This is a genomic window from Arthrobacter sp. NPDC056727 (assembly GCF_042790555.1).
Taxonomy (GTDB): domain Bacteria; phylum Actinomycetota; class Actinomycetes; order Actinomycetales; family Micrococcaceae; genus Arthrobacter.
This window is the reverse complement of the sequence record NZ_JBHTZA010000012.1, coordinates 56,737-113,368: the sequence shown is the minus strand read 5'-3', so window position 1 is coordinate 113,368 and position 56,632 is coordinate 56,737. Positions and strand designations below refer to the sequence as shown.

Here is a 56,632-nt window from a genome sequence, read left to right as displayed (position 1 = left end):
TCCGAGGCCAAGCAGGAGGAACTCCTGACCAAGAGCGTGGACGTCTACAAAGACGCCATGCAGCGCGCGGGCATCCAGCACCTGTAAGAGCCCGGTTTTGGGCTGGATTAACCGCGTGCTCGACTGGCTGCTCGAATCCGACCCCTCGATCCGGTGGCAGGTCCTGCGCGACCTGACCGATGCGCCGGATGAAGCGGTGCGCGCCGAACGTGCCCGGGTGGCGGTTGAAGGTTGGGGCGCGCGCCTGCTCGCCCTGCAGGGCGACGACGGCCAGTGGGACGGAGGCACCTTTTTCCCGGTCCCGTATGACGGCTCCGAGCCGGGCCAGCCCTGGACTGCCACCACCTACAGCCTCCTGATTCTGCGCGACCTCGGACTCGACCCGGGCAGCGAAGAGGCCCGCGCCGCGGTCCGGAAAGTACGGGAGAACAGCCGCTGGGAGGAAGGCGGCCAGCGGTTCTTCGACGGCGAGGTGGAGCCCTGCATCAACGGCAAGGCCGTGGCCCTCGGCGCCTACTTCGGCGAGAGCGTCGACGGCATCGTCCGGCGGCTCCTCGGCGAGCAGCTCGACGACGGCGGCTGGAACTGCGAGGCGGAGCGGGGGTCCGTGCGCTCGTCGTTCGCCACCACCATCAACGTGCTGGAGGGGCTGCTGGAACATGAACGGGCCACCGGCGGATCTCCGGAGTCCGTTGCGGCGCGCCGGCGGGGCGAGGAGTACCTGCTGGAACGTTCACTGCTGCGGCGCAAGAGCACCGGCGAGCTCGCGGACCCGGACTGGCTCCGGTTTTCCTACCCGACCCGCTGGTTCTACGACGCGCTGCGGGGCCTCGATTACTTCCGGGACGCGTACTTCCAGGATGACGGTGTGGGGGATGGGGGCGGGTCGCCGGACAGCCGACTCGACGAGGCCGTCTCGCTGGTCCGTTCAAAACGGCAGCCCGACGGAACCTGGCTGCTTGAGAACAGCCACCCCGGCCGCATCCACTTCGCCATGGAGGACGGCGACGGCCGGCCCAGCCGCTGGAACACCCTGCGTGCCCTGCGGGTACTCAGATGGTTCGACGGCGGGCCGGATCTTTAGGCGGTCCGGGACTTTGGCTTTCCGGGGCTTATCCCTCCAGCAGCCTGCGCCGGTGTCTGAGCTCCTTGACCCACGCCCTGGTGACCATGTCGGGAAAAGGCGAGGCGCCGCCGTCGTCCGTTGAAACGGAGCCGGCTGAAACAGCAGCCCTTGAGACGTCAGCAGTGGACGCAAAGGCCGATCCGGCCTCCAGGTCCGCGAGCAGCGGGCCCGCGGCCTTCAGCGCCAGGTCCAGCGCCTGCACGGCAGTGCGTTCGGGCAGCCCAAGGCCCGTGGCCCAGGCCAGGAAGTGCTTGCGGGAGATGCCGCTGCGCTTGCCGCCGAGGGTCAGCGCGAGCGTCTTGTCCCCGTAAACCACTGTGGAGGGGATGTCGTAAACGGGGGCGATGGACCACTCCCCGTGCGGCTGCTGCACCATGGACACGTTCTTCGCGTGCAGGTCGCCGTTGCCGCTCAGGAGGGCGAAGGCTGCCTGGATGGCGAGGTTCCGGAGTGCCGGCAGCGGCGCCGCACAGTATTCGGCGAGCGCATGGCACACGGTTCCAAACCCCACGTTGTACTTGTCCGCCGGGTACAGCTTCAGCACCTGGGCGCCGTCCTCGACGGCGAGGCGCTGCACCGCGTCGGTCCCGCGTTCCAGCGGCACGCGGTCGAACCGCTCCACCAGCAGGCCCGGCCGGCCGGCGAGGTCGCGCATCAGCTGCACCCGGCTCAGCGGAATCCGCAGCTTAGCCGCGTAGCGGAACATGATGAACTCGTTCTCCACCACATGCGGGAACTCGGGGGCGTTGAGCTTGAGGATGAAGCGCCGCCCCGCACTGGCCACCGGCATCGAAATCATCCCGGCGGACAACTTGTCCTGCACACCGGCGAGCGCCACCGGATCGATCAGGCCCGAGTCCCCCAGCAGCTCGTCGAAATCGACAGGCCTGCGCGGGTCCACCTCGACGGCGTGCTCCTCGGGATCCAGCGGCTCCCCGTGGCCCACGATCTGCACGTCACCCACCGGGTTGCCGCCCGCGGCGATCAGCAGCGAGAGGTCGTCGTCGGCGCTGGTCTTGATGGACCGGCGCAGCGCGTTCAGCCGCCGGCCCTCCGGCAGCAGACCGGTGAAGTACGGGGGCGCGGCACCTGCCCCGGACAGCACCGGTTCCGGCGACAGCGGCAGCGAACTCGCCACCGCGGGGCTGCCGCCCTGCAGGTAGGCGGGCAGATAGCTGAACTTCGTGCCGCCGTCGTGCCGTTCCAGCCGGGCGGCCAGGACTCCCCGCTTGTAGATGTCAGCGACGCGGTGCCTCATTGCCGGGCCTCCCGTTCACCGGGTTCGTCAACTTCCGGTGCGGCGGCCGACGGCGGCTGGGTTACCAGTGGCTGTGCCACCAGTGCGCGGGCGGCGGCGCTGGTCCGGGTGGCCAGCCGGAGCTCGAGCCCGAGCGTGCCCAGCAAGGCAAGCAGAGTGTCCATCCGGAGGCTCGGCTTGCCCCGCTCCACGAACCGGACGAAGCGTTCGGAGACGCCGGCCATGTCGGCGAGGTCCTGCTGGCTCAGGCGGAGTGCGGTGCGGCGGGCGCGGACGGCCGCGGCAAGTTGAGCGGCAAAGGAGTTGGCCACGGCGCCTCCTCAGTAATTAGGAACGATCGTGCCGGTTGGGTTCTGGCTACAGCGTACGCCCGGTGCGGACCGCCTCACAAGGACCATATCGGCACGATCGTACCGCTGCCGCTAACTGGCATCTATGCCTGCGGAAGGTTCTTAGAGATTTCTTGGGACCCTGCTTCCACACTTGAAACAGGCAAGCATCAACGCTGCCGCGGTAAGAAAAGGACGGCCTGTGGGCAGGGTGGAAATGGCGAGTGGGATCACGGCGGAGCGTACGCGGTTGGCGGTACTGCCGCAGTTGAGGCACTGGATCGCGCTCCCGCTGGTGTTCGCCGTGCTGATTGTGGCCGCAGGGCTGGCCTTGCGGTCCGACCCGGCCTTCACGGCCGCCGAATTCTCCGTTGATGCCACCCTGAGCCACCACCATACGCCGCCGCGGACCGCGATCGCACTGATGGTTAATGTCGTCTTCAGTCCCGTGGCCGGCGCGCTGATGATCGCCGGGATCTGCCTGTTCCTGCTCCTGGTTCGCCGAAGCCCGGTGAATGCGGTGGCCACCGGCCTGGTGGCGGCGGGCTCCTGGGTCAGCAGCGAGCTGTTCAAGCTCACTGTCGCCCGCCACCGGCCCGACTCCGCTGCGCTTTTCGACCCCCTGACCCCGGAGCCCGGCACCGACAGCTTCCCAAGCGGGCACACCGCCCTCGCCGTGGCCATCGTCATCGCCCTGTTCCTGCTGGCGCGGGGCACCCGCTGGCAATGGCCCGTCCTGGTGACGGGAGCGGCGGTAGCCGTGACGGTCGCGCTTTCGCGCATCTACCTGGGCGTCCACTACCCCACCGACGTCGCGGCGTCGTTCCTGACCTCCTTGACCGGGGCCTCCTTCATCACGGGCCTGTGGAACAAGTACGGGCTGGCGGTCCTCGCGCGCCTGCCGTTCCTGGCCCGGCTGGGACCGGTTCCCGCCCCGGCCTCCTGAGCAGCGGCACCTTGTCGGATTGGGACAGAATGGCAGTCATGGACGCGAACCGGAAGAAGCGCGTGCTGCTGGTGGAGGATGACCGGCAGCTCGGGCCCCTCATCGCCGAACTCATCGGGGACGACTTCGACGTGACCCTGGTCCGGGACGGCCGGCAGGGACTGCACCTCGGGCTCACCCGGGAGTGGGATGCCCTGGTGGTGGACCGCGGACTCCCCCTTCTCGACGGCGCAGCCCTGGTCACCGCGCTGCGGGACAAGGGCGTGACCGCGCCGGTGCTGATCCTCACGGCGCTCGGCACCGTGCAGGACAAGGTGGACGGCCTGGACGCCGGCGCCAATGACTACCTGGTGAAGCCGTTCGACGCCGCCGAGCTCGCCGCCCGGCTCCGCGCCCTCACACGCACTTTCCATCCGCCGCTGCGGCCCCTGCCGCTCGGGGACTGGACGTACGACGCCGCCGCCCGGCTCCTGCTTTCACCTTACGGTGACCGCGTATCGCTGTCCCCCCGGGAAGGGTCGCTGCTGGAGGTGCTGGCCGCCGAGCCGGAACGGGTCTTCTCCCGGGCCGAGCTCCTCGGCAAGGTGTTCTCGGCGGCGGACCAGCCGGGCGCCGTCGACACGTACGTGCACTACCTCCGCCGGAAGGCGGGCCGGGACATCATCCGCACCGTGCACGGCGCCGGATACCAGTTGGGAGACCCATCGTGAATGCGTCGGACGCCGACCGGCTGATCCTGCGGACCGCCGCCCGCAAGGTGAGTGCCCAGATCGCGCTGGTATGCGCCGCGAGCGTCGCCGTCGTGATCCTGGCGCTGGTGCTGTTTGCGCTCTACCGTTCCCAGCCCGCCGAACTCGTGCAGCACCCCGCCGGTGCCGGCCGGATCTACATTGACGAAGCCGATGGCCTGCTGGCGCTGGTCCTTGGCGGCGCGCTGGGCGTGGTGCTCGCAGCCGCCGCCGGCCTGGTCAGCGCCAGGAGCGCCGTGAAACCGCTCGGCGAAGCACTGGCCGCGCAGCGGCGCTTCGTCCAGGATGCCAGCCATGAGCTGCGGACCCCGCTGGCAGTACTCGACGCCCGCCTGCAGCTCGCCCAGCGCAAGGCCGGACCAGACAGCCCGGCCGCCCCGGCGCTGGCCCGGCTCCGCCAGGACAGTGCCGGGCTCGCGGAACTGGTGGATGATCTGCTGCTGATGTCCGCCTCCGCGTCCGCCGCATCGGCCGAGAACCCGGAACCGACGGATGTGGCGGCGCTGGTCCCGGCCGTGACGGACGATCTTCGCCTCCTCGCCCGGGAAGCCGGCATTGTGCTGGAGTGCTCCGTTGACGCCGGGGCTGCGGGGCCGCCGCGTGTACTCCTTCCCGCGCACCTGCTGCGGCGGATGGTCACGGCGCTCGTGGAGAATGCACTCTCCCACACGCCCGAGTCCGGCCGGATCGGCGTCGCCGTCTCGACCGCCGGCCGGAAAGTCCGGATCACGGTCCGGGACACCGGCCCCGGAATCGTGGGCATCGAACCCGACCGGGTATTCGAGCGGTTTGCCCGCGGAAGGTTGGCCGGGCACAGTCCGGCACGGCCCAGCTACGGAATAGGGCTGGCACTGGTGAAGGACGCCGCCCTCCGCCACGGCGGCGACGTCACGGTGGCAGAAACCGGGGCCGAGGGAACCGTCCTGAGCCTGGAACTGCCCGCAGCCTCGCCGTGAGCGGACTCATCGAACGCACTCCGGGCGGACGCGGCTAAACGCCGGCTTCATTCAGGCAGGACCGGGTTGACACCCGCGTGTGATCCGTGCCATATTCTTAATCGTGAACCTGTCAGACAGCCGGACAGCCGGACAGCGCGGCGATCAACCGAGCGGAGCAAGCACCTTTCCGCTGGCGCGCCTCAGTGCAGCCGAAGCCGTCTTCAACGCCATCCGCGGTGACATCCAAAGCGGGGCTCTGTCCGTTGGATCCAAGCTCAGCTCGGAGGCAGCCTTGGCGGCACAGTACGGTGTGAGCCGCTCCGTGATCCGCGAGGCGCTGCGCTCCTGCACCGCCCTCGGCCTGACAGTGACCAGGACCGGGCGGGGCACGTTCGTCGTGGCCGACCATGTGGCCAACGACCTCGTCCTGGGCCAGTTCTCAGCCCGGGACCTCACCGAGGCCCGGCCGCACATCGAAGTTCCCGCAGCAGGCCTGGCCGCCGAGCGCCGCACCGCAGAGGACCTGGAAATCCTCCGCGGCATGATGGCATCGATGGCCGCGGAGACCGATCCGGAAGCCTGGGTCGCCCTCGATTCGGCGTTCCATGCAGCCATCGCCCGCGCCAGCGGCAACAAGGTGTTCGAGAGCGTGGTGGCGGACATCCGCGATGCCCTCGCGCACCAGTCCGAAACCCTCAACATGGTGGCCGACCGCCAGCACGCCTCCGACGTCGAGCACCTGCAGATCCTCGACGCCATCGAAGCCGGCTCATCAGCAGACGCCAGCGCCGCCATGGCCGGGCACCTGCGCGCCGTCGGCGAAGCGCTCGACTCCATCCTTAGTCAATAACACCAGCAGCAAACCACCACCCAAGGACTCCATGCCCTCCCCCGCCATGCCCGTAAGCCCTCAATCGGCCGTGCCCGCAAGTGCCGCAGCCTCCGCTGCACGTCTTCCGCGGCACGAGCCCCTCGCCTTCCAGACCCGTAACGGCATGGTGGAAAGCGTCCATTACGGCTCCCTGATCGCTACCGCGCCCGGCGGCCGCACCCTGCTCTCCGCCGGCGAACCCCAGGCCGCGTTCTACCCGCGGTCCTCCCTCAAGCCGCTGCAGTCCGTGGCCATGGTCCGGGCCGGGCTGGATCTGCCCGCCGACCTGCTGGCCCTCACCGCCGCCAGCCACTCCGGCGCCGCCCGGCACCTCGACGGCGCCAACCGCATCCTGGAACTCCACGGGCTCACCCCTGCGGCCCTCGAAAACAGCACCGACCTCCCCTACGGCGTCCGTGAGCGCGAGGAGTGGCTGCGCGAGGGTGGCAGGCCCACCCAGCTGGCACAGAACTGCTCCGGCAAGCACGCCGCCATGGCCGCCACCTGCGTCATCAACGGCTGGCCGGTCCAGGGCTACCTCGACCCCTCCCACCCGCTGCAAAAGCTCGTTGCCGAAACCGTCACCGAGCTGACCGGCGAGGAACCTGCCGGCATCAGCACCGACGGCTGCGGCACCCCGCTGTTCGCCCTCACCCTTGCCGGCATGGCCCGCGCCTTCGGCCGCCTCGCTTCGGCCGAAGGGCCGGACGGTGTCTCCGACGGCGGTGCGCCCGCCCCCGAAAGCCCGGAAGCCGCCGTCGCACATTCCATGCGCCGCCACCCGGAAATGGTGGCCGGCGAGGGCCGCGATGTCACGGAGCTTATGCGCCTCCTGCCCGGCGCCTTGGCGAAGGACGGCTTCGAGGGCATCCAGCTGGTGGGGCTGCCGGACGGCCGGGCCGTCGCCGTCAAGATTTCCGACGGCGGCGACCGGGCCCGGATGCCCGTCACCGTCCGCGCGCTGGGGGCGCTCGAGGTCGACACTTCTGCCCTTGCGGGCATCGCCACCGGCGTGGTCCTGGGCGGCGGCCACCCCGTGGGCCTGCTGCAGGCCGCAGATTTTTCCTAACTGTCCCCGACCGACGACGTTCATTAAGGACCTCCATATGACCGAAACCCAAACCCTGCCGGACGCCCCTCCCCTGTCCGGCATGCGCTCCGAGCACGACCTGCTCGGTGACCGCGACATCCCCGCCGGCGCATACTGGGGCGTCCACACGCTCCGCGCCGTGGAAAACTTTCCCATCACCGGCCAGCCGCTCTCCACCAACATGCACCTGGTCCGCGGCCTCGCCGCCGTGAAGCTCGCGGCGGCCCGCACCAACCTCGAACTCGGGCTGCTCGACGCCGAACGCGCCGCAGCCATCGAACAGGCCTGCACCGATGTGATGAACGGTGCGCTCAGCGAACAGTTCGTCGTTGACGTGATCCAGGGCGGCGCCGGAACGTCATCGAACATGAACGCCAACGAGGTCATCGCCAACCGGGCCCTGGAAATCCTGGGCCACCCCAAGGGCGACTACGCCCGGCTGCACCCCAACGACCACGTGAACCTCAGCCAGTCCACCAACGACGTCTACCCCACCGCAGTGAAGCTCGGCACCATCTTCGCCGCCCGCGAGCTGCTCTCCGCCCTGGCCGAACTCGAAGAGGCCTTCGCCGCCAAAGCCCTCGAATTCCGCACGGTCGTCAAAATGGGCCGCACCCAACTCCAGGACGCCGTCCCCATGACCCTGGGCCAGGAATTCGGCACCTACGCCGTGACCATCGGCGAGGACCGGCTCCGCCTGGCCGAGGCGGACCTGCTCATCCACGAGATCAACCTCGGCGCCACCGCCATCGGCACCGGACTCAACGCCCCCGCCGGCTACGCCGAGGCCGCCTGCCGCCACCTCGCCGAGATCACCGGGCTGCCCCTGGTCACCGCCGTCGACCTCATCGAAGCCACCCAGGACGTAGGCGCCTTCGTCCACCTCTCCGGCGTACTCAAACGCGTGGCCGTCAAGCTCTCCAAGATCTGCAACGACCTCCGCCTGCTCTCCTCCGGACCACGCGCCGGCCTCGGCGAGATCAACCTGCCCGCCGTCCAGTCCGGATCCTCCATCATGCCCGGCAAGATCAACCCGGTGATCCCGGAAATGGTCAGCCAGGTCGCCTACGAAGTCATCGGCAACGACGTCACCATCACCATGGCCGCCGAAGCCGGGCAGCTCCAACTCAACGCCTTCGAACCGATCATCGTGCACAGCCTGCACAAAAGCATCTCGCACCTCGAAGCAGCCTGCCGCACCCTCACGGCCCGCTGCGTCCGCGGCATCACCGCCAACACCGAACGGCTGCGCCTCACCGTGGAACAGTCCATCGGCCTGGTCACGGCCCTCAACCCGCACCTGGGCTACGCCACCGCCACCGCCATCGCGCAGGAAGCCCTGGCCACCGGCCGCGGCGTGGCCGAACTGGTCCTGGAACACGGACTGCTCACCCAAACCCAGCTGCAGGAGCTCCTCAGCCCCGAACGCCTGGCAAACCTCAGCAAGTAACGGCCAACCCCCAACCGTAAGATTCCTTCCCCCAACAGGAAATCAAAGGACTCCCATGAGTAACCAACCCATCACGGACCACACTGTCCCGGCCCAGGCGCATGCCACCGAAAACCTTCTGCACGCCGAGGACAAGGGCTACCACAAGAGCCTGAAACCGCGGCAGATCCAGATGATCGCCATCGGCGGCGCGATCGGCACCGGCCTGTTCCTCGGCGCCGGGGGCCGGCTCAACGCCGCCGGACCGTCCCTGGTCATCGCGTACGCCGTCTGCGGCTTCTTCGCCTTCCTGATCCTGCGTGCCCTCGGTGAACTGGTGCTGCACCGGCCGTCGTCGGGCTCGTTCGTCTCCTACGCCCGCGAGTTCTTCGGCGAGAAGGCAGCCTTCGTCTCCGGCTGGTTCTACTGGATCAACTGGGCCACCACCACCATCGTGGACATCACCGCCGCCGCCCTCTACATGAACTTCTTCGGCAACTACGTCCCCTGGATGGCCGACGTCCCCCAGTGGGTCTGGGCACTGACCGCCCTCGTCGTCGTCCTGGGCCTGAACCTTGTTTCCGTCAAGGTCTTCGGCGAAATGGAATTCTGGTTCGCCATTATCAAGGTCGCGGCCCTGGTTGCGTTCCTGATCGTCGGCACCTACTTCGTCATCTTCGGCACCCCCGTCCCCGGCCAGGAAACCGGCTTCAGCCTCATCACCGACAACGGCGGCATCTTCCCCAACGGCCTGCTGCCCATGATCATCCTCATGCAGGGCGTCCTGTTCGCCTACGCCTCCATCGAGCTCGTCGGCACCGCCGCCGGCGAAACCGAAAACCCCGAAAAGATCATGCCCAAGGCCATCAACTCCGTGGTCTTCCGGATCGCCGTGTTCTACGTCGGCTCCGTCATCCTCCTGGCCCTGCTCCTGCCCTTCACGTCCTACGAAAAAGGCGTCAGCCCGTTCGTGACGTTCTTCGGCTCCATCGGCATCCAGGGCGTGGACGTCATCATGAACCTCGTGGTCCTCACCGCCGCCCTGTCCTCCCTCAACGCCGGCCTCTACTCCACCGGCCGGATCCTTCGCTCCATGTCCGTGGCCGGCTCCGCCCCCAGATTCGCCCAGCGCATGAACAAAGCCGGCGTCCCCTACGGCGGCATCGCCATCACCGCCGGCGTCTCCCTGCTCGGCGTCCCGCTGAACTACCTCGTCCCGTCGCAGGCCTTCGAAATCGTCCTGAACATCGCCTCCGTGGGCATCATCGTCACCTGGGCCACGATCGTCCTGTGCCAGATCCAGCTCAAGCGCTGGGCGGACAAAGGCTGGCTCAAACGCCCCTCATTCCGGATGTTCGGCGCGCCCTACACCGGCTACCTCTCCCTGCTGTTCCTGGTGGGCGTCCTCGTCATGGTCTTCATCGACTCACCCCTGACCCTCGTGGTCACACTGATCGCCATCGCGCTCATGGTGGCCGGCTGGTACGCCTGCCGCAAACGCATCCACGAAATCGCCGAAGCCCGTGAAGGCTTCACCGGCATGTCCCCCGTCATCGCCAACCGGCCCGGCCCGGGCACCGCGGACCGGATCTAACCCAACACAGCGCGAACATCCGGGTCATTTCTGCACCGTTTTCCCCTCCCGCAAGCTGCCGCCGCCGCACCAACCCGGGCGCCGGCAGCGGGACGCATTGGGAAAGCGGTGCAGAAATGCCGGGGCACTCACGCCCGGCAGGCTCCTTCCGCCGCCAATCGGCCTACCATGGAGGCATCCGGGGCGAGGCCCACGATGTGCGGCGCCTCACCGGTGCGTCGAAGGGCGGCTTTATGGACGTCGTTGTCATCAAAACCCCGCAGCTCGGGGACCGCAGCTACCTGGTCCACGACGGCCGAGTGGCGCTGGTGGTCGACGCCCAGCGGGACACGGACCGCATCGAGGAAGCCGCCCGGAAGGCTGGGGTGCAGATCACCCACGTGGCCGAAACCCACGTCCACAACGATTACCTCACCGGCGGCCTGATCCTCGCCCGCGCCCACGGCGCCAAGTACCTGGTGAACGCCGCGGACCCGGTGGCCTATGAACGCGAGCCCGTGGCGGACGGCCAGCAGGTGCAGATCGGCGGACTCACCCTCCGGGCCTTGGCAACTCCCGGGCACACCCACACGCACCTGTCCTATATCGTCACGGACGGCCAGGCACGGGCAGTGTTCTCCGGCGGCAGCCTGCTCTTCGGCTCTGTCGGCCGCACCGATCTCCTCGGCCCCGGAGACACCGCCGCTCTGACCCGGGACCAATACACGTCCATCCACCGGCTCGCCGACGAAGCCGGCCCCGATGCCGCCCTCTATCCCACCCACGGGTTCGGCTCGTTCTGCTCGATCGGGCCGGCATCCCGCGCGGACGCCTCAACCATCGCGGAGGAGCGGGAAACCAACCACGCCCTGGCGGACCCCGATCCGGAGCACTTCGCGGCCGAGCTCATGGCCAACCTCTCCGCCTACCCTTCCTATTACGCGCATATGGCCCCCATCAACATGACGGGCCCGGAACCTGCTGATCTGGCCCTGCCGGAGTCCGTCGGCGCCGGTGAACTGGCGGAGCGGCTGGCCGGGGGCGAGTGGGTGGTTGACCTGCGTCACCGCATGCTGTTCGCCAGCAACCACCTGCAGGGCACCGTCAGCTTCGAGTACGGCTCGGGCGGCAGCTTCAGCTCGTACCTCGGCTGGGTCCTGCCGTGGGGCGAGAAGCTGACGCTCGTTGGCGGCCGCGAAGACCTGCAAAACGCCATCCGGGACCTTTCCCGCATCGGCATCGACCGCCCGGATGCCGCGGTGGGAACAGAACCGGGTGAACTCGCGCCGGGAGCCCCCCTTGCCTCTTATCCCCGGGCCGGCTGGCCCGCCGTCGTCCATGAAAAGCCCGACGGCGACACCATCCTTGACGTCCGACGCACAGACGAGTTCGCGAAATCCCACATAACCGGGGCCATCAACGTTCCGCTGCACGAGCTGCTGGACCGCCTGGGTGAACTGCCCGGCGGGTGCCTTTGGGTGCACTGCGCCACCGGCTACCGCGCCGGGGTCGCCGCCAGCCTGCTGCAGCGGGCGGGGCGGGACGTGGTGCAGATCGACGCCCGGTTCCGGGACGCCGCGGCTGCCGGCGTCGCACTGCAGATGGAGCCGCTGCAGCGGCGGTGATCCTAACCGTGGCCAGGGCCTCCGGCCCTGATTGCAAAAGTCCAGTGTTGCAAAGTCGATGTTGCAAAGGAGAACAGCGATGGATGCTGAAGGCAAAGTGGTTGTGGGCGTGGACGGCTCGGACTCCTCGGTGGAGGCCCTCCGGCTGGCGGCCCGGCTGGCACCCGGGCTGGGCGCCCGCGTCCATGCCGTGGCGTGCTGGCACTTCCCGGAAATGTATGCCGGGTACATCCCCCCGGATTTCGAGGCGTTTGAAACCTCGGCGGCCAAGATCCTTGCCGAGTCCATCGAGAAGGCGTTCGGGCCGGACATCCCGGAGGCGCTGACCAGTGAACTGGTCCGCGGCCCGGCCCCGGCCACGCTGGTGGAGGCGGCGGCCGGAGCGGCGATGCTGGTGGTGGGGCGCCGGGGCCACGGCGGTTTCATGGGCCTGCATCTCGGCTCGGTGAGCACCGCATGTGTGGCGCACGCCGAATGCCCCGTCCTGGTGGTGCACACCAAGGATGACCACGAACGCACGCACCGATTCCGCAGGGGCGCCGCCTCCAAGGAGGCAAGCAACGGCGCGGCCGCACGCTGACCGCCCGGCGTAACGCAACGCACCTGCAACCCCGTGCCGGCGCGCCATCGCCTATGCTCGGCTGAGCAGCCCGATAACCAGGCAGCTCAGAACTGGCTCAACGTCGAACCACGGGAGACACCTCATGACCAACTGGCGGATCCGGGACTTCCACTCCGCGGACCTGGACGGCATCCTGCACCTCTGGGAGTCGCTGAAGGCCACCAACGTCGAGCCTGTCTATGCGCTCTCCGAAGTCCTGGCCTCCTGCGAGAAGGACCATGCCGTGGTCGCGGTGCAGGGCGATCAGGTGGTGGGCGCCGCCGTGGGCCGCGCGGCGCATGACCAGGGCTGGGTGGTCTTCCTGGCCACGCTGCCCGAGTTCCGCGGCCGTGGCATCGGCACCTCGCTGCTGGCCGCCGTCGAAAACCGGATGGCACCGCACGGCCTGAACAAACTCTCAGCGCTCATGCCCGAAAGCGAGACCCGGGTGGAGGCCTTCCTGAGCCGCGGCTTCGTGCTCAAGAAGAACCTTCGCTACTTCGAGCGAACCATTCCCGTGCAGCGCCAGGAACTCGAACCCCTCAGCCTGCTCGGCGGCCGGATCCTGGCCCGCGACCTGTGGGAGAACGTGGCCGGCATGCGCCGTGAAAAGGAGCTGCTGGAACGCAGGCTGGTCCTTCCCCTGGCCGAGGCCGACCTCGCCGACGAATTCGGTGTGGTGCCGCCGCGCGCCGTGGTGCTCTTCGGGCCGCCCGGCACCGGCAAGACCACCTTCGCCAAGGCCATCGCTTCCCGCCTGGAGTGGCCGTTCGTGGAGGTCTTCCCGTCCAGGCTGGCCTCAGACCCCAAGGGCCTGGCCGGCGCACTGCGGGAGACCTTCCTGGAGATCTCCGAACTCGAGCACGCCGTCGTGTTCATCGACGAGGTCGAGGAGATCGCCTCCCAGCGCGCCGGGGACCCGCCGTCGCCGCTGCAGGGCGTCACCAACGAACTGCTCAAGATCATCCCGGCCTTCCGCGAACAGCCCGGCCGGCTCCTGGTGTGCGCCACCAACTTCATCCGCGCCCTCGACACCGCCTTCCTGCGCCACGGCAGGTTCGACTACGTGATTCCCATCGGCCTCCCCGACCGGCAGGCCCGCGAAGCCATGTGGCAGCGATTCATCCCCGCCGCCGTGGTGGACGACGTGGACGTGGAGCAGCTCGTGGACCGCACCAAGGGCTTCTCCCCCGCTGACATCGAGTTCGCGGCTCGCAGCGCCTCCCAGCGGGCGCTGGAAAAGGCCGTGTACGACGACGGCGGGCTGGCTTCCGGGGGCGGCGTTTCCGTCCGCGAGGCAGTCCGGAAGGGTCCTGCCACCCAGGACTACCTCGACGCCATCGCCGACACGCGCACCACCGTCAGCGACGAGGTGCATGAGGAGTTCCTGGAGGACATCGACGCCCTGGGCCGTGTATAGACCTCCCGCAGCCAAAGCAACGCGGGGTCAGATACCGCCCAATTCCGGCCCGGGATTGGGCGCTAAGTGACCCCGCGTTGCAGTCATTGCCGAGTCGAGGAGCGAAATGATCCTATTCCTGACCATCGTCAGCGGGTTGGCCTGGACCGCCGTTTACGTCGAGGCGATCCGGCTGGGTTTCCGGGAACGGACCTACGCCATCCCGGCGGCAGCCCTGGCGCTCAACTTCGCATGGGAAGCCATCTACGCCTCGCGCTCCGTGGCAACGGGACTGTCGGCCCAGGGTGTCTTCAACATCGTCTGGGGCCTGGCAGACGTTCTCATCGTCTACACCTTCCTCAGGTTCGGGCGGGCCGAGCTGCCGGCCTGGATCACGCGGCCGCTCTTCATAGGCTGGGCCGTCCTGCTGGGACTCACATCGTTCGCGGTGCAGCTGCTCTTCGTGGCCGAGTTCGGCTGGGACGACGCCACCAAGTACGCCGCGTTCCTGCAGAACCTGCTGATGTCCGGCCTGTTCATTGCGATGTTCGTCTCGCGCGGAAGCGGCCGGGGCCAGTCACTCGTCATCGCCGTGGCCAAGTGGATCGGCACTCTTGCCCCCACCATTGTCTACGGCGGGTACGGAAATTCTGCCCTGATCCTGGGGCTCGGAGCGCTGTGCAGCGTGTTCGACCTGACATATATTGCCCTGCTCTGGCGGGCGGGGGTGCGCCTGCGGAACCCCGCGCTACCTTTGACCCATGCCCTCTAATCCCCTCCGGCACGCCGTGGCCCGCATGGGCGGCCGCGATCCGCACCAGCCGCACCGGACAGCCACCCCTCTGGAGCTCTTCTTCGACCTGACCTTCGTCATCGCCTTCGGCGTGGCCGGCAACCAGTTTGCCCACGAGATCGCGGAGGCACACTTCGGCGCAGGGCTTCTCGGCTTTTCCTTTGCGCTGTTCGCGGTGATCTGGGCCTGGATCAACTTCACCTGGTTCGCCAGCGCCTACGACACCGACGACTGGGTGTTCCGGGTGGTGACCATGGTCCAGCTGGTCGGTGTCCTGGTCCTGACAATGGGGATAGAACCCATGTTCCACTCCCTCGTGGAGGGCAAGCACGTGGACAACACCGTCATCGTGGGCGGCTACATCATCATGCGGCTGGCACTGATCTCCCACTGGCTGCGGGCCGGACGGCAGGACCCCGCCCGCAGGAAGACATGCCTGCGCTACGCCGGATACCTGGCAGTGGTCCAGCTGGGGTGGATCGCGGTGCTGTTCATCCAGGCGGACGTGACCACCACGTTCCTGATGATCGCACCGCTGTATGTCCTCGAACTGGCCACCCCGTACTGGGCGGAACGGAACGCAACCACTCCCTGGCATGCCCACCACATTGCCGAACGCTACGGCCTGCTGGCCATCATCGCGCTCGGCGAATGCCTGATCGGCGCGGTCGAGACACTCCGTGCCATTGTGTCCAACCACGGGTGGTCCGTTGATGCGGCCCTGGTGGGCATCGGCGGCACCGCACTGGCCTTCGGCATGTGGTGGATCTACTTCATCCTGCCTGCCGGCCGGGCCCTGCACCTGCAGCGGCACCGCTCATACTTCTTCGGTTACGGGCACATCCCCGTCTTCGCTGCCATTGCCGCCACCGGGGCGGGCCTGCACGTCGCCGCGTACTACATCGACCATGCCGCGCACATCAGCGGCGCCGCAGCAATCGCCACCATCGCCGTTCCCGTCGCCCTGTTCAAGGTCTCGCTGACGGCGCTCTTCAGCGTCATGACGTGCGTCGACCGCGTCCTGATCGCCGTGACCACCGGCGTGGTGGTGGTACTCGCGGGAAGCGTGGCACTGGCGGCGGCGGGCGTCTCCGTCCCCGTCTGCCTGCTGATCATCGTGGCTGCACTCGCGGCCTCGATCATCATCGATGAACGCCGGAGCACAGACCTGCTCCACGCGGCGCTGGAGCGACTGGAGCAGCGGCACAAGACCGCCTGACAAGCAGGGCCCTCGACGGGTCCGGCCAGCGCCGGAGATGACCCTACAACCCTGCCCACACCCACGGTTCACGCGGCAGCCCGGCGGGTTTGAACTCCCCCAGTGCCGCCTCTAATGACGCCCCCGGCAGGCCCAGTGACGCCAGGATGGCCCGGCGCACCTCTTCGGCGGGGACTCCGACGGCGGCCAGGTCACCGAGGGTCACCGCACCGTCCCGCTTGGCCAGCCGCGCGCCGTCGGCATTCACCACCAGCGGCACATGCGCATATTCCGGCACGGGAATATTCAAAAGTGACGCCAGATATGCCTGGCGGGGTGTGGACGGCAGGAGGTCGTCACCCCGGACCACCTGGTCTATGCCCTGCTCGGCATCGTCCACGACGACGGCCAGGTTGTAGGCGGTCACGCCGTCGTTCCGGCGCAGCACAAAGTCGTCCACCGCTCCGGTGAACGCCCCGTGCAGCACATCTTCCACGGTCCATTCAGCGGCCGAGGAACGCAGCCGGATGGCCGCCGGGCGGGTGGACCGCTTGAACTCAAGCTCAGCCGCCGGCAGTTCCCGGCATGTTCCGGGGTAGGCACCCTGGGGTGCATGCGGCGCGGAGGGTGCCTCCTGGATTTCGCGGCGGGTGCAGAAGCACTCGTAGGTCAGGCCGGCCGCCGCCAGCTGGGCGATGGCGGCCGCGTACAGCGGCCCGCGGTCCGTCTGGCGCACCACTGCGCCGTCCCAGGTCACCCCGACGGCAGCCAGGTCGCGCAGCTGCACTGCCTCGGCCCCTGCCCGTGCCCGGTCGAGGTCCTCGACGCGCAGCAGAAACCGCCGGCCGGTGGAACGGGCAAAAAGCCAGGCGAGGATTGCCGTCCGGAGGTTCCCCACGTGCAGTTCACCGGACGGGCTGGGGGCGAAGCGGCCAGCGCGAGTCATGTCCTCCACCCTATGCCGAACACCACAAGAGCCCCTCAGCTACCGCACACTCCGGGCGTTGGCCGGGAATCGGTGGCTCAGGGGCTCTTGCCGTGCCTGTCCCGGACGGAACTCCGTCACGGGAAGCGAGGCACTTCTTGCGGAAAGACGAATGCGTGAACAAGTGTCAATCAGCGGCCGCTTCCTTGCGGGAAGCGCGGTCCAGGGAGCCGGGTGGTATGCCGGGAGCCTGTAGCCTGCCGGCGGTGGGGGTAACCGTCGCCTGCGTTGCCACTATCTGAGCAGAAGACCTACAGTAGGCGCAACGGGCATGGAGGGCACTGGTCAATCTGATCAGTCATCCTTGGCCAATCCGGACAGGAAGTGATCAGATTGCAGCAGCTCGACGCCACTGACCGGCGAATCCTGGCCGCCCTGGACGAGGACCCGCGCCTGCCCATCATGGTCCTGTCCCAGCGGCTTGGCCTGGCCCGCGGAACTGTACAGTCCCGCCTGGAGCGGATGACGGCGTCGGGAGCGCTCCGGCCCAACAGCAGCCGCGTGCTGCCCGCGGCCCTGGGCCGGGGTGTCGCCGCTGCGGTCAGCGCCGAACTGGACCAGAGCCATCTCAACGAAGCCATCGCCGCGCTGCGCGAAATCCCCGAGGTGCTGGAATGCCACGCCCCGGCGGGCGACACGGACCTGCTGATCCGGGTGGTGGCCACGAGCCCCGATGACCTGTACCGGGTGTCCGAGGAGATCCGGCTGTGCCCAGGAATCGTGCGGACGTCCACCAGCATGTTCCTGCGCGAGGTGATTCCCTACCGGACCACGGGCCTCCTAGAGCACTGATTCCGGCCGTCCGGATCGCCGCACCGATATTGCGCAAATCATTGGGCAAAACTGCGGATATTCCGGCGGCTGTCCTGCGGCGGCGACTGTAGCCTGATTCCGCATCCGCCGCAGCGCTGGGCTCGCGGCGGATGCAACGTTCACTCAGGGTCTCCGCCGGGGGTCGGTCTCAATAAGGAACTTAATGCGCTCTTTTTCCCGTTCAATCGCGTCGGCCACGGGTTTGCTGGTTCTCGCCGCGGGTCTCGTCTCGCTTCCCGGCACCGCATCGGCAGCCACAGATCCCGCGGGAACCGGCACGGCGCTGCCGGTCCAGTCCGGAACGGAGCAGGTGCACCACGGGTACGAGTCCGCTCCTGGCGTGCCGGCGGACGGGCCGCCTGCCGGCCTGGCCCTGCAGGCTGAGGCGGGCGGGACCGCAGCCGCGGCCATGTCGGTCAAGGTCGTCGTCGCCACACTGCTGGACAACAAGGCAGTGGTTCCGATGGCCCAGGCGGAAGCGGCCGTGACGGCCTCCAGCAACTACTGGAAGGCGATGTCCGGCGGCCGCATTTCCATGACCGTGACCGAACGGGCAACCCTGGCCTCCAAGACGGCGAGGTCGACGGACTCCTACTACGACATGATCAACAAGATCACCACCGAGCTGAAGTGGACCTACAGCGCCAACAAGGCCCTGGTGATCTTCGTTCCCAGCGCAACGCTCTCCGGCGGCGCCCTCGGCGCGGGCTTCAGCAGCACCGGCAACAGCGGACGGGTGCTGATGCCGCAGATCAGCGGCTTCACCAACAGCGTGATCGCCCACGAGTTCGGCCATGTCCTGGGGTCCATGCACGCCGACGCCCTGCAGTGCAGCAGCGGCGTGTCGGACGTGGGCACCACGAGCACCGGACAGTTCACCGATTCCTCCTGCTACATCCGGGAATACGGCGACAGCACCGACCTGATGGGCCTGTCCAGCTACAACATGCCGGTGATCAGTTCGCCGTTCTGGGACGCCAAGGGCCTGGGTGCCGCCACCGATATCCGCGACCTGGGCGTGGCCTCCGGCGTCAAGAGCTACACGCTGAAGCCCTGGGGCGACACGAAGCTGGCGTACCGCGCGGTGAAGTTCACCGACCCGGTCAGCAAGGAGGTCTACTACCTGGAGCTCCGGCAGCCAGCCGGCTACGACGCCTACCTGGCCAGCGGGCCCGCGGGCAACCGGGGCGTCAAGGTGGTTCAGCGCGGCGGCGCCACGCCCTCGTCCTCGCTGGCGCTGATGCCGTCCACCATTCCGTTCAGCGGCTACTACGCCACCAACCACACCTGGCAGACGGGCAGTACGTTCATCACGCATGCGGGCACCCGGGTCACCATCAACGCCGTCACGGCCACCTCGGCCACTGTGACCATCGACGCCGACCTTGCCCTGCACACCAGGATCCAGTTCTCCGCCGGCGACTTCAATGGCGACGGACGCCCGGACATGGTCTCACGCGAAGCGGACGGCTCGCTCCTGCTGCTCCCCGGCCTGGGCGGAAACAAGCTCGGCACGGCAGTGAAGATCGGCACCGGATGGAACATGTTCAACATGGTCCTCGGCAACGGCGACTTCAACGGGGACGGAAAGACGGACCTCATTACCCGCACGTCCAACGGGGCACTGTGGCTGTACCCCGGCAGCGGCACCGGCGGCTTTCTGGCCCGCACGCAGATCGGCTCCGGCTGGGAGGGCTTCAGGCGCGTCATCGCACCCGGCGATTTCAACGGCGACAAGCGCGCCGACCTGCTGGCCATGCGCGCCGACGGAACGCTGTGGCTTTACCCCGGCAACGGCACCGGCGGATTCCTGGCGTCCACACAGATCGGCTCCGGCTGGCAGGGCTTCACCGCCTTGACCGCGGCGGGTGGGCTCGCCACGGGCCCGGGCCTGCTCGCCCGCTCCAGCACCGGGACCGTCTACCTGTACCCGGGCAGCGGAACCGGGGGCTTCCTGGCCCGCCGGACCCTGGCAACAGGATGGGCCAACACTGAGCTGATCGCCGGCCAGGACTTCACGTCCGACGGGCTCACGGACATCCTGTCGGCCGGCACCGGCGGTGCCATCACCGCGTATGCGGGCAACGGCGTCGGCGGCTTCGCGACCAAGCTGAAGATCGGCGTCGACTGGGCCGGCTTCAGCCAGGTCTGGGAGGCCGGCGATTACGACGGCGACGGCAAGCCCGACGTCCTGGCCCGCACCGCCCAGGGCGTCCTGCGGCTCTACTCCGGCAATGGCTCGGGCGGATTCCGCACGTCCCGGCAGATCGGCTCCGGCTGGCAGGTCTTCAACCAGGTGGTGTCCGCCGGCAACTTCAACGGCGCCGGCGGCCCTGACCTTCTGGCCCGGAAGCCCGACGGTTCGCTCTGGCTCTACCCCACCAACGGGACGGGCGTTTTCCAGACACCGAAGAAGATCGGTTCCGGCTGGCAGGCGTTCGCCCGGATCATCGCTCCCGGCGACTTCTCCGGCGACGGAAAGACGGACATTCTCGCCCAGGAACCGGACGGCAAGCTGTGGCTTTACCCCGGCAACGGCGCGGGTGCCTTCCTCGCCCGGAAGCAGGTCGGGTCCGGCTGGGCCGGCTTCACCCAGGTCGTCGCGGGCAATGACTTCAACGGCGACGGAAAGGCCGACCTGATGGCCCGGGCTTCGGACGGCACTCTCTGGCTCTACCCCGGCAGCGGCGCCTCCGGCTTCCTCGCCCGCACGCAGCTGGGCACCGGCTGGAATGCCTTCACCACGTTCGCCAGCGTGGGCCGCTTCGCCGGGACCGGCAACCCGAACGTCATTTCCGTGTCGGCTGACGGGGCCCTCTGGCTCCACACCGGCACCGGGAAGGGCGCCTTCCAGAACGTCGTGCTGAACCCCCGCTGAGCAGGGGAGACAGTCCAGCATGAGCGAACATTTGGGGCCCCTGATCCACACGGATCAGGGGCCCCAAATGTTTGTCCGTGCTATTTGGACGGCAGGGTTACACCGGCGGGCCCGCGTTGGATTTCAGGTTCTTCATCACGAGCGTTGAGGTCAGCCGTTCCACCCCCGGCAGGACCGTCAGCTCACTGTCGTAGAAGCGCTGGTAGGAGGGCAGGTCCGCCGCGATCACCTTGAGCAGGTAGTCGGGGGAACCGAACAGCCGCTGCGCCTCCACGATGTTCGGGTTCTCCGCCACCCGGTTCTCGAAGATCTCCATGGTCGGGCGGTCCACCTGCCGGAGGGTTACGAACACAATCGCCTCAAAGCCAAGCCCGACGGCGGCCGGGTCAATGTCCGCCTTGTAGCCGCGGATCACGCCGGACTGCTCCAGGTCCCGCAGCCTCCGGTGGCAGGGCGCTACGGTCAGCCCCACCTTCGCGGCCAGCGCCGTGGCAGTGATCCTGCCGTCCTCCTTGAGGTAACGCAATATACTTCTGTCAATATGGTCGATCACGCAAAAATCTTACTCCACGGGCCGCGATCCGCGCGAAATTTGAGAGCACATCTGGCGCGCTTTTGCCTAGGCTTTTCGTACAGCCAAAAACGCAGGAGCCAGCCCATGAATCCCCAGCTTTTCCTCGCCTTTATCGTGGTCGCAGCCGCCCTGGCCTGCACCCCGGGAGTGGACTGGGCCTACTCCATCACCGCCGGGCTCGGCCGACGCAGTTTCGTGCCCGCGGTTGTGGGGCTGTGCAGCGGCTACGTGCTGCACACCATCCTCATGGTCGCGGGGCTGGCCGCCGTGCTGGCAAGCATGCCCGGGCTCCTCGGCTGGATCACGGTGGCCGGCGCCGTCTACCTGCTGTGGCTGGGAACCGTCACCCTCCGGTCATGGCGCGGTGCGAGCTTCACCGCAGCGGCCGCAGTCGGAAATCCGGGGCAGAACCACGTCCGGTCCTTCCTCCAGGGCATGGGGACCAGCGGCATCAACCCCAAGGGGCTGCTGTTCTTCCTTGCCCTGGTGCCGCAGTTCGTCAGCGCCGACGCGGCCCTGCCGGTGCCGGTACAGTCCGGCCTGCTGGGCCTGACCTTCGTGCTGCTCGCGGCCCTCGTGTACACCTGCGTGGCCCTGCTCTCGCGGAAACTGCTGCAGTCCCGGCCGGACGCAGCCCGCAGGGTCACACTGGCCAGCGGCATCATCATGGTGGTCCTGGGCGCCGCGCTGCTGTCAGAACAGCTGCTTCCGGCCTTGGCCCGGTTCGCCTAGACACCCTCAAAGCCGGCCCGGTCAGATTTTCTGCTCCATGAACCACTCGGTGAAGCCGGACGCCCGGCCGTCCGGACCGAGCCGGATCACCCACAGGTTCTCATAGTTGGGCCGGTCATCAAGGTACGTGGTGCGGCCCTGCACAAAGGCGAGGTCGCCGTCGGCCCCCAGCAGGGACCACTCGAACCTCCAGTCCCCGGGCTGGTCCGCTGAGCCGATCCAGCGTTCCACGATCTGTTGCCGGCCGTGCCACGGGTCGGGGTCGTAGGGCCGCGTGGCGTACACGGCCTCCTCCGTGAAGAGGGCGCCGATGTCCTGGGGATCGTTAGAGGTCCACGCCGCAATGTACTTTTCCATCCACTGCCTGATTGCGTCAGTCATGGCACGTTTGCTCCTACTCGGGTTCCAGTCTTGCCGGTTCCGCGGGCTGCCCCACCCGCCTCGAGGCGTTCGCGCTGCGGGACAACGACGTATTTCGGGTCCCGTGTGGATGCCTTGCCGGCCTCGAAAACACCGAAGCGCAGCAAGGCGGACCCGGCCGCCACAGCGAGTCCGCCCACCGTGCTGACGGCGCGCGAGCGGCCTCCGCCCAGGGCCAATCCCACGCCGCCGCCGATGGTGAAGGCCTTGGCCAGCCGCATCAGCGTGCCCGCGCGCCCCTGCCGGAATGTTTCGGTGGAGAGATGCCCGCTGCGTTCCATTTTCAGGCTCAGGATTGTTTCCAGCAGCGCCCCGCCCACCGCCATGCGCCGGGCTGGACCCGTCTCGGCAACCGGGGCCAGCGCGGCGGCCATGCCGCCGGCCGACGCCGCGGCGGAGCTGGCAAACACGAACGGCAGAATTTCGTGGGCGTCGTGCCAGGTGGGGACCGCGGTGTCCGCCAGCAGCACGGCGGTGTACGTGGCCACGGCTGAGCCGGAGAGGGCAGCGCCCACCCCGCAGGCACGGCCCGCCTTTGGCAGGATGCCGAAGACATTGGACAGCGCGCTGGCTCCGGCCAGGGGACCGTACACGGTCAGGATCCAGGAGCCGACGCTCATTGGTGAGGTCGGCTTGGCCACGCGCAGCATGTTCAGGAACCGCTCCGGGCGGCCCAGGTCATGCACCAGGGCCGCTGCAGAGGCTGAGATCGCGGTCAGCGCCGTGATCTTGGCCCGCCGCTCGAGGGCCGGCCGGCCGCTGTGCTGTGCGCCTGCCGCAAGCATCGAGGAAACCGCCGCCAGGCCCCCGGCAAAGATGTAGCCGGCAATGTCCCGCGCCTCCCAGGTGGGTTCCTTCAGGATGGGGCGGCCGTAGTAGGAGGTGAACTCCTCGCGCACCCGGCGCGGGCTCACTTCCTGGCTCCCCAGAATGCGACGGCGGCCCCGGCCAGCAGTCCGGCGGCTGCAGCTGCGGCACGTTTCCACATCACGGGCAGGTCGCGGGTGGTCACCACCGGGTCCGGCGGCAGCCCGTACGTTTCGGGCTCATCCAGCAGCAGGAAGAACGCCCCGTCGCCGCCTACGCCGCCGTCCGGGTCCCGCCCGTACAGCCTCGCCTCGTCCTGCCCGCGGGTGTGCAGTTCGGCGACGCGGGCGTCGGCCCGTTCCCGCAGCTCGTCGAGCTCGCCGTACTGGATGGACTGGGTCGGGCATGCCTTCGCGCAGGCAGGTTCTTCGCCGACTCCGAGCCGGTCGTAGCACATGGTGCACTTGAAGACGCGGCCGTCAGCCGGGCGCTGGTCGATCACGCCGTAGGGGCAGGCCGAGACGCAGTAGCCGCAGCCGTTGCAGATGTCCTGCTGGACGACGACGGTGCCGTGTTCGGTGCGGAAGAGGGCACCGGTGGGGCAAACGTCCAGGCAGGCGGCATGCGTGCAGTGTTTGCAGACGTCCGAGGACATCAGCCACCTGATCCCCTCGGCGCCTGCGGGTTCCGCGGCCGGGACTTTCTTCTCGATGAAGGCAACGTGGCGCCAGGTGTCGGCCCCCAGTGCGGAGGTGTTGTCGAAGGACTGGCCGGTCAGCTCCAGGGGCTTGTCCGCGGGCAGCGAGTTCCATTCCTTGCAGGCCACCTCGCACGCCTTGCAGCCAATGCACAGGCTTGTATCGGTGAAAAAGCCCTTGCGTGCTTCACTCGGGGCGCCGATGGTGGGCATTCCCAGCTGCGTGACGCTCATGCCTTGATTCCTTCCTGGCCGGTGTGCTCATTGATGCCGGCCCGGCGCCGGTATTCCTCGACGAGGGCGGGCAGGGCAGGGCCTTGCGGCCGGCGACCGGGGCGGATATCCACCGTCAGCGCCTTGACCTCCTGGATGTGCACGTTCGGGTCCATGGCGATGGAGGAGAGCTCGTTCATCGCATCGCCGCGGCTCAGGCCGTTCGGACCCCAGTGGTAGGGCATGCCGATCTGGTGCACGGTCCGGCCCTGCACCGTGAGCGGCTTCATCCGGCCCGTCACCAGAACCCGGGCCTCGATAGCCCCGCGGGCGGATACCAGGGTGGCCCACCCCTTGTGCGCCAGCCCCCGCTCGGCGGCGAGTTCGGGGGATACTTCGCAGAAGGACTCCGGCTGCAGTTCGGCCAGGTAGGGCAGCCAGCGGGTCATGGCACCGGCCGTGAAGTGTTCGGTGAGCCGGTACGTCGTCAGCACGAACGGGTACACCTCGGCGCCGTGCTCCCGGCCACTGGGCTGGTAGCGGTTGCCTTCCCGGGGCAGGAGTTTCCGCACAGGATTCCGCTGCTGGGCGTAGAGCGCGTTATCGAAGGGCGATTCCTGCGGTTCGTAGTGCGTCGGCATTGGACCGTCCACCAGGCCTGCCGGGGTGAAGAGCCAGCCTTTGCCGTCTGCCTGCATGATGAACGGGTCGGTGCCGGACAGGGCGTCCGGCCCCGTGGCGTCGTCACCGGGACGGTACGTGGGTGGTTTGGCCGGCTCGAAGTCCGGAACGTCGTCCCCTGTCCACTTGCCCGCCTCGGCATCCCACCAGATCAGTTTCTTCCGCTCGCTCCACGGCCGCCCTTCGGGGTCCGCGGAGGCGCGGTTGTAGAGCTCCCGGCGGTTGGCCGGCCACGCCCAGCCCCATTCGCGGCTGGAAATGCTCTGTTCCGTGTGGGGTTTGCGGCGGGCCGCCTGGTTCACGCCGTCAGCCCGGCAGCCGCAGTAGATCCAGCAGCCGCACGACGTCGACCCGTCGGCTTTGAGCTGGGTGTACGCGGAGAGGGGGCTGCCGTCCGCGGCGCTGCCGTTGATCTCGGCGAAGACCGCGTCCGCGTCCGGCTCGTCCTGGCTGCCGGTGGCCGGGTAGTCCCAGGTCAGGTCCAGCACGGGCCGGTCGGCGTCGTCGGGTGAGTCGGCGAGCAGCTTGCGGATGCGGTTGCCGAGGTGCCAGATGAACCACAGGTCGCTGCGGCGTTCAGAGTCCGGCTCCACCGCCTGTTCGCGCCACTGCACCAGCCGGTTGGTGTTGGTGAAGCTGCCGGCCTTCTCGGTGTGCGCCGCGGCCGGGAAGAAGAAGACTTCGGTGGCGATGTCCTCGGTGCGCATTTCCCCGGTGGCGATCTCCGGGCCGTCCTTCCACCAGGTGGCGCTTTCGATGAGGGAGAAGTCCCGCACCACGAGCCAGTCGAGCTTGGCCATCCCGGCGCGCTGCAGGCGGGTGTTGGCGGAGCCGACGGCCGGGTTCTCGCCCATGAGGAAATAGCCCTTGCAGGTTCCGTCCAGCTGCGCCATCACGGTGTCGTAGGTGCTATGGCTGCCGGTGATGCGGGGCAGGTAGTCGAAGCAGAAGTCGTTGTCCGCGGTGGCCGCGTCACCCCACCAGGCCTTCAGCAGGCTCACCATATAGGCATCCATGTTCGCCCAGAAGCCCCGCCTTGCGGAGTCCGCCTCGATGTAGCCGTCAAGGTTCAGGTGCTGCTTCGCGTGCGGCATGGGCAGGTATCCGGGCAGCAGGTCGAAGAGGGTCGGGATGTCGCTGGAGCCCTGGATGCTGGCGTGCCCCCGCAGCGCCATGATCCCGCCGCCGGGCCGGCCGATGTTGCCCAGCAGCAGTTGCAGGACGGAGGCCGCGCGGATGTACTGCGTCCCGGTGGTGTGCTGCGTCCATCCCACGGCGTAGGCGAATGAAGTGGTCCGTTCCCGCCCTGAGTTGGCGGTCAGCGCTTCGGCCACCTCAGTGAACAGCTCCTGCGGCACGCCGCAGATCTGTTCGACCATCTCAGGCGTGTACCGGGAATAGTGGCGGCGCAGTATCTGGAAAACGCAGCGGGGGTCCTGCAGCGACTCGTCCCGGTGCCACTTTCCGTGCACCGCGGGACCGCCGGAACCGTGGGACTGCGCGTGCGACGCTTCACCCACCGAGCTGCCCTCCCCCTGCTCCTCGGAGTCCCGTTCGCCCGACGATGCGGCGGCGTAACCTCCCTCGTACTGCCAGGTGTCGGTGTTGTAGGACGGACCGTCCGGGTCGAAGCCCGAGAACAGCCCGTCGAGGTCCTCCGTGTCGCGGAACTCGCCCTTGATGATGGTGGCCGCGTTGGTGTAGTTGACGACGTACTCGCGGAAGTATGCCTCATGGGTGATGACCCAGTTGACGAGGCCGCCCAGGAATGCGATGTCGGTTCCGGCGCGGATGGGCACGAACGTGTCGGCGAGGGCGCTGGTGCGGGAAAACCTGGGGTCCACGTGGATAATCTTCGCGCCGCGCTCCTTGGCTTCCATGACCCACTGGAACCCCACCGGGTGTGCCTCGGCGAAGTTGGAGCCCTGGATAAGGATGCAGTCGGCGCGCTGCAGGTCCTGAAGGTAGGTGGTTGATCCGCCGCGGCCGAAACTGGTGCCCAGGCCCGAGACCGTGGAGCTGTGGCAGACCCGCGCCTGGTTCTCCACCTGGACGATGCCCAGGGCCGTGAACAGCTTCTTGATGAGGTAGTTCTCTTCATTGTCGAGGGTTGCCCCGCCCAGGCTGGCAATGCCCAGCGTGCGGCGGGTGCGAACGTCCTCGGATTCCCATTCCCATGTCTCCCGGCGGGTATCAACAACGCGCCGGGCCACCATGTCCATGGCAGTGTCCAGATCCAGCCGCTCCCACGCGGTGCCGTGCTGGCGCCGGTAAAGCACGTACTTCTCGCGGGAGTCTCCGGTGGTCAGCTGCAGTGATGCCGAACCTTTGGGGCACAGCCGCCCCCGGCTGATGGGCGAATCCGGGTTGCCCTCAATCTGGATGACCTGCTCGTCCCTGACATAGACGTTCTGGCCGCAGCCGACCGCGCAGAACGGGCACACGGAGGGGACTACCCGGTCTGCCGTCTCGATCCGTGCCGTGAGATTCTCCGTTGCCCGGGATTTCACCGCATGGTGCCTGCCCGTGGGATCGTTTTCACGCAGTTGACGCAGAACAGGCCATTGCAACGGATTCACCATGGGGCACCCCTTGAGGTCATCGAGCCGCCACTCCTGTGACTCCAGTCACAGGAGCATGTGCGCCATGCTAACAAGGTCCCCGTCGTCGCGCATTCAGCCGGCACCCAGAAAAGTGCGTGCGCCCTCTCAGTCGCCGCCGAACTGCTTCCATTTCTGTTCCCACGCCCGACGCGCCTCGATATCCTTGCGGATGACCTCAAAGGTTTCGAGCTCCGCCTGCCTGCCGCGCTGCCATTCCCGCGGGTTGAGGGATTTCCGTCCGTTGTCCAGCAGCAGCAGGGCGCGGTCCGTCAGGGCGTCGTTGCGCAGGGACATGCTGGTCTTCGGCCGTCGGAGGACTTCCTTCAGTGCCTGCTGGGCCTGGGTGTGGGCACCGAGCCGGCGCAGCGAACGTGCGCGCACCAGGAGCAGTGCGGCGCAGAGGTCGTCGGCGTTCATCAGCCCCTCGGTCCAGACGACCACCTCCTGGTCCCGGCCCAGGGCGGCGGCGAGTGCGCACCTCGCCAGCGCGGTGGGCAGCGACGGCGGCAGCCGAACCAGCGTTTCCAGGGCCGCCTCGGTCTGTCCCGTCTCCCGAAGGGAATGGGACAGCGCAAGGAAAACCGATTCCTCGCTGAACAGCACCGGGACCACGATGCGCTCCGCCACCTCCACCCGGGTGACCACCCGCGTAAGGTAACTGGCGGCAAACTGGTTGGCCTCGTCGTCGTTCCTTATGGAAAGCCCGCGCTGCAGGAGCTCCGCGGCACGCAGGTAGCCGCCCTGCCTGTAGGCAAGGAGTCCGGCCATCACACAGCAGAGTCCGGCCCAGCCGGGATAGGCACGGCCGGCCGCGATGAGCCGGTTGGGGTCGGTGTTGGAGAAGATGGCGTCGTAGACGGTCCTGGCCGCTTTTCCGGGCAGCAGCTTGAGCCGCGGGACGCTGCCGTCCACGCTGATCCGTGAGTCCCCGCCGCCGAGCATTCCGTGGATGAGCCCGCCCATGCCCTCGGCCATTTCGCGGACGGGGGTGCGGACCCTGCCGCCGCCGAAGGGCGTGAGGTCGCGCGTGTCGCGGTAGATCGGTCCTGGAAACTGCCCCGCGCTCATTCCTCCATGCTAATGGCGGGCCGGAACTACGCCGAAGCGGCACCCACCCACACGCCCACCACCCAGGTGCTGGCGGCGAGGCAGGCCAGGCCGAACTCCGCGAGCATTCCCAGCCCGGTCGCCTTCAGGGCCGCCCAACTGGACGTCAGCGCCGCTCGAAGGTTCCGCGTGCGCTGGACTTCACTGAGCAGCAGGCCCGCAGCAAAGCCCACGAACAGGCCCGCCACGGGAATGACAAACATGCCGGCAATGCCCAGCACCACGCCGAGCGCGACGCTTCGGCTGGGAATCCGGTGCTCCTTGAGTTTGCGGCCGGCGAGGACGGCGCTGGCCGCCATGCCCGCCATCACAAACACCATGCCCACACCGAAGACCACCCAGCCGGTGACGCCCTCACCGCCCCAGATTGCCCACGCCAGCAGGCTCAGGCCGATCAGGAAACTGCCCGGCAGGACCGGGATGACGGTGCCGGCAACGCCCACCAGGATTGCGAGGCCACACAGAACGGTCACGAGGGTTTGGGCGTTCATGCCCCCAGTCTAGGGGGCCAGTTCTGCAGTCCGCCGGGCGCGGACCGTGCCGGGAACGACGACGGCGGCGCCTCCCCGGCAGAGGAGGCACCGCCGTCGGGCCATCAGTGAGCCCGTCCCGGCCGGCGCTTTAGCCGGCCTTTGTTCCGCTCAGCCTCAGTTGGCTTCGGCTTCGACTGCCGCGGCAACCGCGGCCGTGACGGCAGGCGCCACACGCGGATCCAGCGGGCTGGGCACGATGTAGGACGCGGACAGCTTGTCGTCGGCCAGCTCGGCAATGGCGCGGGCCGCGGCAACCTTCATCACTGGGGTGATGCGGCGTGCACCGGCGTCGAGGGCGCCACGGAAGATGCCGGGGAACGCCAGGACGTTGTTGATCTGGTTCGGGAAGTCGCTGCGGCCGGTGGCCACCACCGCGGCGTACTTCGAAGCGACCTCGGGCAGGACTTCGGGGTCCGGGTTGGACAGTGCGAACACGATGGAGCTGTGGTTCATCAGCTTCAGGTGCTCCTCCTCCAGCTTGGAGGAGGAGACGCCCACGAAGACGTCCGCACCCAGCAGTGCTTCCCCGGGGCCTCCGGAGATGCCGCGCGGGTTGCTGCGCTCTGCCATCTGGGCCTTCTTGCTGGCGGGGTCGGCGGCGATGTCGGCACGCGCGGAGTTGATCACACCGCGCGAATCCAGCAGCACCACATCCTCGATGCCCGCGGTGAGCAGGATCTCGGCGATGGCGATGCCTGCGGCGCCGGCGCCGGAGATGACCACGCGGAGTTCCTCGAGCCCCCGGCCGGTGACCTTGGCGGCGCCGGTGAGCGCGGCGAGGACCACGACGGCGGTGCCGTGCTGGTCATCGTGCATGACGGGGCAGTCCAGGGCCTCGATGAGCTTCTCTTCCAGCTCGAAGCAGCGCGGGGCGGCGATGTCCTCGAGGTTGACGGCGCCGAAGCTGGGGCGCAGCCGGACGAGGGTCTCCACGATCTCGTCCACGTCGGTGGTGTTGAGGACCAGCGGGATGGAGTCCAGCTCACCGAAGGCCTTGAACAGGGCGGACTTGCCCTCCATGACGGGCAGCGAGGCGCTGGCACCGATGTTTCCCAGGCCAAGGACGGCGGTGCCGTCGCTGACGACGGCCACGAGGCGCTGGGCCCAGGTGTGGCTCTTGGCGAGCTCCGGGTCAGCGTGGATGGCCCGGCTGACCTGGGCCACGCCGGGCGTGTAGGCGATGGAGAGGTCGCGCTTGTTGCTGAGCGGAACGGTGCTGGCGATGGAGAGCTTGCCGCCCTCGTGGGCAGCGAAGATTTCCTGGTCAGTCAGCTCTGCGGCTGCGCTGGTGTCATTCGGAGCGATGGTTTCAGTGGACACGTCGTTGTCTCCTGTGGCTAGCCGTGGGCGCACGGCACAGTATGGCTCGAGCATGCGGGCTCAAGATGGTCAGGTACGCGCTTTGCTGGCGGCCCAAGGGTGCGGGTTCCGCCGGAAAGCCTGGGGAGGTGCGGGGTACTGGCCACTCCGGTGGTCCAATGTTAGACAGGACAAAGGCCCACTTCCCGCCAAACTGGCCCCATTTGGCCGAATAAAGCAGATTTTGAGCGAAGATGTGGCTCATTTCACCGCTTGGGCCCCTTTTATGACCCCATCGGTCTAGACCAGTTACGCCGTACTCCGCGCCAGACGGGGTGCCGGCATCAGCAGGGAGCACGCCTTCTTGAGGTCCTCCTCGGCCTCAAACAGTGAAAGCCGCCGGCACCGCACCGACTGGACTAGACCGGTTACGGTGAGCAGCAGGACCCGGGCGACAGCCGCCTCGGCGCACACGGCGGTAAGGGCGCGCTCCGCCAGGGAGTCGATATCGCGCAGCAGGCCCGTGGTGTCCCGGTCCTTGACGTATACGCCCTGGCTCAGGCACTGCTCAACGGCAGGCTGCATGACGCGCATGTGGAAGATCTCCATGGCCACGCCCGAGAGCGCATGGATGCGGACGGCCCCCGGCCCGGTCCCCGTCTTGAGCTCGCCGAGCTGGTGCCGGTACAGGGCCAGCATCAGGTGTGTGGCGGAGGGAAAGTAGCGGTACAGGGTGCCGAGCGGAACGTTGGCCTGGGCGGCGACTTCCGAGAGGGTTACGGCCTTGAGGCCCTTCCGCGCGAAGCCGGCGGCAACCTCCAGGATCCGGTTATAGCGGCGCAACTGCCGGGGAAGGGAAGGCGGGGCGGCCATGGGCGGAAGATCAAGCATAGAGTCAAGCATCATCAGTCCGGAGGTTGAGATCCTGGTGCAGTCAGGAGGAGCCCCATTCCCGGTCCTGCCGCGATTCGCACTCCAACTATACGGCACCAATCCTTTGGGTTACCTGAGAGCGGAAGCTGACCGGCGGGTGCTGGCGGTTGCGTTTTTCCGACGTCGGGGGAGGAAGTCCCACAATGTCTGCGGCTCAGAGTAGTCTCATCTCACTGGTCTCGTCCGGCTGTGTCCGTCCGGCTCCGTTTCCGGTCTTGGTTCGGGTCTCATTGGGGGAAATTTGGGGTCTTTTTCTGCTGTCTTGCCGTCCGTCCGCGCGCACGTGTGCGCTGCCGTCGGGTCGGGTCCGGGCGGCAGTCCGGGTGCTGGCCCGGTCACGAAATTACGCCGAGGGCTGGGGCTGCTTGTTGCCCTTGCCTTGGTGGCGCTGCTGGTTCCTGCAAGCTGATGGCCACCGGCGACTTCAACGGCGACCTCAACAATGATGTGATGGCCCGGGACCGGTCCGGACGGCTGTTCCTGTACCCCGGAAACGGAAAAGGCGGTTGGCTGAAGAAGGTCCAGGTCGGCGTCGGATGGGGTGGATTCAAGGACCTCATCGCGCCGGGCGACTTCACCGGGGACGGCAACAACGACATCATCGCCCGCGACGCGTCCAACCGGATCTGGCTTTACCCGGGCAACGGCCGCGGCGGGTGGCTGGCCAAGTCCGTCATTGATACGGGCTGGGGCGAGATGAATCCGATCGCAGCCTCTGCCAAATTCTCTGGTTCCAACCAGGTTGATGTCATCGGCCGCGACGCCGCCGGCTTTCTTCGCCTCTTCCCTGGGAACGGCAGGGGGCAGTTCGCGTTGGACGCCCCGAGTCATCACTACCAGATCGGGCAGGGGTGGGGCGGCGTGCGCCGGTTCGATTCCGCCGGCGATTTCAACGGCGACGGCGACGAAGACATCTGGGGAATCAATGGCTCCGGCGCCCTCACCATGTACTACGGCAACGGACGATACGTTTCCACCCATGGCCTGGACCACAGCTCAGGATTCAAGGGAAAGGCCCTCGTCGGCAGCGGCTGGGGCGGCTTCACTGCCGTGTTCTAAACAGCTAGTCGACGCCCTTGATCTTCACCACGAACACGGCGCCCAGCAGGCCGATGACTGCGGCGGCTACATAGAGGGACACGTAGCCGCCCCAAAGCGTAACGAACGGCCACGCGAGCGCCGGGGCGATGACCTGTGGCAGGGAGTTGGCGATGTTGATGACGCCCAGGTCCTTGCCCCGGTCGGCGGCGTTGGGGAGCACCTGGGTGATGAGTGCGAAGTCCACGGCCAGGTACGCGCCGAACCCGATGCCGAGCACGCTCGCACCGATGATGCCCCCGGTCCAGGTGGGCGCGAAGGCCAGGATCAGTGATGCCAGGGCAATGATCGCGGACGAGGCGATGACCAGCGGCTTGCGCTTGCCCATCCTGTCGCTGAGCCGGCCGCCCACCACGCTGGTGATGATCACGAACACGGCGTAGAGCCCGGTCAGCACCAGAACGCCGAAGGCGGGTTCGAGGCCGGTGGTCTCCTTCAGGTGCACCGCGTCCGCGAGGAAGAAGAGCAGGTACAGGGTGACCATGTGGTTGCCGATGTTGACCAGCAGCCGGGTGATCCACGCCCAGGCGAAGTCAGGGTGCCGCAGCGGCCTGATGAACCCGAGCAGGAAGCCGGCCCAGCTCAGCGGCTGGGCGGCACCTGCCGGGAAAGGGTCGTCGTCGCTTTTGACCAGATACATCACGACGCCGGCCACGAGGGCCGCCGCACAGATGAAGTACCCCAGCACGAAGTTTCCGCTGACGACGGCGGCGATCACCGCGCCAACGAGGATTCCGGCCGTCTGCCCCATCGCCGCCAGGCCACCGACGGTGGCACGCTGGGGAACGGGGACGCGGTCGGGGACGGCCGCGGTGATCGCGGCGTAGGCGCCGTTGCAGCCGGCCTGGACCAGGCACCAGAGCAGCGTCATCACCGCGACGTTCGGCGCACCCGCCAGCCCCACGAGCGCGGCGGCACCGAGGACGGCGCCCGCCAGGACCCACGGCACGCGCCGGCCGAACCGGGACACCGTGCGGTCGCTGAAGGCGCCAAAGAGCGGATTGGCCACCAGAGACACGGCCGCGCCCGCGCCGGTGACGAGCGCGAGGATGGCTTCCTTCTGCCCGGGGTCGAAATGTTCCGCCTGCTGTCCGAGGAGCACCTGGATGGGACCGAAAAACGCCGCGTTGATGCCGAGGTTGACCAGGACCACGCCTGTAATCCAGAGCGACCTGACCCGTTGCGTCGGTTCAGCGAGCGCGGCGGACCTCCGCGAGCCCACCAGGCCGGGATCGGGCACCGCACCGGGTATGTCGGACAGGCTCATAGCGGCTCCCCCTGGAACATCGTGATGATGGAATCAGACTATCGTGGGAGCCATCAGCCGGACCTGATTCGAGAGCCTGGGAGAACCAATGACCGCTTCGCCTGCCAACTCCGCCGTCAACACCGCCGACCTCTACGACGAGCGCGGCGAGGAACTTGACTCCATCGCCCTGCAGTTCCAGTCCCTGGGCGGCCGCACGCATTTCAGCGGCCCGGTCCGGAGCGTGCGCTGCTTCGAGGACAACGCCCTCGTCAAGAGCATCCTCGCCACCCCCGGCAATGGCGCCGTGCTCGTCGTCGACGGCGCCGGTTCCCTGCGGACCGCACTGATGGGGGACCTGATCGCGGCGAGCGCCGTGGAAAACGGCTGGGCCGGCGTCGTCATCAACGGTGCCATCCGCGACCGTGAGGCGATCGCCGAACTGCCCCTCGGCGTCAAGGCGCTGGGCAGCAATCCGCGCAAGAGCGCCAAGGCCGGCGCGGGAGAGACCGACGTGGACCTGCTGATCGACGGCGTAACCATCCGCACCGGCGCCACGATCTGGTGCGATCCGGACGGCATCCTCATCGAGCGCTGAGAAAGCACCAAAAAGTTTCCGTTGTTCCGGGGAACAAAGGAGCAAGTAACATAGTTACTGAAAGCAACTATCAAATGCGATCCCCCTTTCCCGTGACCCTGGAGCACCCATGTCCAAAACCACCGCAGGACCCGCACCCGGAGAGGCCCTGACGCAGCGGCAGACCATCACCGTCATGGTGGGCCTGATGCTCGGCATGTTCCTGTCCTCGCTGGACCAGACCATCGTGTCCACGTCGATCTACACCATCGCCAACGACCTGGACGGGCTGTCCCTCCAGGCGTGGGCCACCACCGCGTACCTCATCACGTCCACAGTCACCACGCCGCTCTACGGCAAGCTCAGCGACATCTTCGGCCGCCGCCCGCTCTACCTCGCGGCGATCGTCATCTTCCTGGCCGGCTCGCTGTATGCGGGTTCGGTGCACTCGATGACCGAGCTGGCGATCGCCCGCGGTATCCAGGGCATGGGTGCCGGCGGCCTGCTGGCCCTTGCGCTGACCATCATCGGCGACATCGTCCCGCTCAAGGACCGGGCCAAGTTCCAGGGCTACTTCATGTCCGTCTTCGGCATCTCCTCGGTCCTCGGCCCGGTGGTGGGCGGCGCCTTCGCCGGCTCCGAGAGCATCCTGGGTTTCGACGGGTGGCGCTGGGTCTTCTTCATCAACCTGCCCATCGGCCTGGCCGCGCTGGTGGTGGTGTTCCTCTACCTCCACCTGCCCGCCAAGCACGTCAAGCAGCGGATCGACTACTGGGGCGCCGCCGCCATCACCCTGGCCATCGTGCCGCTGCTGCTCGTCGCCGAACAGGGCCGCAGCTGGGGCTGGACGTCGGCCAACTCCTTCATCTGCTACGGCCTGGGCGTCGTCGGCATCGCTGCGTTCCTGCTGGCCGAGCGGCGCGCCGGGGACTACGCGCTGATCCCGCTGCGCCTGTTCCGGAACATCACCTTCGGGCTGTCCTCTCTGCTGAACTTCATCATCGGCATCGGCATGTTCGGCGCCATCGCGATGCTGCCCATGTACCTGCAACTGGTAAAGGGCCTCACGCCCACCGAGGCCGGCCTGATGATGATCACCTTCACCATCGGCATCCTCACCGGCTCCATCACCGCCGGACGCACCATCTCGGCGTCGGGCACCTTCCGGATCTTCCCCATCCTGGGCACGGCCATCCTGACCACCGCCGCCGTCGTCATGGGGCTGTCCCTCGGCGCTGACACCGACCTCTGGGTCCCCGGACTGATCGCCGTCTTCTTCGGCCTGGGCCTGGGCTTCTGCATGCAGCCGCTGACCCTTGCCATGCAGGTCTCCGTGCCCGCGAAGGACATGGGCGTGGGCACCTCCACCGCCGCGTTCTTCCGCTCCATGGGCGGCGCCGTGGGCACGGCCGTCTTCATCTCCATGCTGTTCAGCCTGGCCGCGGACAAGATCGCCAACGGCATGAAGGACGCCATGCAGAACGCCGACTACGTGAAGGTCCTCCAGGACCCCGCGGTCGCCGCCGATCCCGCCAACGCCAAGCTCTACGACTTCTTCAAGAACGGCGCCAGCAACGACTCCCTCAACGACACCAGCTGGCTGCACTCGGCGAACCCGGTTCTCACCAGGCCCATCACCGAGGGATTTGCGCAGTCGATCGACGCCGTCATGCTCACCGCCGCCATCCTCACCGGCATCGCCTTCCTCATCAGCTTCGCGCTGCCGAAGAAGAAACTGACCGACCCCAAGGCAGTCATGAAGGAGCCCGCGGCCGCCCACTAGGCCCCGGCTTCCAGCACCTGCGTCACGGCAGGCACCTTTTCGAAGGTGCCTGCCGTTTCGTTTTCCCTTGGAAACGCGCCGCAAGCGGCACCAAACCGACGACGACGGCGGGACCGCCCGCCGTCGTCGGCCTCCGTCCCGAAGTGGATCAGCGCGCGGTGACGTGGCACACTGTTAGGCGCGTGTGCGCCGGCCGACAGGGCCGGTTTCCGCAGCCGACGACGTTTGCACCGCATCCACCCACCCCCAAACCAAGGGAGAACCATGTCCACCGACAAGCAAACAAACGCCAAGATCCCCAAGCGGGTGATCTGGCTGGCGCTTGCCGGCGCTGTGGGCGGCTTCCTGTTCGGCTTTGACTCCTCCGTGGTCAACGGCGCCGTGGATGCCATGAAGGACGAGTTCGCGCTGGGTGAGGCCGTGACCGGTTTCGCCGTGGCCGTGGCATTGCTGGGCTGCGCGGCCGGCGCCTACCTGGCCGGCAAGGTGGCGGACCGTTACGGCCGCATCCCCGCCATGAAGCTGGGTGCCCTGCTGTTCCTGGTCAGCGCCATCGGCACCGGCTTCTGCTTCAGCGTCTGGGACCTCATTGCGTGGCGCCTGGTGGGCGGGCTCGGCATCGGCCTGGCCTCGGTGATCGCGCCGGCCTACATCTCCGAAATTTCGCCCCGGCAGGTCCGCGGACGGCTCGCGTCGCTGCAGCAGCTGGCCATCACCACCGGCATCTTCGCCGCCCTGCTGTCCGACGCCCTGTTCGCCACCTCTGCCGGCGGAGCGCACCAGGTCTTCTGGCTGGGCATCGAGGCCTGGCGCTGGATGTTCCTGGCCGCCGCCGTTCCGGCCGTGCTCTACGGCGTCATCTCCTACACGCTGCCCGAGTCCCCGCGCTTCCTGGTGGTCAAGGGCAAGGAGGACGTGGCCCGGAAGGTCTTCGACTCCATCGCACCCGATGAGGACACCGACCGCCACCTGCGTGAAATCCGCGAGGCGATCGAGGAGGACCAGCTCGCCGGCAGGAAGGGCTCGCTCCGCGGCAAGTCGTTCGGGCTGCAGGCAGTGGTCTGGATCGGCATTACCCTGTCCGTGCTGCAGCAGTTCGTGGGCATCAACGTGATCTTCTACTACTCCACCACGCTCTGGAAGGCCGTTGGCTTCCAGGAAAAGGACTCGCTGGCCATCTCGGTGGCCACGTCCATCACCAACATCCTGGTCACCCTCGTGGCCATCGCCCTCGTGGACAGGATCGGCCGCCGCCCCATCCTGCTGGCCGGCTCCGTTGGCATGGCAGTTTCGCTCGGCGCCATGGCCCTGGCCTTCGCGTCTGCCACGGGCACCGGCTCCGACATCACGCTGCCCGGCGCATGGGGACCCGTTGCCCTGGTGGCTGCGAACGTGTTCGTGATCAGTTTCGGCGCCTCCTGGGGCCCGCTGGTGTGGGTGCTGCTGGGCGAGATCTTCCCGGCCCGGATCCGTGCCCGCGCCCTGGGCCTGGCCGCCGCCGCCCAGTGGATCGCCAACTTCGCCATCACGCTGAGCTTCCCCGTGATGGCCGCGGTCTCGCTGCCGCTGACGTACGCCATGTACGCACTCTTCGCAGCAGCATCGTTCTTCTTCGTCATGTACAAGGTGCCGGAGACGAACGGCATGTCGCTGGAACAGGCTGAGACCCTGTTTGTTCCGAAGGGGTCCGTCAAGGTCTGACCGGCTCTTGGCTCCTCCGGCATGAAACGAAAGACGCCCATGCTCCCTGCGGACTGTGTCCCGGGAACGTGGGCGTCTTTCTGTATGCCGCAGGCTCTTAGACCACGTGCGGTTCGTGGGCCGTGAGGTATCGCCGCCCGGCGGCCACCACGGCCATGGCCACAACCATTGCCACCGCGCCGGCGAAGAAGGGCACCTGCGGACCGAAATGCTCGCCAAGCTGCGCGGCGGCAAACGGAGCCAGTGCGCCGCCCATCCAGCGGACGAAGTTGTACCCCGCCGAAGCCACCGGGCGCGGCGAGTCCGAGACACCCATGGCCAGCTCGGTGTAGATGGTGTTGTTGATGCCCAGCAGCGCGCCGGAGACCACCACCAGCGCAACGACGGCGGGAACCGAGCGGCCGGCGGCCAGGCCAAGGCCTGCCAGGTCCAGCATCAACAGGGCAAGCGTGCCGAGGAGCACCCTGGTGGCGCCGAAGCGGTTCTGCAGCGCCGGGGCCACGAAGACCGAAAAGACGGCGACAGCAACACCCCAGCCAAAGAACACACCGCCGATGCCGTAGGCGTCCATGCCCAGGATGAAGGGGGTAAAGGCGAGCACGGTGAAAAAGCCGTAGTTATAGAACAGGCCGCTGGCCGCCGTCGTTCTTAGCCCTTTGTTGCCCAAGGCCCGCAGCGGATCGGCAAGGCTGACCTTGCGTGCGGGCAACGGGGTTTTCGGAAGCAGCGCGGTGAGTGCAATGAAGGCCGCCGCCATCAGCGCCGCCGTGCCGAAGAACGGGGCCCGCCACTGCCAGCCCCCGAGCAGCGCGCCCAGGAGCGGCCCCAGCGAGATGCCCAGGCCAAGGGCGGCCTCATAGAGAATGATCGCCGTGCCCGCACCGCCGCTGGCCACGCCGACAATCACCGCAAGCGCGGTGGCCACGAAGAGGGCGTTGCCGAATCCCCAGCCGGCACGGAAGCCAACCAGCTCCCCGACACTGCCGGACAGGCCGGACAGCGAGGCGAAGACCACGATCACGGCCAGCCCGGCCAGCAGGGTTCGCTTGCCGCCGATGCGCGACGAGATGAACCCGGTGACGAGCATGGCCACTGCGGTGATCAGGAAATAGCTGGTGAAGAGCAGTGACACCTGGCTGGGGCTGGCGTCCAGGTTCCTGGCGATGGCCGGCAGGATGGGGTCCACCAGGCCGATGCCCATGAAGGCGAATACGGCCGCGAGCGCCGTGGCCCAGACCGCCTTGGGCTGTTTGAGGAATGAGGCCTTCTCGGCCTCGAGGGTGGAATGTGGTGCCTGCAGGGTGTCTGCGAGCTGGCCGTCCATGGAGGGAACTCCTAAGTGTGTCGGTTTTGAAGCGCCAGTCAGTCTTGAAAGGCTCGTTAGTTTTGAACCGCGCTGTTGATCTTTTCGATCACCGGGAGGGCGTCCGCCAGGGCCCGTCTTTCGTCGTCGGTGAGGGATTCGAGAATGCCGGCCATCACGGCGTTCCGGCGCCGGTTTGCCAGTTCGACGGCGTCGCGGCCTTCCGCGGTCAGCACGACACGGACGGCACGGGAGTCATCCGGATCCGCCTCGCGGCGGGCCAGGCCGGCCTTTTCCAGCTTGATGATCTGCTCCGTGGCGCTCGGTACCCGGACGCCCAGGTTCCTGGCAATCTCCCCCACACGGACGCCGCCGTCGAGCAGCATTTTCAGCGTGCTCAGCTGGGCGGCGCTAAGCTCACCGTCTGCATCGAGGCGGCGGACCAGATACACGCCGTGGCGCAGCGCCTCCCGGAAGTCCTGGGCGAGTTGCTGCAGCCGCGGGTCATTCTCGGGTTCCATACTTAGGTATCCTAATAGTTAGGTAACCTAAATTCAAGACCAGGCGTGGGGCTCGGGGATCCGCCGGCGCTGGCTTAAGACTGTGTGCGGTTCACGATCGCCTCGGCATGCTCGGCCACCCAGGCCACGAGCGGCAGCAGCAGGGCCGCCAGCTCGTGGCCGCGGCCGGTGAGGCTGTAGTCCACCCGGGGTGGGATGACCGGCTGGGCATCCCGGCGGACGAACCCGTCGGCCTCGAGGGTCTTCAGTGTCTGGGCGAGCATCTTCTCGCTGATGCCTTCGGCACGGCGGCGCAGTTCGCTCCAGCGCTGGGGCCCTTCTGAGAGGGCCACCAGAATCAGCACGCCCCATTTGCTGGTGACGTGGTCCAGCACGGTCCGGCTGGGGCATCCCGCGGGGAAAATGCCATCGGCGAAGGGAAATGCGGATACGGCTGCCGGGGTACTTACCTCCATGCCAGTACCTTACCTTAAAGTGCGTACTCTCTTTTGGGAAGTAATCGGGAACGGGCGGAGTTGGCACCACTGACAGTCACCTCAGAAAGGACCATCATGACCATCGTCATCACCGGAGCCACCGGCCAGCTCGGCCGGCTCGTCGTCGAATCCCTGCTGGACAGCGGGGTTCCCGCGGAGCAGATTGTGGCCGCAGGCAGGACCCTGGACAGGATTGCTGATCTCGGCGAGCGCGGCGTCCAGGTCCGCAGCATCGACTACAGCCAGCCGGAGTCGCTGCGGCAGGCGTTCGCGGGAGCGGACAAGGTCCTGCTGGTCTCGGGCAGCGAGGTGGGGCAGCGCGTGGAACAGCACCGGAACGCGGTCGAAGCGGCCAAGGAGGCCGGCGTCGGGCTGATTGCCTACACCAGCATTGCCAACGCGGACACCACCGCCATGCAGCTGGCCGCCGAGCACATCGCTACCGAAGGGATACTTCGCGATTCAGGGGTCCCTTTCACCCTGCTTCGCAACGGCTGGTACCTGGAGAACTACACCGGCCAGCTCCCGCTCCAGGTCCAGCACGGCGCCGTCCTCGGCAGCGCCGGCGACGGCAAGGTGAGCGCAGCGGCCAGGGCCGACTACGCGGCAGCGGCGGCCGCGGTACTCCTGCTGGACGAGCAGGCAGGGAAGGTCTACGAACTGGGCGGCGACGACGCCTTCACCCTCAGCGAGCTGGCCGGCGAAGTCAGCGCAGCGTCCGGACAGCCCGTGACATACAAGAACCTCCCCGCCGAAGAGTACGCCCAGGTTCTCGTAGGGGCCGGACTGCCCGAGCCGTACGCGGCCATCCTGGCGGACAGCGACCTCGGCATCGCCCGCGGCGATCTCCTGGTCACCAGCGGCGACCTCAGCGCCCTGCTCGGCCGCCCCACCACGCCGCTGCGCGAGGCCGTCCAGGCCGCCGCCGAGAGTCTCCCGGCCCGCTGACCCACTCCAAACGCCCTCTCATCACCTGCACGTTTTGAGCCAACGCTTCCTCACTCCCTGCAGGATTTGAGCCAACGCTTCCTCACTCGGGGGCAACAGCAAACCCGACAGGACCTGAGGACGCGTCGGGAAAAACCCGGCAGGACCTGAGGACTCGTCAGGAAAAAGGCGGCAGGACCTGAGGACGCGTCAGGAAAAAGGCGACAGGATCTGAGGAAGCGTGTGAATAGCGCGCGTAAAACGCACGACGCCGGAACTCAAGGAGAGCTCCGGCGTCGTGCGTTCCGTTTATGCCGGGAGTTAGGCCCGGGCCGTGACGTCCTCCGCCTTGCGCTCCTCGACGAGGCCGCAGACCGCGGCGAAGAGCGGGTGGTCCGGCGCCAGCCCGGTGATGCGCTCGGTGGCGGCGGCGGGCTCGGACGAGGCCAGGATCTGGCCCAGTTCGACGGCCTCGGCATCGGCGGGGTCGTTGAACCGCAGGGCGGCAGCGATTGCCCCGAGCAGCGCCTCGGGCACAATTCCGCGTTCCGCCAGCTCTGCCGCCGGACCGATGAACCGTTCGTGCCGGCTGAGCTTGCGCAGCGGCGCCCGTCCCACGCGGTTCACGGTGTCCGGCAGGTGCGGGTTGGTGAACCTTGCCAGGATCTTCTGGACGTAGGCCTCCTGCTCGTCGTAGCTGAAGCCGTGCTTGGACACGAGCAGCTGCTTGGTCTCGTCGAGCACGGAGCGCACGTCGGCTGCAACGTCCTCGTCGGCCATGGCGTCGGAGATCTTCTCCAGCCCGGCCTCGAAGCCGAAGTACGCCGCGGACGCGTGTCCCGTGTTCACCGTGAACAGTTTGCGTTCGATATAGGGCCCGAGCTCGTCCACAAATGTGGCGCCCGGGATCACCGGAGCAGCATCGCCGAACGGCGTGCGGTCGATGACCCACTCGTAGAACGTCTCAACCGTCACGTCCAGGCCCTGTCCGGGTTCCTGGTTGGGCACGATCCGGTCCACGGCCGTGTTGGCGAACACGGCCGCGCCGGCCAGCGATCCGGCCGCCTCGTCCCAGCATTGAACGATCGACTCGCGCAGGATGTCCGTGGCGTTGATGGCGTTCTCGCACGCCATCACCTGCAGCGGCGGCAGGCCCGCGGCCCGGGCGGCAATTCCCTTGGCGATCGCGGGAGCCACGAACTTCAGGATGTGCGGCCCCACCGCGGTGGTGACGATGTCCGCCGTCGCGATTTCCTCGATGAGCTGTGCCTCCTGGGTGCCGGAGTTCACCGCCCGGAAGTTGTCCACCGTGCGCGTGGCGGGGTTCTCCCCCACCTCGTGCACGCTGTAGCTGTCCGCCTCGGCGAGCTGGGAGATCAGGGCATCCGCGACGTCGGCGAACACCACCTCGTACCCGGCGTCGTGCAGCAGCAACCCGACAAACCCCCGGCCAATGTTGCCGGCTCCGAAATGTACAGCCTTCACTATGCATTGACCTTTCCGAACAACTCCAGGACTTCATCCACAGTTGTTGCCGCCTCAAGCTGCGCCACCTGCGCCTTGTTCGTGAAGACCTTCGCGATGGAGGACAGGATGTGCAGGTGCTCGTTGTTGATGCCGGCCACGCCCACCACGAACTTGACCTGCTTGCCGTTCCAGTCGATGCCCTCGGGGTAGCGGACCACCGAGACGGCAGACTTCCTGATGTGGTCCTTGGCGGCGTTGGTGCCGTGCGGGATGGCCAGGAAGCTGCCCATGTACGTGCTGACGGATTCCTCGCGCTCGTGCATGGCGCGGATGTAGTCCTCGTCCACAGCCCCGCGCTCCAGCAGGAGCCGGCCGGCCTCGTCGATGGCGTCATCCCGGGTGGAGGCGGAGCCGGTCAGGACCACGCTCTCCGGCACCAGGATGCCCGACGGCGCTGCGCCGGTTTCGGGGGCGGCGGCAGTTTCGGTGGTGGCGGCAGCCGGGGCTGCGGCGGTGGCCGCGCCAGCACCGGGAGCTTCCGCCCCCTCCGCATTGCTGCGCTGGACCAGCTCGACGATCTCGTCATACCGCGGGCTGTTCATGAAGTTGTCCACGGAGACGTGGACGGCACTGGACGTGGCCGGCTTGGCCCGCTCGGTCAGGTCCTGGTGCGTGACCACGACGTCGTAGGTGTCGGCCAGGTTGGCGATTGACGCATTGGTGACATTGACCTCCGGGAACCCGGCAGCCTTGATCTTGTTGCGCAGCACCGAGGCGCCCATGGCGCTGGAGCCCATGCCGGCGTCGCACGCGAACACGATGTTCTTGATGGGGCCGGTCAGGACTCCCACTCCGCCGCCGGCACCGCCGGTGAGGGTGGAGGCAACGGAGCTCTTCTTGCCCTTCATCTCCTCCATGCGGCTGGTGGCCGCGGTGAGGTCGTCCTCGTCACTGTGCCTGGTGGTGCGCAGGATCAGCGAGGAGACCAGGAAGGAAACCGTTGCGGCCAGGATGACGGAAAGGATCACACCGAAGTAGCTGTCGCGCGAGGTCTGGGCGATCACCGCGAAGATCGATCCTGGTGCCGCCGGCGCGACAAGGCCGGAATTGGTGATGGCCAGCGTCGCGATGCCGGTCATGCCGCCGGCGATGGTGCCGAGGATGAGCAGCGGGCGCATCAGGACGTACGGGAAGTAGATCTCGTGGATGCCGCCGAGGAACTGGATGATCAGGGCACCGGGGGCCGAGGCCTTGGCTGCCCCGCGTCCGAAGAACATGTAGGCGAGGAGGAGACCGGCACCCGGGCCGGGGTTGGCCTCCAGCAGGAAGAGGATGGACTTGCCCTGCTCCAGCGACTGCTGGATGCCCAGCGGGGTCAGCACGCCGTGGTTAATGGCGTTGTTGAGGAAGAGGACCTTGGCCGGTTCGATGAAGATGGAGGTCAGCGGCAGCAGGCCATTGTGAACCAGGAACTGGACGAAGTTGCCGGCGGCCGTGCTGAACGCCGTCACGAGTGGCGAGATGCCGTAAAAACCCAGCATGGCCAGCAGTGCGCCCCAGATGCCGGCGGAGAAGTTGTTCACCAGCATCTCGAAGCCCGGGCGGATCTTGCCGTGCCAGATCGCGTCGAGATGCTTCATGGTCCAGCCACCCAGCGGGCCCATGATCATGGCGCCGATGAACATCGGGATGCCGGCGCCCACGATCACGCCCATGGTGCCGATGGCGCCAACGACGCCGCCCCGGACGTCATAGACCATCTTCCCGCCGGTGTAGCCAATCAGCAGGGGCAGCAGGTAGGTGATCATGGGGCCGACGAGGCCCACATTCGGCGCGCCCGCCGCGTTGGTGCCGAACCCGCCCAGGGCGGGGACAGGGATCCAGCCCTTCTCGATGAAGAGGGCTGTGATAAGCCCCCAGGCGATGAAGGCGCCAATGTTGGGCATGATCATCCCGGAGAGAAAAGTCCCGAACTTCTGGACATGCACCCGCGCGCTGGTTTTGGGTTTTGCAACTGTCTCTGTTGCCATGTGAATTCCTAACGTGGTCCCTGCGGCACCGCAGGATGGTCCGATAGTTTCGACTAGCTGGTGGAACTGGTGGAGATCCGGTGGAGCCATTCGAGGAAAAGCTTGAGTTCCGAGCTGGTGAGCTGGTCCGAGTGGGATGCCTGCAGCGCCGCGTTCAGCGCAATGGCAGCCACCACCACTGATGACTTTCCGGAGTCCTCCGGTCCCGCGTCCCGCCCATGGTCCCTGGACACCGCAAAGATCATGGCGTCCCGGGTCATTGTGGACAGCTCCAGGTTCCGCTCCGCGGCCGGTTCTGCGATCAGCATGAGCGTCACGCCCACGTTGGCAGCCAGGATGCTCCTGGCGGCTTCCCGTGGCTGCACGTTCAGCTGCCCGGCCGCAGCGGCCTTGTTCAGCATTTCCTCCAGGAGACCCTCCGCATCGGCAACGATGGCCGGGCGGCTCTCGGGGCGGATATTACCGAACATGACCAGATAAAGTTCGGGCTGGTTGAGCCCGAACTGCACGTGGTTGTCCCACATCCGCCGGATGTCCACCAGCGGCTGTCCGGACGGGGCGAAATCCCTCTCGCCCGCCACATATTCTTCAAAGCCCGCGGCGACAACTGCGTCAAACAGGCCCTCCTTGTCACCGAAGTGGTGATAGAGGGTGGGCGCCGTGACGCCCGCCAGCTGTGTGATCTGGCGGGTGGAAACAGCGGCCCCCGCGGAGTTGGCCAGCAATTCGGCTGCCGCACGCAACAGCCTCATTTTGGGCGGAAGCTGGCCATCGAAACTCATAACCGCTACCCTAGCACCTATAGCAACGCTATATGAACTGAATCACATACAATTTTTTTCAGGCACCGCAACGCAGCATCGGACGCAGCCGTTCCGAGCTTCCGGGCTCCCACCCGGGCAGACACAGGCGGGCCTGGCTACCGGCAGAGAACGAGGACCTTCAGTGCAGAACTTCCCAGGAGTAGGCGTCAGCCCCGGCCGCATCATCGGAACGATCCGCCAGATGCCGAAGCCCATCAGCGAACCTCCGGCCGGCGATCAGCTGGCCGCAGGGACCACACCCGAAGAGGCAACGGCAGCATTGAAGGCTGCAGCGGGTGCCGTCCATGATGAGCTGAGGGCCCGCGCCGACCACGCCACTGGCGATGGCAAGGCCGTCCTGGAAGCCACGGCACTGATGGCCAAGGACACCATGCTGATCAAAGGCGCCGCGAAACTGATCGCCCGCGGCACCTCGCCGCAGCGGGCCATCTGGGAATCGGGCTCCTCGGTATCGGAAATGCTGCACAACCTCGGCGGTTACATGGCGGAGCGCGCCACCGACGTCCTGGACGTCCGTGCCCGCATCGTGGCCGAACTGCGCGGCGTGCCCGCCCCGGGCATCCCGTCGTCGAACGAACCGTTCATCCTGGTGGCCGAGGACCTGGCCCCCGCCGACACCGCCACCCTCGATCCCAACAAGGTCCTGGCACTGGTGACCGCCGGCGGCGGTCCGCAGTCCCACACCGCCATCATTGCCCGCTCGCTCGGCCTGCCCGCCGTTGTCGCCGCGGTGGGCGTGGACGAGCTCCCGGACGGCACCGAAATTTACGTCGACGGGGCCGCCGGTTCCATCACGGCCAGCCCCGACGACTCCCTGCGCGCTGCCGCCGAGGCCTGGGCTGCCACGGCATCCCTGCTGGCTGAGTTCAGCGGTACGGGCTCGACGGCGGACGGCCATCTGGTGCCCCTCCTCGCCAATGTGGGCGGGGCCAAGGACGCCCAGGCGGCCGCCAAGCTCGGCGCCCAGGGCGTGGGCCTGTTCCGCACCGAGTTCTGCTTCCTGGAACGGGACACCGAGCCCACCGTCGAGGAACAGGCCGCCGCCTACAAGGGCGTGTTCGATGCCTTCCCCGGCAAAAAGGTAGTGCTCCGCACCCTGGATGCCGGCGCGGACAAGCCGCTTCCGTTCCTCACCGACTCCACTGAGCCCAACCCGGCCCTGGGCGTGCGCGGCTACCGCACCGACTTCACCACTCCGGGCGTCCTGGACCGGCAGCTGGAGGCGATCGCCAAGGCCGAAAAGGAGTCGGAGGCCGACGTCTGGGTCATGGCCCCGATGATTTCGACGGCGGAGGAAGCCGCACGCTTCGCCACCATGTGTGCCGAGGCCGGCATCAAGACGCCGGGTGTGATGGTGGAGGTCCCGTCCGCCGCCCTCACGGCCGACACCATCCTGCGCGAAGTGGGGTTCGCGAGCCTCGGAACCAACGACCTCACCCAGTACGCCATGGCAGCCGACCGCCAGCTTGGCCCCCTTGCCGGGCTGAACACGCCATGGCAGCCCGCCGTGCTACGCCTCGTGGGCCTGACCGTTGAAGGCTCCCGGGCCGAGGGACACAACAAGCCGGTGGGCGTCTGCGGCGAGGCCGCCGCGGATCCTGCCCTCGCCGTCGTGCTGACCGGCCTGGGCGTTACCACCTTGTCCATGACCGCCCGCTCACTGGCGGCGGTGGCCGCGGTACTGAAGACCGTCACGCTGGCCGAGGCCCAGGAGCTCGCCAAGCTGGCCCTGTCCGCGCCGAGTGCCGTCGAGGCCCGGGCATGGGTCCGGGAGAAGCTGCCCGTCCTGGAGGAACTCGGACTGTAGTTTCCCGCCTGTCAGGAGGCAGGCAAGGATCTGATGCCAGGCAGGCGGCCGGAATTCCGGGCGCCTGCCTGCTTGTCGCCTGCCTGCATATTCGGACTTCAGGCCCAATGAATCAGCTCACGGCGCCGCCGGCTGCCGCCGAGCCCTCGGCCGGAGCGCCCGCCCAGCCCCGGATGATCCGGGCAACACCCTCGGTGGCCGTCTCCTGAACAACGTGACCGCATCCGCGCACCTCGCCAAAGGCCCCGTCCGGTGCCTGCGCGGCGAGGAATTCACACCACGGCCGGCGGGCGATCGGGTCCCTTCCGCCGCGGAGCACCAGCACGGGCTGTGCCACGCCCCGGACCCGGTCATCGAGCGGATACTGCATCATCACGGGCAGCTCCGTCAGGTACCACCTGAAGCCCGTCCGGAAATAGTCGGTGAAGACCACGGCGTTGACGGACGGCGGCTCGCTGAACAGCGCATCGCGGGTCAGCGCCAGCGCATGCCAGGCCGCGCTCCTGCGCGCAGGATCCACCACGGGGCCCAAGAGCACTGCCCGGGACACCAGACCGGGCGCCTGAAGAGCCAGCTCCACCGCGAACTGCGCGCCCATGGAGTGGCCCACCACGATGCAGGACTCCACACCGCGCTGCGCCAGGACCGCCGCGACGAACGCCGCATATTCCCCGATGGCCACCTGCCGCCCCGGGCGGGGCGTGCCCCCGAAGCCCGGCAGGTCAAAGGAATACACGGCGGCACTCCTGGCAAGCTCAACGTGCAGCCGGGCGAGGTAGCGGTGCGAGACGCCGATGCCGTGGAGCAGGACATAGACCGGCCGCGCCGCCGTCGACGGCGCATTCGACGAGTAGAGGCGGCCCGCCAGGCCGTTCGCCATCACAGCAGCTCCACCGGCAAGTCTCATCCGCCGAGCATATCCGGCCCGGGGCATATCCGGCGCCGGGCATAGTCAACGCGGGCGTATCCGACCCCGGCGTGCCCGGCCCGGCCTTCCGCAGCGGCTAGGCTTCTGCCATGGCTCTGATTGCTCCCAGGGTGGCCTCCGCCCTCCCTGCCGACGACGCGCTGGCGCTGCAGCGCGCGCTCGACGGCGGCACTGACATCACCGTGTTCGTGGACGGCACCGTCCACCGCCTCCCGGCCCAGGCGAGGGACGCCGTCGTCGACCTCCTGGCCAGGTTCAGCCGCGGTGAAGCGGTGACCGTAAGCAGCGTGGAGGAAATGCTGACCACCTCGCAGGCGGCCGAACTGGCCGGCATCTCGCACACCTACCTGCGGAACATGACTGACCGGGGCGAGATCCCGGTGGAGTACCGCGGCACGCACCGCCGCATCCGGCTGGCGGCCATCATGGAGTGGCTGGACGGGCAGAAAAAGAAGCAGGCAGCAGAGGATTCCGACGGCGGGACCTCCGACGCGGGAAGCACCAAGTAGCGCTTGGGCCGGGCCCGTGGTCCAAACCGTAAAACGTGCAAAGATGAAGGTAATCTGAAAAGCCGACGCAGGAGGCCTGGGAATGGGAAGTGTGGCAATCTCCACCTCCGCGCTTGACCTGCTGCTGCTCCTGCGCGGAAGCGAGCCCGAAGGGCTGGGCCGGGCCGACCAGGTTTCCTACCAGATCGAAACCGCCATACTCATGGGCATCCTCACCGAAGGCGACAGGCTGCCCACGGAGTCTGTGCTGGCCGCGGAACTGGGCATCTCCCCGATCACACTCCGGCAGTCCCTCGCTGCCCTGCGGACCAAGGGGCTGATCGAAACCAGCCGGGGACGCAGCGGCGGCAGTGTGATCCGCGGCCAGATCGAACTCAGCGACATCCAGCTTCAGGACAAGCTCCGGGAGACCAGCACCGAAACGCTGCGGGACCTCGGGGACCTGGGGGCCGCCATCTCGTCCATGTCCGCACGCCTGGCCGCCAGCCGCGCCGACCCCCAGAACGTCGGGCACCTCGAAGACCTGGCCAGCCGCCACCGGGACGCCGTCGATGCGCGGGCGCGGCGCCGCATGGACAGCCGGTTCCACGTCGCGGTCAGCATCGCCGCCCAGTCAAGCAAGCTGACCTCGGTTGCCCTCCAGCTCGAAGCCGAGCTGATGACCCTGTGGTGGGGGCACTCCGGCCAGTCCCGCGACGACGACGCCTCCGTGGAAGACCACGCCGCCATCGTGGCAGCGATCAGGGAGCGGGACGCTGACGCAGCCGCCAGGGCAGCGGAACGGCACAGCCGCAACGAGACCGAATACTTGATAGAGCAGCATCTGAGGTTGAAGATGCGCCCCGAAGAAGGTGCATGACGTGGCAGCCGTTGAAGAAGCCCTTGAGCGGACGGCCGCGGCCCTCTCCTCCAGCATCAGCCGCGTCTTCGTCGATCTGGAGAAGATTGCCGGCACCGTGACGGCCGCGGCGGCAGCCGCACCGGGCATTCCCCGCCGCAGCGAATTCCTGTTCCTGAAGCAGGAACTGGCGAATTTCATCAAGCAGCACTCGGACCTCATCATCGGGGCCGGCATCGCCTACGCCCCGGGGAGCCTCCAGGAAGCAAGCCACTGGCTGGAATGGTGGCGGACCCAGCGCACAGGCGAGCCCCGCTTCGTCACCCATGACCTCAACCCGGACTCGCTGAACTACTACGACTACACGACCCGCGAGTGGTTCACCATTCCGACGGCCAGCGGACAGCCCGTAGCCGTGGGGCCCTACGTCGACTTCGGCGGCATCAACGTCAGCATCATCACGCTCTGCGTTCCCGCGCCCACCGCGCAGGGGATGCAGATCCTGGGGTGCGACCTGACCCTGGCGAATCTTGAAAGCGTCTTTCTCCGCGCCCTTCAGCTCAGGGAACCGGTGGTGGTCCTGGTTGGTCCCAACGGCCGCGTCATCGCGTCCAACAATGCGCGGATCGCCACAGGAACCCTGTTCCTGGAGGAGGACATGGCGCGGGCGGACATCTCAGTGGACGTTTCCCCCGGGAACCCCACCCGCCTGCCCTGGAAGCTGGTCACGCTCAGGGATTAGGACGCCTCGCTCCGCAAAAATGACACGGTGATAAGGATCAAGCAACGATCCCCCGGAACCAGGGTTTCCGGCCAGCGGGCGGGGTTACTCTTTATGCGTGGTGAGATTCAGGGGGTTGCACATCGTGGCGGGCATCGTCGCTATGGGTGTGGCGGCTGCCCTCGGAATGGTGATGGGCCTGAACAACACCGCCGTTTTCACCTCCAGCTGCGTGGTTTTCGTGGCCGTGTCCCTGTGGGTCCAGAGCCGCGTTGCCAAGTTCCGTACGCCCCTGCAGGGATTGCCGCAGCATCTTCCCGACGGCGCCGCGCTGGAACGCCCCGCGGACCTTCCTTCCGAGCAGCTGCCCGGCGGCGAAGGCACCGCCGCCTGAACCCCCGCCGCCTCGGGTCAAATCCGTGGCCTTGCCGCCCAACGCCGTGCCTTCAGGGCCGCATGCAGTTCCAGCCGCACCATGCCCTTGAGCGGATCCACGCCCAGCAGCTGGCGGATGCGGCCCAGCCGGTTGTAGATGCTGCTGCGGTGCAGGTGGAGTTTTTCCGCCACATCCTGGACTGAACCGTCATTGTCGTAGAGCAGTTCCAACACCGGCAGCAGCTCCCCGTTCCGGTCGTGGTCCTCGAGGGCCTGGAAGTTCACGGACCCGGCGTCGCTCCAGACCCCCGCGCCGCCGCCTGCCGAGGCCAGGAGCTGGTAAATCCCCGTGGCCCGGCAGTCCACGAGCTCGCCGAGCCGCGGATCAACCGCAGCGGCCTGGGCGGCAATCTTGGACTGCCGGTAGGCTTCCGCCAGCTCCTTGGTGCGCGTGAATCCCTCGCTTGTCCCGAGAATGATCCGCTTCACGGACCTGCCTGAACGCTTGGCCAGCTCCAGCTGGTAGTGCACCAGAACCTGCGCCTGGCTGGCACGCCCGGTGGACTCGCGGAAGAGGACCACCGAATGGGTTTCTGCCCCGGCGCTGAACAGGGCAGCGTCCACGCCGATGGTGGCCTGCAGCGCCGCGGCCCGGTGGATGAGCGTCGAGGCGATCGGGTCCGGACCTGCCATCCAGCCGTCGGCGTCGAGGACCGTCACCAGCTGCCAGGGCCCGCGGTCCTGCACCTCTTTCCAGCCCGCCACGGCGGCAACCGCATTGGCTTCCCCCGCGCAGGCTGCCAGGAACTCGCGTTCGCGGGTGCGGCGGAACTCGGATTCGGCGGTGTTGGAGTCCAGCAGGAGTCCGGACAGCACGTCCAGCTCGTCCCGGACGCCGGGCAGTTCGGCGAGGATCGCCGTCGCGCTTTGCTCCTCCAGGTCCTGCTGCACCCACAGGTAACCCACACGGAACCCGCGCACCAGCAGCGGGACGCAGACGCGCCCGAGCATTCCCAGTTCCTCGTTGGCGGGGACCACCACCGGCCGCACCGCGGTGGCGATGCCGTGGGAGAGCTGCCAGTTCTTGACGTCCAGCGGCACCCGCTTGCTGAGCAGGAAGTTCACGCGGACCCTGTCCGCGTGCGACTGGTTGGAGCTGTAGGCGAGCAAAAGGCCGTCAAGGTCTTCAAGGGAAAGTCCGCGGCCCAGCTTCACGGCCACCCGCTCCACGAGCTGCTCCACATCCTGCTGCATGGTGAAAGACTACGTCGCCCAGGGGGTCCCCGGCGAACGGACATCAGGCGACACCTGACGCCCCGGCGCTCGACAATAGTCGAGCCGGAGCGTTCGAAAACCCCGGAAACACGCGGTTTGGCTCCGGCCAGGGCATGCGGTTCCTGTAGTGCGCCTCACAGCCGGATCTATTCTGGAATCACAACTTCCCGCACACATTCCGGCCTTGCAGCCATCGAATCTGGAGCCCAAAAAATGATCATCGGTATCCCCAAAGAGATCAAGAACAACGAATTCCGCGTCGCTATCACAGCAGCCGGTGTTCACGAATTCCGCACCCACGGCCACTCGGTCCTGGTGGAGCGCGGCGCGGGCCTGGGTTCCGGCATCACCGACGAGGAATACGCCATCGCGGGCGCCGAAATCATCGCCGACGCCGATGAGGTCTGGTCCCGCGCCGACATGGTGATGAAGGTCAAGGAACCCATCAAGGCGGAGTACCACCGCTTCCGCAAGGGCCTGATCCTCTTCACCTACCTGCACCTGGCCGCCGAGCCCGAGCTGACCCAGGAACTCATCAATTCCGGCGTCACCGCCATCGCCTACGAGACCGTCCAGGAAGGCCGCGCCCTCCCGCTGCTCGCCCCCATGTCCGAGGTGGCCGGCCGGCTGTCCGTCCAGGTCGGCGCGACCTCCCTGATGGCGCCCGCCGGCGGCAAGGGCGTGCTGCTCGGCGGCGTTCCCGGCGTCCGCCCGGCCAAGGTGGTGGTCCTCGGCGCAGGCGTCGCGGGAACCAACGCCGCCGCCATGGCGCTGGGCCTCGGCGCCGACGTCACCATCCTGGACATCAACATCAACCGGCTGCGTGAACTCGACGCCCAGTACCAGGGCCGCCTGAAGACCGTGGCCTCCAACAAGTACGAGATCGAGAAGTCCGTGGTGGACGCCGACCTCGTCATCGGATCCGTCCTGATCCCCGGCGCCAAGGCCCCCAAGCTGGTGACCAACGAACTCGTGGCCCGGATGAAGCCCGGCTCGGTGCTCGTGGACATCGCCGTGGACCAGGGCGGCTGCTTCGAGGACACGCACCCCACCACCCACCAGGAACCCACGTACAAGGTCCACAACACGATCTTCTACTGCGTGGCCAACATGCCCGGCGCCGTTCCGAACACCTCCACCTACGCGCTGACCAACGTCACGCTCCGCTACGGCGTTGCGCTGGCAAACCTCGGCGTCAGGGCCGCCTTCGAGAAGGACCCGGCACTCGCGGCCGGCCTGAACATCGCGGCAGGCCACGTGGCACACCACTCCGTCTCTGAGGCACACGACCTGCCCCTCGTCTCCGACTGGCACGAACTGGTCTCCGCGTAAGGGGAGCTAACCGCTGCTTGAACTGGACCGCTGGTTGAGCTTGTCGAAATGCAGGTTTCGGCAAGCTCAACCGGCGGTTTCTTCTTTAAGCCAGCGACCTGGCCTGCTCGATCAGCTTCAACACCTCGACCGGCCCCGCGGGATCCACCGGCAGCGGAAGGCCGGACGCGGTGCCGCCGTCGGCGATCTTGGCCGCAAGGATCCGGTAGAACTCCGGGTAGTTCCCGCGCTCAGTCGGCAGCCGGTCGAGGTGCCCGTCGCGGCCCAGCTGCCCGGCCCATTCGGCAGCTTCCACGCCGTACTCGGCATCCAGCGGGCTCCCGCCGGCGACGATGTACGGCTCCTGCGGATCCACACCGCGCTTGGTATAGCCGGCCCCGGACCCGAGGACCCGGTAGCGCGGTCCCTGCTGGGCGCAGAGCATGTTCATCCAGTGATGGCTGAGCACGCCGTTCTCATGCCGCAGGACCACGAAGCAGTCGTCGTCCGTCTTTTCGCCCGGGCGCCGGGCCTGGAGCTCGGCGTGGACCACCGTGGCCGGGCCGAAGAGCTGCAGGGCCTGGTCCAGGAGGTGGGTGCCGAGGTCGAAGAGGACGCCGCCGCCGTCGGCCGCCGTGGCTTCCGCCTTCCAGGCCTTGGAAACCTCGGGCGACCAGCGTTCGAAGCGTGATTCGAACCGCGTGACCTCCCCCAGCACACCGCCGTCGAGCAGGGCTTTGACGGTGAGGTAATCCCCGTCCCAGCGGCGGTTCTGGAACACCGTCAAGACCCGCCCCAAACGCTCGGCGAGGTCGATCAGCTCCTGCCCCTGCCCGCTGGTGACGGCGAACGGCTTGTCGACGACGACGTCGAGACCGGCCTCCAGCGCGGCCTTCGCCAGCGGATAGTGGGTGGCCGGCGGGGTCCCCAGCACCACAAGGTCCAGGTCACCGGCCAGGGCAAGGACGGCATCTGCGTCGGGTACAGTTTTCACCCCTGGGTAGTGCCCGAGGGCAGCAGCCTGCCGGCCGGTGTTCGAGGTGGCGATGACGTCCAGCGAGTAGCCGGGGTCCGCGGCGATCAGCGGCGCATGGAAGACCCGGCCGGACAGGCCGAAGCCCACCACGGCTGTGCGGATGCGGGTAGCGGGGGTGGAGGAATCGGTGCTCATGCTGCCACGCTACCCCCTGCGCCAGCGCCGGCTCAGCCGGACTCAGCTATCAGCTGCCGAGTCCGCGCCTCCCACCACACGGGTGACCAGCTCGCGCCAGGACTCTTCCAGCCGCTCGGGTGAAATGTGCTGCACCCGGACTGCATGCAGCAGGCGTTCGGGTTCCAGGGTGGCGCTGAGGGACATGGCCATCAGCCACGGGTCGGCGCTGAAGCCCGCCGAGCGCAGCAGGTGCTCGATGTGCCGGTGCCACAGCACTGCCGCAGGAGCCTCGAACCTGTTGTGCAGGGACGCTTCGGCGGCCCTCGCGAGCTCGCCGAACTCCATGACGTAGCGGATGCGTTCGGCGCCAAAGGCGATCAGCCGTTCCACCGGCTGCGCCCCGGGACCTAGCGGCGGCGGCCCGAACATGAACCGGCCCTGGAAGTCGGCCTCGGCGTCGCTGAGCAGGGTCATCATGAGGCCGGCCCGGTTGCCGAAGCGGCGGAACACGGTTCCCTTGCCCACGCCTGCGCGCTCGGCCAGCTTGTCCATGGTCACACCGTCGGCGCCGCATTCCTCCACGAGCTGCCGGGCGGCACACAGGAGCAGCTCCCGGTTCCGTGCGGCATCGCTGCGTTCGGCTCCGGATCCGGTTGCCGCGGCGGCAGAAGTTCCGGGCGTGGAACCGGGGACCGGCGTGGACGCGGACCGGATTGGGATGAGGCTCACAGGAAATATTCTAGACCCGGGAATAATATCCGGACCGTAGTCCGTTTAGTCTGGATGAAGGCACCACACGCCTCCAAGAACCACTCGCCGGCGGAGCGTTCCGCGGCAAGACCTAAGGAGTTCACATGTCCAAGAGCACCGTACTCGCCCTGGTGGGAAGCCTGCGCGCCGACTCCCACAACCGCAAGCTTGCCGAAGCCATCCAGCTGAACGCCCCGGAAGACATCGAGATCGCGATCCACGAGAGCCTGGGCAACATCCCGTTCTACAACGAGGACATCGACGTCGAGGGCCAGGTCCCGGCCGCCGCCGCCGCCCTGCGTGAGGCAGCCAGCCAGGCCGATGCCCTGCTGCTGGTCACCCCTGAGCACAACGGCACCATGCCCGCCTCACTGAAGAACGCCATCGACTGGCTGTCCCGCCCGTTCGGCGCCGGCGCCCTCGCCGGAAAGCCCACGGCCGTCGTCGGCACCGCGTTTGGCCAGTTCGGCGGCGTCTGGGCCCAGGATGAGGCCCGCAAGGCCGTCGGCATCGCCGGCGCCCGCGTCCTGGAGGACGCCAAGCTCGCCGTCCCGGGTTCCATGATCCGCTTCGCGGAAACCCACCCGAAGGACGACGCCGAGGTTGTCGAGCAGATCAAGGGCCTCTTCGTTGCCCTTGCCGCCGTCGAGCCTGCCGGCGCAGCCGCCTAAGCAGCTCCTTCCCGTTCGCACGCCCCCGGCCCGTCAGCGGCCGGGGGCGTGCGCCGTTTCCGGCCTCCGCGCACTGGCAGCCGGCGAGGGCTGCAACCAATCCGTGACTGAGCTGCGGCCAAACTGACACCCGGGCAACGTTACCCGGCCCGCCGCCCCGCCGTAACGTTGATGTACGGGACGTGCCGGGGCAGGGAGTGCGGTGCAGTCATGAAGTCGAGCTGGGGAGCCAAACCGCTGACGACGGCGGTTGCCGCCTTCTGCCTGGCCCTCCCCTTGTGGCTCGCCTCCTGCGCTCCCCTCCAAAATGCGTACGACGCCGGGCCCGCCCCTGCGGCGGCACCCGAACCCCGCCCGGCGCCTCCGGTGAGCCCGCCCGAGGAAGCCGTCGCGCCCACGGCCTCCGGGGCCGGCTTGGGAGCCTCCGGGCAGGGCGCTTCCGGCGCCGGTACAACAGGCCAGGGGGCAACAGGCCTGGGAACGGCTGGCGGGGTTTCCGAAACCGTTCCTTCGGCGGGCTCAACTCCTCCTGCCTCCGGTGGCTCGAACCCCGGCGGCCAGGCGGCCGGTATCCCGGCTGCCGGAGGATCAGGGCCGGGCGGGCTTCCGTCCGGCGGGTTCCGGACCGGCGGCGGCGCTCCGGACACGCAGGCACAACTGCCGGGCGGAGCCGGACAGCAGCCGCCGCCCGCTTCCGGAGCCGCGGCCGGCCCCACGGCTGGTTCCACGGCAACGGGTTCCACATCGCCCGGGACCGGCGCAGGTGACGCTCCCGGCAGTGGCATTGCCGTCTACTACGTCGCGATCGACGACGGCGGCAGGTCCGGCGTGCGCTTCGGCTGCAACGACAGCCTGGTGGCGGTGCACAATGCCGACGCCTCCATCACCGAGCCGCTGCAGGCCGCCATGAGCAGGCTGCTGTCCGGCGCGGGGGCACCGCCGGCGAGCGGCCTGTACAACGCGCTGTCGGCGTCCTCGCTCCAGTACGTCTCCGGCTACCTCGACGGCACCACCGTGGTGGTGAACCTGACCGGCGCGGTGCAGCCCGGCGGCGTCTGCGACCTTCCGCGGATCGAAGCGCAGCTCACCCACACGGCCGTCACGGCGGTGGGGGCCGTCAGGGCGGAGATCTACGTCAGCG

53 protein-coding genes (2 of these 53 running past the window's edge) are annotated in these 56,632 nt (G+C 67.8%); 30 read left to right on the top strand and 23 right to left on the bottom strand.

Annotated elements, in window-relative coordinates:
- Together ACFRAH_RS13725 and ACFRAH_RS13720 are read left to right on the top strand one after the other, a co-directional pair.
- A protein-coding gene (locus tag ACFRAH_RS13725; RefSeq protein ID WP_377991438.1) for a uracil-DNA glycosylase crosses the window boundary here: on the top strand, positions 1–87 show its 3' portion. The gene continues 531 nt to the left of window position 1, outside the view; 87 of the gene's 618 nt are visible here — the last part of the coding sequence; the start codon falls outside the window, past its left edge; its stop codon occupies positions 85–87.
- Between the two features lie 10 nt (positions 88–97).
- Positions 98–1,084, top strand: coding sequence for a hypothetical protein (locus ACFRAH_RS13720; protein WP_377991437.1), 987 nt, complete (start codon positions 98–100; stop codon positions 1,082–1,084).
- Positions 1,085–1,112: 28 nt separating this feature from the next.
- Here the strand turns inward: ACFRAH_RS13720 and ACFRAH_RS13715 are convergent, their stop codons facing one another.
- Together ACFRAH_RS13715 and ACFRAH_RS13710 are read right to left on the bottom strand one after the other, a co-directional pair.
- A complete protein-coding gene (locus ACFRAH_RS13715; RefSeq protein WP_377991436.1) occupies positions 1,113–2,384 on the bottom strand; it encodes a type II toxin-antitoxin system HipA family toxin in 1,272 nt (423 codons plus the stop codon).
- The gene (locus tag ACFRAH_RS13710; RefSeq protein WP_377991435.1) at positions 2,381–2,695 is read right to left on the bottom strand and encodes a type II toxin-antitoxin system Y4mF family antitoxin; all 315 of its coding nucleotides are present in this window, start codon (positions 2,693–2,695) and stop codon (positions 2,381–2,383) included. Before ACFRAH_RS13710 ends, ACFRAH_RS13715 begins: the two co-directional genes overlap by 4 nt.
- Before the next feature lie 235 nt (positions 2,696–2,930).
- Here ACFRAH_RS13710 and ACFRAH_RS13705 point away from each other — a divergent pair, with 235 nt between their 5' ends.
- From ACFRAH_RS13705 to ACFRAH_RS13650, 12 genes are all read left to right on the top strand, one after another.
- Positions 2,931–3,659, top strand: a complete 729-nt coding sequence (locus ACFRAH_RS13705) for a phosphatase PAP2 family protein (RefSeq protein WP_377991434.1) — start codon at positions 2,931–2,933, stop codon at positions 3,657–3,659.
- A gap of 38 nt (positions 3,660–3,697) precedes the next feature.
- On the top strand, positions 3,698–4,369 hold the full coding sequence (locus ACFRAH_RS13700; RefSeq protein WP_377991433.1) for a response regulator transcription factor: 672 nt from the start codon (positions 3,698–3,700) through the stop codon (positions 4,367–4,369).
- On the top strand, positions 4,366–5,364 hold the full coding sequence (locus tag ACFRAH_RS13695) for a sensor histidine kinase (protein ID WP_377991432.1): 999 nt from the start codon (positions 4,366–4,368) through the stop codon (positions 5,362–5,364). The genes ACFRAH_RS13700 and ACFRAH_RS13695 overlap by 4 nt, the downstream gene beginning before the upstream one ends.
- 103 nt (positions 5,365–5,467) lie before the next feature.
- Positions 5,468–6,196: a FadR/GntR family transcriptional regulator gene (locus ACFRAH_RS13690; RefSeq protein ID WP_377991431.1), complete on the top strand. Its 729-nt coding sequence runs from the start codon at positions 5,468–5,470 to the stop codon at positions 6,194–6,196.
- A gap of 31 nt (positions 6,197–6,227) precedes the next feature.
- Entirely contained in the window at positions 6,228–7,286 is a 1,059-nt protein-coding gene (locus tag ACFRAH_RS13685) for an asparaginase (RefSeq protein WP_377991430.1), read from the top strand.
- A gap of 37 nt (positions 7,287–7,323) precedes the next feature.
- The gene (locus ACFRAH_RS13680; RefSeq protein WP_377991429.1) at positions 7,324–8,757 is read left to right on the top strand and encodes an aspartate ammonia-lyase; all 1,434 of its coding nucleotides are present in this window, start codon (positions 7,324–7,326) and stop codon (positions 8,755–8,757) included.
- Between the two features lie 55 nt (positions 8,758–8,812).
- The gene (locus ACFRAH_RS13675; protein WP_377991428.1) at positions 8,813–10,330 is read left to right on the top strand and encodes an amino acid permease; all 1,518 of its coding nucleotides are present in this window, start codon (positions 8,813–8,815) and stop codon (positions 10,328–10,330) included.
- Positions 10,331–10,563: 233 nt separating this feature from the next.
- Positions 10,564–11,934 carry a rhodanese-like domain-containing protein gene (locus ACFRAH_RS13670; protein WP_377991479.1) on the top strand — a complete coding sequence of 457 codons (1,371 nt, stop codon included), beginning with the start codon at positions 10,564–10,566 and terminating at the stop codon, positions 11,932–11,934.
- Positions 11,935–12,013: 79 nt separating this feature from the next.
- Entirely contained in the window at positions 12,014–12,514 is a 501-nt protein-coding gene (locus ACFRAH_RS13665) for a universal stress protein (RefSeq protein ID WP_377991427.1), read from the top strand.
- Between the two features lie 124 nt (positions 12,515–12,638).
- On the top strand, positions 12,639–13,955 hold the full coding sequence (locus ACFRAH_RS13660) for an ATP-binding protein (RefSeq protein WP_377991426.1): 1,317 nt from the start codon (positions 12,639–12,641) through the stop codon (positions 13,953–13,955).
- A 106-nt stretch (positions 13,956–14,061) separates the two neighbouring features.
- The gene (locus ACFRAH_RS13655; protein WP_377991425.1) at positions 14,062–14,706 is read left to right on the top strand and encodes a hypothetical protein; all 645 of its coding nucleotides are present in this window, start codon (positions 14,062–14,064) and stop codon (positions 14,704–14,706) included.
- On the top strand, positions 14,696–15,946 hold the full coding sequence (locus ACFRAH_RS13650) for a low temperature requirement protein A (RefSeq protein WP_377991424.1): 1,251 nt from the start codon (positions 14,696–14,698) through the stop codon (positions 15,944–15,946). The genes ACFRAH_RS13655 and ACFRAH_RS13650 overlap by 11 nt, the downstream gene beginning before the upstream one ends.
- 43 nt (positions 15,947–15,989) lie before the next feature.
- Here ACFRAH_RS13650 and gluQRS read toward each other — a convergent pair whose 3' ends face one another.
- A complete protein-coding gene (gene gluQRS / locus ACFRAH_RS13645) occupies positions 15,990–16,871 on the bottom strand; it encodes a tRNA glutamyl-Q(34) synthetase GluQRS (protein WP_377991423.1) in 882 nt (293 codons plus the stop codon).
- Between the two features lie 372 nt (positions 16,872–17,243).
- Here gluQRS and ACFRAH_RS13640 point away from each other — a divergent pair, with 372 nt between their 5' ends.
- Together ACFRAH_RS13640 and ACFRAH_RS13635 are read left to right on the top strand one after the other, a co-directional pair.
- Positions 17,244–17,702: an Lrp/AsnC family transcriptional regulator gene (locus ACFRAH_RS13640; protein ID WP_214852146.1), complete on the top strand. Its 459-nt coding sequence runs from the start codon at positions 17,244–17,246 to the stop codon at positions 17,700–17,702.
- Positions 17,703–17,886: 184 nt separating this feature from the next.
- Positions 17,887–20,601 carry an FG-GAP-like repeat-containing protein gene (locus ACFRAH_RS13635; RefSeq protein WP_377991422.1) on the top strand — a complete coding sequence of 905 codons (2,715 nt, stop codon included), beginning with the start codon at positions 17,887–17,889 and terminating at the stop codon, positions 20,599–20,601.
- Positions 20,602–20,698: 97 nt separating this feature from the next.
- On the opposite strand, the gene ACFRAH_RS13630 is transcribed toward ACFRAH_RS13635, so the two are convergent.
- A complete protein-coding gene (locus ACFRAH_RS13630; protein ID WP_377991421.1) occupies positions 20,699–21,154 on the bottom strand; it encodes an Lrp/AsnC family transcriptional regulator in 456 nt (151 codons plus the stop codon).
- A gap of 105 nt (positions 21,155–21,259) precedes the next feature.
- On the opposite strand from ACFRAH_RS13630, the gene ACFRAH_RS13625 reads away from it, so the two are divergent.
- Positions 21,260–21,907: a LysE family translocator gene (locus ACFRAH_RS13625; protein WP_377991420.1), complete on the top strand. Its 648-nt coding sequence runs from the start codon at positions 21,260–21,262 to the stop codon at positions 21,905–21,907.
- A gap of 21 nt (positions 21,908–21,928) precedes the next feature.
- Here the strand turns inward: ACFRAH_RS13625 and ACFRAH_RS13620 are convergent, their stop codons facing one another.
- From ACFRAH_RS13620 to ACFRAH_RS13585, 8 genes are all read right to left on the bottom strand, one after another.
- Positions 21,929–22,288: a YybH family protein gene (locus ACFRAH_RS13620; protein WP_377991419.1), complete on the bottom strand. Its 360-nt coding sequence runs from the start codon at positions 22,286–22,288 to the stop codon at positions 21,929–21,931.
- Positions 22,285–23,241, bottom strand: a complete 957-nt coding sequence (gene nrfD / locus ACFRAH_RS13615) for an NrfD/PsrC family molybdoenzyme membrane anchor subunit (protein WP_377991418.1) — start codon at positions 23,239–23,241, stop codon at positions 22,285–22,287. The genes ACFRAH_RS13620 and nrfD overlap by 4 nt, the downstream gene beginning before the upstream one ends.
- Complete coding sequence (locus ACFRAH_RS13610; protein ID WP_377991417.1) at positions 23,238–24,065, bottom strand: 4Fe-4S dicluster domain-containing protein; 828 nt, start codon at positions 24,063–24,065, stop codon at positions 23,238–23,240. Before ACFRAH_RS13610 ends, nrfD begins: the two co-directional genes overlap by 4 nt.
- Complete coding sequence (gene fdh, locus ACFRAH_RS13605) at positions 24,062–27,307, bottom strand: formate dehydrogenase (RefSeq protein WP_377991416.1); 3,246 nt, start codon at positions 27,305–27,307, stop codon at positions 24,062–24,064. The genes ACFRAH_RS13610 and fdh overlap by 4 nt, the downstream gene beginning before the upstream one ends.
- A 126-nt stretch (positions 27,308–27,433) precedes the next feature.
- Complete coding sequence (locus tag ACFRAH_RS13600; RefSeq protein WP_377991415.1) at positions 27,434–28,396, bottom strand: hypothetical protein; 963 nt, start codon at positions 28,394–28,396, stop codon at positions 27,434–27,436.
- Between the two features lie 26 nt (positions 28,397–28,422).
- Positions 28,423–28,926, bottom strand: coding sequence for a DUF456 domain-containing protein (locus tag ACFRAH_RS13595; protein ID WP_377991414.1), 504 nt, complete (start codon positions 28,924–28,926; stop codon positions 28,423–28,425).
- A gap of 156 nt (positions 28,927–29,082) precedes the next feature.
- On the bottom strand, positions 29,083–30,288 hold the full coding sequence (locus ACFRAH_RS13590) for an NADP-dependent malic enzyme (protein WP_377991413.1): 1,206 nt from the start codon (positions 30,286–30,288) through the stop codon (positions 29,083–29,085).
- A gap of 288 nt (positions 30,289–30,576) precedes the next feature.
- A complete protein-coding gene (locus tag ACFRAH_RS13585) occupies positions 30,577–31,170 on the bottom strand; it encodes a TetR/AcrR family transcriptional regulator (protein ID WP_377991478.1) in 594 nt (197 codons plus the stop codon).
- Between the two features lie 438 nt (positions 31,171–31,608).
- Between ACFRAH_RS13585 and ACFRAH_RS13580 the strand changes: the two genes are divergently transcribed.
- Entirely contained in the window at positions 31,609–32,259 is a 651-nt protein-coding gene (locus ACFRAH_RS13580; RefSeq protein ID WP_377991412.1) for an FG-GAP repeat domain-containing protein, read from the top strand.
- Between the two features lie 4 nt (positions 32,260–32,263).
- Here ACFRAH_RS13580 and ACFRAH_RS13575 read toward each other — a convergent pair whose 3' ends face one another.
- Positions 32,264–33,565: an MFS transporter gene (locus ACFRAH_RS13575; RefSeq protein ID WP_377991411.1), complete on the bottom strand. Its 1,302-nt coding sequence runs from the start codon at positions 33,563–33,565 to the stop codon at positions 32,264–32,266.
- Between the two features lie 88 nt (positions 33,566–33,653).
- On the opposite strand from ACFRAH_RS13575, the gene rraA reads away from it, so the two are divergent.
- The 3 genes from rraA (at position 33,654) to ACFRAH_RS13560 (ending at position 37,605) form a co-directional block, all read left to right on the top strand.
- Positions 33,654–34,142 carry a ribonuclease E activity regulator RraA gene (gene rraA, locus ACFRAH_RS13570; RefSeq protein WP_377991410.1) on the top strand — a complete coding sequence of 163 codons (489 nt, stop codon included), beginning with the start codon at positions 33,654–33,656 and terminating at the stop codon, positions 34,140–34,142.
- 109 nt (positions 34,143–34,251) lie between these two features.
- The gene (locus ACFRAH_RS13565; protein WP_377991409.1) at positions 34,252–35,904 is read left to right on the top strand and encodes an MDR family MFS transporter; all 1,653 of its coding nucleotides are present in this window, start codon (positions 34,252–34,254) and stop codon (positions 35,902–35,904) included.
- Positions 35,905–36,168: 264 nt separating this feature from the next.
- A complete protein-coding gene (locus ACFRAH_RS13560) occupies positions 36,169–37,605 on the top strand; it encodes a sugar porter family MFS transporter (RefSeq protein ID WP_377991408.1) in 1,437 nt (478 codons plus the stop codon).
- Between the two features lie 97 nt (positions 37,606–37,702).
- Here ACFRAH_RS13560 and ACFRAH_RS13555 read toward each other — a convergent pair whose 3' ends face one another.
- The 3 genes from ACFRAH_RS13555 to ACFRAH_RS13545 all read right to left on the bottom strand — a co-directional run bounded on the left by ACFRAH_RS13555 (position 37,703) and on the right by ACFRAH_RS13545 (position 39,884).
- The gene (locus tag ACFRAH_RS13555) at positions 37,703–38,929 is read right to left on the bottom strand and encodes an MFS transporter (protein ID WP_377991407.1); all 1,227 of its coding nucleotides are present in this window, start codon (positions 38,927–38,929) and stop codon (positions 37,703–37,705) included.
- A 56-nt stretch (positions 38,930–38,985) separates the two neighbouring features.
- Positions 38,986–39,429 carry a MarR family winged helix-turn-helix transcriptional regulator gene (locus tag ACFRAH_RS13550; protein WP_377991406.1) on the bottom strand — a complete coding sequence of 148 codons (444 nt, stop codon included), beginning with the start codon at positions 39,427–39,429 and terminating at the stop codon, positions 38,986–38,988.
- A gap of 74 nt (positions 39,430–39,503) precedes the next feature.
- Complete coding sequence (locus tag ACFRAH_RS13545) at positions 39,504–39,884, bottom strand: winged helix-turn-helix transcriptional regulator (RefSeq protein ID WP_377991405.1); 381 nt, start codon at positions 39,882–39,884, stop codon at positions 39,504–39,506.
- A gap of 96 nt (positions 39,885–39,980) precedes the next feature.
- On the opposite strand from ACFRAH_RS13545, the gene ACFRAH_RS13540 reads away from it, so the two are divergent.
- Positions 39,981–40,853, top strand: a complete 873-nt coding sequence (locus ACFRAH_RS13540; RefSeq protein WP_377991404.1) for an SDR family oxidoreductase — start codon at positions 39,981–39,983, stop codon at positions 40,851–40,853.
- A gap of 300 nt (positions 40,854–41,153) precedes the next feature.
- Here the strand turns inward: ACFRAH_RS13540 and ACFRAH_RS13535 are convergent, their stop codons facing one another.
- Genes ACFRAH_RS13535 through ACFRAH_RS13525 form a run of 3 tightly spaced genes read right to left on the bottom strand, consistent with a single transcriptional unit; the run spans position 41,154 to position 45,111 of the window.
- Complete coding sequence (locus ACFRAH_RS13535; RefSeq protein ID WP_377991403.1) at positions 41,154–42,317, bottom strand: mannitol-1-phosphate 5-dehydrogenase; 1,164 nt, start codon at positions 42,315–42,317, stop codon at positions 41,154–41,156.
- Entirely contained in the window at positions 42,317–44,329 is a 2,013-nt protein-coding gene (locus ACFRAH_RS13530; protein WP_377991402.1) for a PTS mannitol transporter subunit IICBA, read from the bottom strand. Before ACFRAH_RS13530 ends, ACFRAH_RS13535 begins: the two co-directional genes overlap by 1 nt.
- Before the next feature lie 53 nt (positions 44,330–44,382).
- Positions 44,383–45,111 carry a TetR/AcrR family transcriptional regulator gene (locus tag ACFRAH_RS13525; RefSeq protein ID WP_377991401.1) on the bottom strand — a complete coding sequence of 243 codons (729 nt, stop codon included), beginning with the start codon at positions 45,109–45,111 and terminating at the stop codon, positions 44,383–44,385.
- A gap of 163 nt (positions 45,112–45,274) precedes the next feature.
- On the opposite strand from ACFRAH_RS13525, the gene ptsP reads away from it, so the two are divergent.
- Positions 45,275–46,960 (top strand): phosphoenolpyruvate--protein phosphotransferase, encoded by a 1,686-nt coding sequence (ptsP, locus tag ACFRAH_RS13520; RefSeq protein ID WP_377991400.1) that lies wholly within the window; start codon positions 45,275–45,277, stop codon positions 46,958–46,960.
- A 112-nt stretch (positions 46,961–47,072) separates the two neighbouring features.
- Here ptsP and ACFRAH_RS13515 read toward each other — a convergent pair whose 3' ends face one another.
- A complete protein-coding gene (locus ACFRAH_RS13515) occupies positions 47,073–47,867 on the bottom strand; it encodes an alpha/beta fold hydrolase (RefSeq protein WP_377991399.1) in 795 nt (264 codons plus the stop codon).
- Between the two features lie 110 nt (positions 47,868–47,977).
- Between ACFRAH_RS13515 and ACFRAH_RS13510 the strand changes: the two genes are divergently transcribed.
- The 4 genes from ACFRAH_RS13510 to ACFRAH_RS13495 all read left to right on the top strand — a co-directional run bounded on the left by ACFRAH_RS13510 (position 47,978) and on the right by ACFRAH_RS13495 (position 50,350).
- A complete protein-coding gene (locus tag ACFRAH_RS13510) occupies positions 47,978–48,397 on the top strand; it encodes a helix-turn-helix domain-containing protein (RefSeq protein WP_377991398.1) in 420 nt (139 codons plus the stop codon).
- An 82-nt stretch (positions 48,398–48,479) separates the two neighbouring features.
- Positions 48,480–49,256 (top strand): FadR/GntR family transcriptional regulator, encoded by a 777-nt coding sequence (locus ACFRAH_RS13505; RefSeq protein WP_377991397.1) that lies wholly within the window; start codon positions 48,480–48,482, stop codon positions 49,254–49,256.
- 1 nt (position 49,257) lies between these two features.
- Positions 49,258–49,977 (top strand): cache domain-containing protein, encoded by a 720-nt coding sequence (locus tag ACFRAH_RS13500; RefSeq protein ID WP_377991396.1) that lies wholly within the window; start codon positions 49,258–49,260, stop codon positions 49,975–49,977.
- Positions 49,978–50,074: 97 nt separating this feature from the next.
- Complete coding sequence (locus tag ACFRAH_RS13495) at positions 50,075–50,350, top strand: hypothetical protein (protein WP_377991395.1); 276 nt, start codon at positions 50,075–50,077, stop codon at positions 50,348–50,350.
- Positions 50,351–50,367: 17 nt separating this feature from the next.
- Here ACFRAH_RS13495 and ACFRAH_RS13490 read toward each other — a convergent pair whose 3' ends face one another.
- A complete protein-coding gene (locus ACFRAH_RS13490; RefSeq protein ID WP_377991394.1) occupies positions 50,368–51,585 on the bottom strand; it encodes a PucR family transcriptional regulator in 1,218 nt (405 codons plus the stop codon).
- Between the two features lie 234 nt (positions 51,586–51,819).
- Between ACFRAH_RS13490 and ald the strand changes: the two genes are divergently transcribed.
- A complete protein-coding gene (gene ald, locus ACFRAH_RS13485; RefSeq protein WP_377991393.1) occupies positions 51,820–52,938 on the top strand; it encodes an alanine dehydrogenase in 1,119 nt (372 codons plus the stop codon).
- An 85-nt stretch (positions 52,939–53,023) separates the two neighbouring features.
- Here ald and ACFRAH_RS13480 read toward each other — a convergent pair whose 3' ends face one another.
- Positions 53,024–54,088, bottom strand: coding sequence for a Gfo/Idh/MocA family oxidoreductase (locus tag ACFRAH_RS13480; RefSeq protein ID WP_377991392.1), 1,065 nt, complete (start codon positions 54,086–54,088; stop codon positions 53,024–53,026).
- Positions 54,089–54,130: 42 nt separating this feature from the next.
- Complete coding sequence (locus tag ACFRAH_RS13475) at positions 54,131–54,799, bottom strand: TetR/AcrR family transcriptional regulator (RefSeq protein WP_377991391.1); 669 nt, start codon at positions 54,797–54,799, stop codon at positions 54,131–54,133.
- Between the two features lie 125 nt (positions 54,800–54,924).
- Here ACFRAH_RS13475 and ACFRAH_RS13470 point away from each other — a divergent pair, with 125 nt between their 5' ends.
- Both ACFRAH_RS13470 and ACFRAH_RS13465 read left to right on the top strand, forming a co-directional pair.
- A complete protein-coding gene (locus ACFRAH_RS13470; RefSeq protein ID WP_377991390.1) occupies positions 54,925–55,491 on the top strand; it encodes an NAD(P)H-dependent oxidoreductase in 567 nt (188 codons plus the stop codon).
- Between the two features lie 210 nt (positions 55,492–55,701).
- Positions 55,702–56,632: the 5' portion of a GerMN domain-containing protein gene (locus ACFRAH_RS13465; RefSeq protein ID WP_377991389.1), read on the top strand. The gene runs 35 nt beyond the window's last position; only the first 931 of its 966 coding nucleotides appear in the window; it begins with the start codon at positions 55,702–55,704; its stop codon lies beyond the right edge, outside the window.

Coding starts and splice junctions, on each gene's coding strand:
- ACFRAH_RS13715 (WP_377991436.1), bottom strand. CDS start 2,384: ATGAGGCACCGCGTCGCTGACATCTACAAGCGGGGAGTCCTGGCCGCC.
- ACFRAH_RS13705 (WP_377991434.1), top strand. CDS start 2,931: ATGGCGAGTGGGATCACGGCGGAGCGTACGCGGTTGGCGGTACTGCCG.
- ACFRAH_RS13700 (WP_377991433.1), top strand. CDS start 3,698: ATGGACGCGAACCGGAAGAAGCGCGTGCTGCTGGTGGAGGATGACCGG.
- ACFRAH_RS13685 (WP_377991430.1), top strand. CDS start 6,228: ATGCCCTCCCCCGCCATGCCCGTAAGCCCTCAATCGGCCGTGCCCGCA.
- ACFRAH_RS13680 (WP_377991429.1), top strand. CDS start 7,324: ATGACCGAAACCCAAACCCTGCCGGACGCCCCTCCCCTGTCCGGCATG.
- ACFRAH_RS13675 (WP_377991428.1), top strand. CDS start 8,813: ATGAGTAACCAACCCATCACGGACCACACTGTCCCGGCCCAGGCGCAT.
- ACFRAH_RS13670 (WP_377991479.1), top strand. CDS start 10,564: ATGGACGTCGTTGTCATCAAAACCCCGCAGCTCGGGGACCGCAGCTAC.
- ACFRAH_RS13665 (WP_377991427.1), top strand. CDS start 12,014: ATGGATGCTGAAGGCAAAGTGGTTGTGGGCGTGGACGGCTCGGACTCC.
- ACFRAH_RS13660 (WP_377991426.1), top strand. CDS start 12,639: ATGACCAACTGGCGGATCCGGGACTTCCACTCCGCGGACCTGGACGGC.
- ACFRAH_RS13655 (WP_377991425.1), top strand. CDS start 14,062: ATGATCCTATTCCTGACCATCGTCAGCGGGTTGGCCTGGACCGCCGTT.
- ACFRAH_RS13650 (WP_377991424.1), top strand. CDS start 14,696: ATGCCCTCTAATCCCCTCCGGCACGCCGTGGCCCGCATGGGCGGCCGC.
- gluQRS (WP_377991423.1), bottom strand. CDS start 16,871: ATGACTCGCGCTGGCCGCTTCGCCCCCAGCCCGTCCGGTGAACTGCAC.
- ACFRAH_RS13635 (WP_377991422.1), top strand. CDS start 17,887: ATGCGCTCTTTTTCCCGTTCAATCGCGTCGGCCACGGGTTTGCTGGTT.
- ACFRAH_RS13625 (WP_377991420.1), top strand. CDS start 21,260: ATGAATCCCCAGCTTTTCCTCGCCTTTATCGTGGTCGCAGCCGCCCTG.
- ACFRAH_RS13620 (WP_377991419.1), bottom strand. CDS start 22,288: ATGACTGACGCAATCAGGCAGTGGATGGAAAAGTACATTGCGGCGTGG.
- ACFRAH_RS13610 (WP_377991417.1), bottom strand. CDS start 24,065: ATGAGCGTCACGCAGCTGGGAATGCCCACCATCGGCGCCCCGAGTGAA.
- fdh (WP_377991416.1), bottom strand. CDS start 27,307: ATGGTGAATCCGTTGCAATGGCCTGTTCTGCGTCAACTGCGTGAAAAC.
- ACFRAH_RS13600 (WP_377991415.1), bottom strand. CDS start 28,396: ATGAGCGCGGGGCAGTTTCCAGGACCGATCTACCGCGACACGCGCGAC.
- ACFRAH_RS13595 (WP_377991414.1), bottom strand. CDS start 28,926: ATGAACGCCCAAACCCTCGTGACCGTTCTGTGTGGCCTCGCAATCCTG.
- ACFRAH_RS13585 (WP_377991478.1), bottom strand. CDS start 31,170: ATGCTTGACTCTATGCTTGATCTTCCGCCCATGGCCGCCCCGCCTTCC.
- ACFRAH_RS13580 (WP_377991412.1), top strand. CDS start 31,609: ATGGCCACCGGCGACTTCAACGGCGACCTCAACAATGATGTGATGGCC.
- ACFRAH_RS13575 (WP_377991411.1), bottom strand. CDS start 33,565: ATGAGCCTGTCCGACATACCCGGTGCGGTGCCCGATCCCGGCCTGGTG.
- rraA (WP_377991410.1), top strand. CDS start 33,654: ATGACCGCTTCGCCTGCCAACTCCGCCGTCAACACCGCCGACCTCTAC.
- ACFRAH_RS13565 (WP_377991409.1), top strand. CDS start 34,252: ATGTCCAAAACCACCGCAGGACCCGCACCCGGAGAGGCCCTGACGCAG.
- ACFRAH_RS13560 (WP_377991408.1), top strand. CDS start 36,169: ATGTCCACCGACAAGCAAACAAACGCCAAGATCCCCAAGCGGGTGATC.
- ACFRAH_RS13555 (WP_377991407.1), bottom strand. CDS start 38,929: ATGGACGGCCAGCTCGCAGACACCCTGCAGGCACCACATTCCACCCTC.
- ACFRAH_RS13550 (WP_377991406.1), bottom strand. CDS start 39,429: ATGGAACCCGAGAATGACCCGCGGCTGCAGCAACTCGCCCAGGACTTC.
- ACFRAH_RS13545 (WP_377991405.1), bottom strand. CDS start 39,884: ATGGAGGTAAGTACCCCGGCAGCCGTATCCGCATTTCCCTTCGCCGAT.
- ACFRAH_RS13540 (WP_377991404.1), top strand. CDS start 39,981: ATGACCATCGTCATCACCGGAGCCACCGGCCAGCTCGGCCGGCTCGTC.
- ACFRAH_RS13530 (WP_377991402.1), bottom strand. CDS start 44,329: ATGGCAACAGAGACAGTTGCAAAACCCAAAACCAGCGCGCGGGTGCAT.
- ACFRAH_RS13525 (WP_377991401.1), bottom strand. CDS start 45,111: ATGAGTTTCGATGGCCAGCTTCCGCCCAAAATGAGGCTGTTGCGTGCG.
- ACFRAH_RS13515 (WP_377991399.1), bottom strand. CDS start 47,867: ATGAGACTTGCCGGTGGAGCTGCTGTGATGGCGAACGGCCTGGCGGGC.
- ACFRAH_RS13510 (WP_377991398.1), top strand. CDS start 47,978: ATGGCTCTGATTGCTCCCAGGGTGGCCTCCGCCCTCCCTGCCGACGAC.
- ACFRAH_RS13505 (WP_377991397.1), top strand. CDS start 48,480: ATGGGAAGTGTGGCAATCTCCACCTCCGCGCTTGACCTGCTGCTGCTC.
- ACFRAH_RS13490 (WP_377991394.1), bottom strand. CDS start 51,585: ATGCAGCAGGATGTGGAGCAGCTCGTGGAGCGGGTGGCCGTGAAGCTG.
- ald (WP_377991393.1), top strand. CDS start 51,820: ATGATCATCGGTATCCCCAAAGAGATCAAGAACAACGAATTCCGCGTC.
- ACFRAH_RS13480 (WP_377991392.1), bottom strand. CDS start 54,088: ATGAGCACCGATTCCTCCACCCCCGCTACCCGCATCCGCACAGCCGTG.
- ACFRAH_RS13470 (WP_377991390.1), top strand. CDS start 54,925: ATGTCCAAGAGCACCGTACTCGCCCTGGTGGGAAGCCTGCGCGCCGAC.